Annotated in this window: 47 protein-coding genes (2 of these 47 only partly in view); 17 read left to right on the plus strand and 30 right to left on the minus strand. The window is 71.5% G+C overall.

Annotated features, from left to right (window positions below; translation table 11 throughout):
* Positions 1-1,123, minus strand: the 5' portion of a protein-coding gene (locus OG866_RS14880) for an ATP-dependent DNA helicase UvrD2 (RefSeq protein ID WP_329334965.1). 1,079 nt of this gene lie to the left of the window's left edge; only the first 1,123 of its 2,202 coding nucleotides appear in the window; it begins with the start codon at positions 1,121-1,123; its stop codon lies beyond the left edge, outside the window.
* A 183-nt stretch (positions 1,124-1,306) separates the two neighbouring features.
* Between OG866_RS14880 and OG866_RS14885 the strand changes: the two genes are divergently transcribed.
* Entirely contained in the window at positions 1,307-1,549 is a 243-nt protein-coding gene (locus OG866_RS14885; protein ID WP_307026129.1) for a mycoredoxin, read from the plus strand.
* 57 nt (positions 1,550-1,606) lie between these two features.
* On the opposite strand, the gene nudC is transcribed toward OG866_RS14885, so the two are convergent.
* The 5 genes from nudC to OG866_RS14910 all read right to left on the minus strand — a co-directional run bounded on the left by nudC (position 1,607) and on the right by OG866_RS14910 (position 11,668).
* Positions 1,607-2,548 (minus strand): NAD(+) diphosphatase, encoded by a 942-nt coding sequence (nudC, locus tag OG866_RS14890; RefSeq protein WP_329334968.1) that lies wholly within the window; start codon positions 2,546-2,548, stop codon positions 1,607-1,609.
* A 78-nt stretch (positions 2,549-2,626) separates the two neighbouring features.
* Complete coding sequence (locus OG866_RS14895; RefSeq protein WP_329334970.1) at positions 2,627-4,030, minus strand: dipeptidase; 1,404 nt, start codon at positions 4,028-4,030, stop codon at positions 2,627-2,629.
* 10 nt (positions 4,031-4,040) lie between these two features.
* Positions 4,041-7,547 (minus strand): UvrD-helicase domain-containing protein, encoded by a 3,507-nt coding sequence (locus tag OG866_RS14900; RefSeq protein ID WP_329334972.1) that lies wholly within the window; start codon positions 7,545-7,547, stop codon positions 4,041-4,043.
* A gap of 120 nt (positions 7,548-7,667) precedes the next feature.
* Complete coding sequence (locus OG866_RS14905; protein ID WP_329334973.1) at positions 7,668-11,024, minus strand: ATP-dependent helicase; 3,357 nt, start codon at positions 11,022-11,024, stop codon at positions 7,668-7,670.
* Positions 11,025-11,290: 266 nt separating this feature from the next.
* A complete protein-coding gene (locus tag OG866_RS14910) occupies positions 11,291-11,668 on the minus strand; it encodes an MGMT family protein (RefSeq protein WP_329334974.1) in 378 nt (125 codons plus the stop codon).
* A 186-nt stretch (positions 11,669-11,854) separates the two neighbouring features.
* Between OG866_RS14910 and OG866_RS14915 the strand changes: the two genes are divergently transcribed.
* From OG866_RS14915 to OG866_RS14925, 3 genes are all read left to right on the plus strand, one after another.
* A complete protein-coding gene (locus OG866_RS14915; protein WP_329334975.1) occupies positions 11,855-14,569 on the plus strand; it encodes a lysylphosphatidylglycerol synthase domain-containing protein in 2,715 nt (904 codons plus the stop codon).
* A 94-nt stretch (positions 14,570-14,663) separates the two neighbouring features.
* Positions 14,664-16,208 carry an alpha/beta hydrolase gene (locus OG866_RS14920; protein WP_329334976.1) on the plus strand — a complete coding sequence of 515 codons (1,545 nt, stop codon included), beginning with the start codon at positions 14,664-14,666 and terminating at the stop codon, positions 16,206-16,208.
* Between the two features lie 130 nt (positions 16,209-16,338).
* Positions 16,339-17,901 (plus strand): alpha/beta hydrolase, encoded by a 1,563-nt coding sequence (locus tag OG866_RS14925; protein ID WP_329334977.1) that lies wholly within the window; start codon positions 16,339-16,341, stop codon positions 17,899-17,901.
* Positions 17,902-17,963: 62 nt separating this feature from the next.
* On the opposite strand, the gene moeZ is transcribed toward OG866_RS14925, so the two are convergent.
* The 12 genes from moeZ to OG866_RS14985 form a co-directional block, all read right to left on the minus strand.
* A complete protein-coding gene (moeZ, locus tag OG866_RS14930; protein WP_329334978.1) occupies positions 17,964-19,142 on the minus strand; it encodes an adenylyltransferase/sulfurtransferase MoeZ in 1,179 nt (392 codons plus the stop codon).
* A 63-nt stretch (positions 19,143-19,205) separates the two neighbouring features.
* Positions 19,206-19,961 (minus strand): spherulation-specific family 4 protein, encoded by a 756-nt coding sequence (locus OG866_RS14935; protein ID WP_329334979.1) that lies wholly within the window; start codon positions 19,959-19,961, stop codon positions 19,206-19,208.
* Positions 19,949-20,911, minus strand: a complete 963-nt coding sequence (locus OG866_RS14940) for an NAD-dependent epimerase/dehydratase family protein (protein ID WP_329334980.1) — start codon at positions 20,909-20,911, stop codon at positions 19,949-19,951. The genes OG866_RS14935 and OG866_RS14940 overlap by 13 nt, the downstream gene beginning before the upstream one ends.
* 445 nt (positions 20,912-21,356) lie before the next feature.
* Positions 21,357-22,715 (minus strand): hypothetical protein, encoded by a 1,359-nt coding sequence (locus OG866_RS14945; RefSeq protein ID WP_329334982.1) that lies wholly within the window; start codon positions 22,713-22,715, stop codon positions 21,357-21,359.
* Positions 22,712-24,406: a DUF3492 domain-containing protein gene (locus OG866_RS14950; RefSeq protein WP_329334983.1), complete on the minus strand. Its 1,695-nt coding sequence runs from the start codon at positions 24,404-24,406 to the stop codon at positions 22,712-22,714. The genes OG866_RS14945 and OG866_RS14950 overlap by 4 nt, the downstream gene beginning before the upstream one ends.
* Before the next feature lie 190 nt (positions 24,407-24,596).
* Complete coding sequence (locus OG866_RS14955) at positions 24,597-26,231, minus strand: ABC transporter ATP-binding protein (protein WP_329334985.1); 1,635 nt, start codon at positions 26,229-26,231, stop codon at positions 24,597-24,599.
* The gene (locus OG866_RS14960; RefSeq protein ID WP_329334987.1) at positions 26,228-27,217 is read right to left on the minus strand and encodes an ABC transporter permease; all 990 of its coding nucleotides are present in this window, start codon (positions 27,215-27,217) and stop codon (positions 26,228-26,230) included. Before OG866_RS14960 ends, OG866_RS14955 begins: the two co-directional genes overlap by 4 nt.
* Positions 27,214-28,200, minus strand: a complete 987-nt coding sequence (locus OG866_RS14965) for an ABC transporter permease (RefSeq protein WP_329334989.1) — start codon at positions 28,198-28,200, stop codon at positions 27,214-27,216. The genes OG866_RS14960 and OG866_RS14965 overlap by 4 nt, the downstream gene beginning before the upstream one ends.
* Positions 28,201-28,204: 4 nt before the next feature.
* On the minus strand, positions 28,205-29,923 hold the full coding sequence (locus OG866_RS14970; RefSeq protein ID WP_329334991.1) for an ABC transporter substrate-binding protein: 1,719 nt from the start codon (positions 29,921-29,923) through the stop codon (positions 28,205-28,207).
* A gap of 175 nt (positions 29,924-30,098) precedes the next feature.
* On the minus strand, positions 30,099-30,191 hold the full coding sequence (locus tag OG866_RS14975; RefSeq protein ID WP_329334993.1) for an Ms4533A family Cys-rich leader peptide: 93 nt from the start codon (positions 30,189-30,191) through the stop codon (positions 30,099-30,101).
* 57 nt (positions 30,192-30,248) lie between these two features.
* Positions 30,249-32,006, minus strand: coding sequence for a DUF3152 domain-containing protein (locus tag OG866_RS14980; RefSeq protein ID WP_329334995.1), 1,758 nt, complete (start codon positions 32,004-32,006; stop codon positions 30,249-30,251).
* Between the two features lie 8 nt (positions 32,007-32,014).
* The gene (locus tag OG866_RS14985; protein ID WP_329334996.1) at positions 32,015-33,133 is read right to left on the minus strand and encodes an alpha/beta fold hydrolase; all 1,119 of its coding nucleotides are present in this window, start codon (positions 33,131-33,133) and stop codon (positions 32,015-32,017) included.
* A gap of 214 nt (positions 33,134-33,347) precedes the next feature.
* Here OG866_RS14985 and OG866_RS14990 point away from each other — a divergent pair, with 214 nt between their 5' ends.
* The 4 genes from OG866_RS14990 (at position 33,348) to OG866_RS15005 (ending at position 35,277) form a co-directional block, all read left to right on the plus strand.
* The gene (locus OG866_RS14990) at positions 33,348-33,563 is read left to right on the plus strand and encodes a hypothetical protein (RefSeq protein WP_329334997.1); all 216 of its coding nucleotides are present in this window, start codon (positions 33,348-33,350) and stop codon (positions 33,561-33,563) included.
* A 212-nt stretch (positions 33,564-33,775) separates the two neighbouring features.
* Positions 33,776-34,417, plus strand: coding sequence for a TetR/AcrR family transcriptional regulator (locus OG866_RS14995; RefSeq protein ID WP_329334999.1), 642 nt, complete (start codon positions 33,776-33,778; stop codon positions 34,415-34,417).
* A 146-nt stretch (positions 34,418-34,563) separates the two neighbouring features.
* The gene (locus tag OG866_RS15000) at positions 34,564-34,791 is read left to right on the plus strand and encodes a DUF3107 domain-containing protein (protein WP_059192479.1); all 228 of its coding nucleotides are present in this window, start codon (positions 34,564-34,566) and stop codon (positions 34,789-34,791) included.
* Positions 34,792-35,007: 216 nt separating this feature from the next.
* The gene (locus OG866_RS15005; RefSeq protein WP_329344109.1) at positions 35,008-35,277 is read left to right on the plus strand and encodes a hypothetical protein; all 270 of its coding nucleotides are present in this window, start codon (positions 35,008-35,010) and stop codon (positions 35,275-35,277) included.
* Positions 35,278-35,385: 108 nt separating this feature from the next.
* On the opposite strand, the gene OG866_RS15010 is transcribed toward OG866_RS15005, so the two are convergent.
* A complete protein-coding gene (locus OG866_RS15010) occupies positions 35,386-36,123 on the minus strand; it encodes a ferritin-like fold-containing protein (RefSeq protein ID WP_329335000.1) in 738 nt (245 codons plus the stop codon).
* Between the two features lie 468 nt (positions 36,124-36,591).
* On the opposite strand from OG866_RS15010, the gene OG866_RS15015 reads away from it, so the two are divergent.
* A complete protein-coding gene (locus OG866_RS15015; RefSeq protein ID WP_329335001.1) occupies positions 36,592-39,186 on the plus strand; it encodes a DEAD/DEAH box helicase in 2,595 nt (864 codons plus the stop codon).
* A 218-nt stretch (positions 39,187-39,404) separates the two neighbouring features.
* On the plus strand, positions 39,405-40,286 hold the full coding sequence (locus OG866_RS15020) for an alpha/beta fold hydrolase (RefSeq protein ID WP_329335003.1): 882 nt from the start codon (positions 39,405-39,407) through the stop codon (positions 40,284-40,286).
* Between the two features lie 60 nt (positions 40,287-40,346).
* Here the strand turns inward: OG866_RS15020 and OG866_RS15025 are convergent, their stop codons facing one another.
* Complete coding sequence (locus OG866_RS15025) at positions 40,347-41,240, minus strand: NYN domain-containing protein (protein ID WP_329335005.1); 894 nt, start codon at positions 41,238-41,240, stop codon at positions 40,347-40,349.
* Between the two features lie 195 nt (positions 41,241-41,435).
* On the opposite strand from OG866_RS15025, the gene OG866_RS15030 reads away from it, so the two are divergent.
* Positions 41,436-41,588 carry a hypothetical protein gene (locus OG866_RS15030; protein WP_020136747.1) on the plus strand — a complete coding sequence of 51 codons (153 nt, stop codon included), beginning with the start codon at positions 41,436-41,438 and terminating at the stop codon, positions 41,586-41,588.
* Between the two features lie 91 nt (positions 41,589-41,679).
* Here OG866_RS15030 and OG866_RS15035 read toward each other — a convergent pair whose 3' ends face one another.
* The 3 genes from OG866_RS15035 to OG866_RS15045 all read right to left on the minus strand — a co-directional run bounded on the left by OG866_RS15035 (position 41,680) and on the right by OG866_RS15045 (position 44,031).
* Positions 41,680-42,285, minus strand: a complete 606-nt coding sequence (locus OG866_RS15035) for a MarC family protein (RefSeq protein WP_329335007.1) — start codon at positions 42,283-42,285, stop codon at positions 41,680-41,682.
* Positions 42,286-42,341: 56 nt separating this feature from the next.
* On the minus strand, positions 42,342-43,199 hold the full coding sequence (locus OG866_RS15040) for a PHP domain-containing protein (RefSeq protein ID WP_329335008.1): 858 nt from the start codon (positions 43,197-43,199) through the stop codon (positions 42,342-42,344).
* 190 nt (positions 43,200-43,389) lie between these two features.
* Complete coding sequence (locus OG866_RS15045) at positions 43,390-44,031, minus strand: DUF6758 family protein (protein ID WP_329335010.1); 642 nt, start codon at positions 44,029-44,031, stop codon at positions 43,390-43,392.
* Positions 44,032-44,199: 168 nt separating this feature from the next.
* Here OG866_RS15045 and OG866_RS15050 point away from each other — a divergent pair, with 168 nt between their 5' ends.
* On the plus strand, positions 44,200-45,423 hold the full coding sequence (locus OG866_RS15050; protein WP_329335012.1) for an MFS transporter: 1,224 nt from the start codon (positions 44,200-44,202) through the stop codon (positions 45,421-45,423).
* 41 nt (positions 45,424-45,464) lie between these two features.
* Here the strand turns inward: OG866_RS15050 and OG866_RS15055 are convergent, their stop codons facing one another.
* Complete coding sequence (locus OG866_RS15055; protein WP_329335013.1) at positions 45,465-46,049, minus strand: suppressor of fused domain protein; 585 nt, start codon at positions 46,047-46,049, stop codon at positions 45,465-45,467.
* Between the two features lie 505 nt (positions 46,050-46,554).
* On the opposite strand from OG866_RS15055, the gene OG866_RS15060 reads away from it, so the two are divergent.
* Together OG866_RS15060 and OG866_RS15065 are read left to right on the plus strand one after the other, a co-directional pair.
* Positions 46,555-47,682: a magnesium and cobalt transport protein CorA gene (locus tag OG866_RS15060; RefSeq protein ID WP_329335015.1), complete on the plus strand. Its 1,128-nt coding sequence runs from the start codon at positions 46,555-46,557 to the stop codon at positions 47,680-47,682.
* A 33-nt stretch (positions 47,683-47,715) separates the two neighbouring features.
* On the plus strand, positions 47,716-48,228 hold the full coding sequence (locus OG866_RS15065) for a hypothetical protein (protein ID WP_329335017.1): 513 nt from the start codon (positions 47,716-47,718) through the stop codon (positions 48,226-48,228).
* A 1-nt stretch (position 48,229) separates the two neighbouring features.
* On the opposite strand, the gene OG866_RS15070 is transcribed toward OG866_RS15065, so the two are convergent.
* Positions 48,230-48,988, minus strand: coding sequence for a hypothetical protein (locus tag OG866_RS15070; protein WP_329335019.1), 759 nt, complete (start codon positions 48,986-48,988; stop codon positions 48,230-48,232).
* A gap of 174 nt (positions 48,989-49,162) precedes the next feature.
* On the opposite strand from OG866_RS15070, the gene OG866_RS15075 reads away from it, so the two are divergent.
* The 3 genes from OG866_RS15075 to OG866_RS15085 are packed head-to-tail and all read left to right on the plus strand — an operon-like array spanning position 49,163 to position 52,236.
* On the plus strand, positions 49,163-50,458 hold the full coding sequence (locus tag OG866_RS15075) for a magnesium transporter MgtE N-terminal domain-containing protein (RefSeq protein WP_329335021.1): 1,296 nt from the start codon (positions 49,163-49,165) through the stop codon (positions 50,456-50,458).
* On the plus strand, positions 50,448-51,059 hold the full coding sequence (locus OG866_RS15080) for a DUF1003 domain-containing protein (RefSeq protein ID WP_329335023.1): 612 nt from the start codon (positions 50,448-50,450) through the stop codon (positions 51,057-51,059). Before OG866_RS15075 ends, OG866_RS15080 begins: the two co-directional genes overlap by 11 nt.
* A 43-nt stretch (positions 51,060-51,102) precedes the next feature.
* Positions 51,103-52,236, plus strand: coding sequence for an Mrp/NBP35 family ATP-binding protein (locus OG866_RS15085; protein ID WP_329335025.1), 1,134 nt, complete (start codon positions 51,103-51,105; stop codon positions 52,234-52,236).
* A gap of 65 nt (positions 52,237-52,301) precedes the next feature.
* Here OG866_RS15085 and OG866_RS15090 read toward each other — a convergent pair whose 3' ends face one another.
* From OG866_RS15090 to sigE, 5 genes are all read right to left on the minus strand, one after another.
* Positions 52,302-52,958, minus strand: coding sequence for a hypothetical protein (locus OG866_RS15090; protein ID WP_329335027.1), 657 nt, complete (start codon positions 52,956-52,958; stop codon positions 52,302-52,304).
* Between the two features lie 247 nt (positions 52,959-53,205).
* Positions 53,206-53,664 (minus strand): sec-independent translocase, encoded by a 459-nt coding sequence (locus OG866_RS15095; RefSeq protein WP_329335029.1) that lies wholly within the window; start codon positions 53,662-53,664, stop codon positions 53,206-53,208.
* A gap of 182 nt (positions 53,665-53,846) precedes the next feature.
* A complete protein-coding gene (locus OG866_RS15100) occupies positions 53,847-55,916 on the minus strand; it encodes a S1C family serine protease (protein ID WP_329335031.1) in 2,070 nt (689 codons plus the stop codon).
* A gap of 162 nt (positions 55,917-56,078) precedes the next feature.
* Positions 56,079-57,053: an anti-sigma factor family protein gene (locus tag OG866_RS15105; protein WP_329335033.1), complete on the minus strand. Its 975-nt coding sequence runs from the start codon at positions 57,051-57,053 to the stop codon at positions 56,079-56,081.
* On the minus strand, positions 57,050-57,671 hold the 3' portion of the coding sequence (sigE, locus tag OG866_RS15110; protein WP_329335035.1) for an RNA polymerase sigma factor SigE. The gene runs 77 nt beyond the window's last position; 622 of the gene's 699 nt are visible here — the last part of the coding sequence; the start codon falls outside the window, past its right edge; its stop codon occupies positions 57,050-57,052. The genes OG866_RS15105 and sigE overlap by 4 nt, the downstream gene beginning before the upstream one ends.

The following is a 57,671-nucleotide window of genomic DNA, read 5'->3' on the forward strand; positions in this document are numbered from 1 at the left end:
TACGGAACAGCACGGCGATCTCGGCGGCCTGGACGCCGGCAGCCAGCAGTTCGCGGATGCGGCGGGCTGCGGCCTCGGCCTCGGCGGGCTCGTCGGTGTGCTCGCTGTAGACGGGCTCGGGGCCGGGGGCGCGCTGGGAGACCAGCTCCAGACGGTGGTCGGCGGCGCGACCGCTGGCCTGGGAGAGCAGGCCGTTGGCGAGATGGACGACCTGGGGGGTGGAGCGGTAGTCGCGGACCAGCTTCACGACGGTGGCGCCGGGGTGGCGGGTGCGGAAGTCGAGAAGGTGGTCGGGAGTTGCTCCTGTGAACGAGTAGATCGTCTGGCTGGCGTCGCCGACCACACACAGGCTGTCGCGGTCTCCGAGCCAGAGCTCCAGCAGCCGCTGCTGGAGGGGGCTGACGTCCTGGTACTCGTCGACGACGAAGTGCTGGTACTGGGCGCGGACCTGGTCGGCGATGTCATGCCGGTCCTGGAGGACGGCCACCGTCAGCAGCAGGACGTCCTCGAAGTCGATGACCGCGCGGTCCCGCTTGAGGTCTTCGTAGGCGGCGTAGAGCTGGGCGATCTCGGCCGGGTTGCGGGGGGCCTCACGGCCGGCCTTGGCGGCGGCGAGGGCGTAGTCGCCGGGGACGGTCTGGGTGACCTTGGACCACTCGATCTCACCGGTGACGTCCCGCAGCTCGCCGCGGTCGAGGCGGATGCGACAGGCGGCGGCGGCGTCGGCGACGAGCTGGATCTTGCGGTCGACGAGCCGGGGCATGGAGCCACCGACGGCTTTCGGCCAGAAGTACTGGAGCTGACGCAGGGCGGCCGAGTGGAAGGTTCGGGCCTGGACCCCGGCCGCGCCGAGCTGACGGAGCCGGCCGCGCATCTCGCCGGCGGCGCGGTTGGTGAAGGTGACGGCCAGCACGCTGGAGGGCTGGAGAATGCCGGCGCGCACACCGTAGGCGATGCGGTGGGTGATCGCCCGGGTCTTGCCGGTCCCGGCCCCGGCCAGCACGCACACCGGGCCGTGCAGGGCGGTGGCCACCTCGCGCTGCTCGGGGTCGAGCCCTTCGAGCACCGCGTCGGCCGAGTCCGGTACCTGCGGGAAGAGGGGGGAGTGCGTTGCTGCTGTCACACCGCCATGCTGCCAGGTCGGCGGAGACGGCTGTGCCGGTTGTCCACAGGCAGGGGCTCGCGGTCGTACTAATGCGGCAGGCGTCACGTGCGGGGATACCCCGGGTGGGAATGGTGACCCGCTCGCGTACGTTTCCCCACCGGACGACCTCTTCCCCCGAGCCACCAGAGGAGCGCGCGAGACATGCAGGGCACTGTGACGATGTACAGCACCACGTGGTGCGGTTACTGCCAGCGGCTGAAGAAGCAGATGGACCGCGAAGGCATCGCGTACACCGAGATCAACATCGAGCAGGACCCGGCGTCCGCCGCGTTCGTGGAGAAGGCGAACGGCGGAAACCAGACGGTTCCGACCGTGCTGTTCGCCGATGGTTCGACGCTCACGAACCCGTCGCTGGCCCAGGTGAAGCAGAAGATCGCCGCCTGAGCCGACGTACGGCGCTTCGGGGCCGCTCCCCTCGCTGGGAGCGGCCCCTTCGCATGCTCAGACGCTGCGCGTCGGCAGCGGCTTGCCGTACCAGAGCTCGATCAGACGGGCCGCGATCGAGATGCCGTACGGCGGCAGGACCTCGCCGGAGTCGAAGGCGGCGCCCAGCTCGTCGCGGGAGAACCAGCGGGCCTCGCTGATCTCGTCGCCGTCGACGTTGATCTCGGTGGAGGTGGAGCGGGCCAGGAAGCCGAGCATGAGGCTGGACGGGAACGGCCAGGGCTGGCTGGCGACGTACTCGACCTGGCCGACGGTGATGCCGGCCTCCTCGAAGACCTCCCGGCGCACGGCCTGCTCGATGGACTCGCCGGGCTCGACGAAACCGGCGAGCGTCGAGAAGCGGCCCTCGGGCCAGTGGACCTGGCGGCCGAGCAGGATGCGGTCGTCCTCGTCGGTGACGGCCATGATCACGGCCGGGTCGGTGCGCGGGTAGTGCTCGGCTCCGCAGGCCTGGCAGCGGCGGATGTGCCCGGCGGCGGCGATGACGGTGCGCTCGCCGCAGCGGGAGCAGAAGCGGTGGGTGCGCTGCCAGTTCTCCAGGCCGACGGCGTGGACCATGAGGCCCGCCTCGCGCGGCGACAGCAGCAGACCCGCTTCCCGCAGGCCCGCCGGGCGGGCGGACTGGTCGATACGGCCGGGCAGGGAATCCTTCTGGAGGGCGAAGTAGCGGACGCCGTCCTCGTCGATGCCGAGGAAGTAGCGGTGCGCCTCCGTGAGCGGAGCCTCGAAGGCGGGCGTCATGAGGAGTTCGGTACGGCCGTCGGGCGTCTCGTCGATGAGGACCTGACCGCCGGAGACCACGAAGCATCGGGTCGTGGGGTGGCTCCAGGCCGCCGCGAGCCAGGCCTCGTCGAGCCGGTGGTGGGCGGCCCGGTCGATGCCGCTGGGGGCGGTGAGCGAGATGGGTCGGTCGGCGGTGTGGTCGGTCCAGGTGGTCACGGGTGCTTCCAACTCCCCCGGTGGAACGGATTGTTTCTGCGGGCGGTTCGGCGGGCGGTTCGGCGGGACGGTCGGGGTTCAGGGCACATGGCGCCATTGCTCCGCCAGGTCGCCCCACAGGTACGCGGTGGTCTCGACGCCCTTGAGGAGGAGATCCAGTTCGACCTTCTCGTTGGGCGCGTGCCAGCCGTCGGACGGGACGGAGATGCCGAGGAAGAGCACGGGCGCGCCCAGGACCTCCTGGAGGTCGGCGGCGGGCCCCGAGCCTCCCTCGCGGGTGAAGCGGACAGGCTTCTCGAAGGCGCGGCCCATGGCGCGGACGACGGACTGCACGGCCGGGTGGTCCAGCGGGGTCAGACACGGACGCGTGCCGCCGCTGAACGTGATCTCGCAGCGGATCCCGGCGGGCACCTGGGCGACGGCCCACGCGCGGACGACCTTCTCGACGTGGTCGGGTTCCTGTCCGGCGACGAGCCGGAAGGACAGCTTCACCATGGCGGAGGACGGGATGACGGTCTTGCTGCCGGCTCCCTGGTAGCCGCCCCCGATGCCGTTGACCTCGGCGGTGGGGCGGGCCCAGATGCGCTCCAGGGTGGTGTGCCCGGCCTCGCCCTGGGTGGCGTACGACTTGGCGGTGCGCAGCCACTGCTCCTCGTCGAACGGCAGTTCGGCGAGGAGGGCGCGCTCCCGGTCGGTGAGTTCGACGATGCCGTCGTAGAAGCCGGGGACGGCCACGCGTGCGTGCTCGTCGTGCAGCGCGGCGACCAGGCGGGCCACGGCGGTCGCGGGGTTGGGTACGGCACCGCCGAAGGAGCCGGAGTGGATGTCCTGGTCGGGGCCGTAGAGCTGGATCTCGCACTCGGCGAGGCCCCGCATGCCGGTGCAGACGGTGGGGGTGTCCTCGGACCACATGCCGGTGTCGGAGACGATCACGGCGTCCGCGGCGAGGCGCTCCGCGCGCTCCTCGACGAGGGCGCGGAAGTGCGGCGAACCGGACTCCTCCTCGCCCTCGATGAGCAGCTTGAGGTTGACGGCCGGGGCCGTGCGGCCGGTGGCGGCGAGGTGGGCGCGGACGCCGAGTGTGTGGAAGAACACCTGGCCCTTGTCATCGGCCGCCCCGCGCGCGTAGAGGCGGTTGTCGCGGACGACGGGTTCGAAGGGCTCACTGTCCCAGCCGTCCGCCAGGGCTGCGGGCTGTACGTCGTGGTGACCGTAGACCAGGACCGTGGGCGCGCCGGGGACGTCGGAGGGCCACTCCGCGAAGACGGCGGGGGCGCCCGGGGTCGGCCAGACCTCGGTGGTCGGGAAGCCGGTCTCGGTGAGTTTGGCGGCGAGCCAGTCGGCGCTGCGGCGTACGTCGGGCGCGTGGTCGGGCTGGGCCGACACGGAGGGGATGCGCAGCCACTCGGCGAGGTCGTCGAGGAAGGCGGTGCGGTGCTGCTCGATGTACGTACGGACGGCGCTGTCCGGGGTCAGGCTCATGGTCACGAGCCTATCGGCCCGCACCGACATCCTCGGTGGGCGGTTCCTCACAGTTTGCTTGCGCGGAGGACCCCTCCAGAAGCAATCGCTCGAGCGTTCTGCGCCCGGGCAGACCGTCCGGCCGTACGACCTCGCCGGTGCGCACGAACACGAACGCGGCCGTGACCGACTCCAGCGGCACTCCCTGCTGCTCGGCCCAGCCGAGCCGGTAGAGGGCGAGTTGCAGGGGGTCGGACGTACCGTCGCGGCTGGTCTTCCAGTCGACGATCTCGTACGACGTCGTCTCGCCGTCGTCCTGCCGGTAGACCGCGTCGATACGCCCCCGGACCACCCGGCCGGCGATGGCGAGCTGGAACGGGGCCTCCACGCGGTACGGCGTGCGGTGGGCGTACTCGGTGCGTTCGAACGCCTCCTTGAGGGCCTCCAGGTCGCGTTCGTCGGCGATGTCGGCCTCGCTGCCGGGCAGCTCCTCCGGGTCGAGCATGGGCAGCGTCAGCTCTTCGAAGCGGGCTTCCACCCAGGCGTGGAACCGGGTGCCCCGACGCGCGGACGGTTGCGGGGGGAGCGGCATGGGGCGCGCGAGTTCCTGCGCGAACCCGTCCGGGTCCTCGGCCAGCCGCATCAGCTGGGAGACGGTGAGCGTGGCGGGCAGGGGTACGTCGGTGACGGCCTGCCGGGCGCGCAGGAGCTCGCCGGTGAGGGCGTCGAGGTCGCGGTCCCAGGAGGCGAGGGTGCGGGCTTCCTCCGGGGTGAAGGGGGCGGGTTCCGGGGTGTAAGGGGCGGGGTCCGTGGGGTGCGGGAGCGCCTGGGGGGCCTGTGCCTGGGGTTCCGGGGCGGTCGCCTGGTGCGGGACCGAGGGACGGTCCGTGGTCCAGGAGTCCCAGTCGTCCGGATCGTCCTCGGAGGAGGTCTCCTCCTCGTAGGGAGCCTCGTCGTAGGAGCCTTCGTCGTCCTCGGGCGGGGGCGGCCAGTCGGGGTCCTCGTACTCGTCCGGGTCGTGGGCGTCCGCGCGGGAGGCGAGGCGCTCCAGGTGGGCCAGGACCGTCTCGGCGGCGGCGCGGCGGCGGGCCAGGGACGTGTCGTCCAGGGGCAGCGGCCACACCTGGTCGTCGGTGGCCCGGTGCAGGGCCGGGTTCTCCTCGTCCTCGGCGGGCTCCTCGGCCCATGCCTCGATCTCGCCGTGTCCGGCCGCGCAGTGGTCGTGGAGGGCCTGGAGGAAGTCGGAGGGGCCGCGGGGCTTCTTCTGGGCGGGGCCCCACCAGTGGCCCGAGCCCAGGAGCAGAGAGCGGGGGCGGGTGAAGGTGACGTAGCCGAGGCGGAGTTCCTCGGTGTGCTGGTGGTCCTTCATGGCCTCCTGGAAGGCCTTCAGGGCTCGCGAGTCCCAGGCGTCGACGTCGGGCAGGGTGGCGGCGTCGCCGCGCAGTTCGTGCGGCAGCACCTTGCCCTGGGCGGTCCACTTCTCGCGGCCCTGGGTGCTGGGGAAGGTGCCGGTGACCAGGCCGGGGACGGCGACGACGTCCCATTCCAGGCCCTTGGACCTGTGCGCGGTGAGCACCTTGACGGTGTTCTCGCCGCCGGGGAGGGCGTTGTCGAGGCCCTTCTCGTACTGGGCGGCGGTGCGCAGGAAGCCGAGGAAGGCCAGCAGGGTGGCCTCTCCGTCGCCCGCGGCGAAGGAGGCGGCGACGTCCAGGAAGTTGGACAGGGTCTCGCGACGGCGGGCGGCCAGGGCGTGCGGGGACGCCGACAGCTCCACTTCCAGGCCGGTGACCGCGAGGACGCGGTGCAGCACGTCCATCAGCGGATCCGAGAGCGAGCGGCGCAGGTCGCGCAGTTCGGTGGCCAGCCGTGCGAACCGCACGCGCGCGTCCGGCGAGAACGGCAGGCCGTCGTCCTCGCGCTCGGTGGCGAACGGCAGCTCCACGAACGTGTCCAGGGCGTCCGCGAGCGATATCACCTCGGACGGGTCGACCCCCTCGACGGCCTCCGCGAGCCGGCGGTCCCGGTCGTCGCCCGCGTCCACGCGCGCGTGGGAGACCAGCAGGCGGGCGCGGCGACCCAGGAGGGCGAGGTCGCGCGGGCCGATGCGCCAGCGTGGGCCGGTCAGCAGACGGACGAGGGAGGCGTTGGCGCCGGGGTCCTGGAGGACTTCGCAGACGGCGACGAGGTCGGCGACCTCGGGCAGGTGCAGCAGCCCGGAGAGGCCGACGACCTCGACGGGGACGTCCCTGGCGACCAACGCGCCCTGGATCTCGGCGAAGTCGGTCGCCGTACGGCACAGGACGGCGATCTCGCCGGGCGCCTTGCCCGTGTTCACGAGGTGGGCGACCGAGTCGGCGATCCAGTCGATCTCCTCGGCGTGGGTGCGCAGCAGGGCACAGCGCACCACGCCGTCGCGTTCGGCACCGGGCGCCGGGCGCAGGGCCTCCACGCCCGCGTGCATGGCCCGCAGCGGCTCGGCGAGGCCGTTGGCGAGGTCGAGGAGGCGGCCGCCGCTGCGACGGTTCTCGCTGAGCGCCTGGCGGGTGGCCTGGCTGCCGTCGGCGTGGGCGAAGTGCTCGGGGAAGTCGTCGAGGTTGGCGACGGAGGCGCCGCGCCAGCCGTAGATCGCCTGGCAGGGGTCGCCGACCGCGGTCACGGGGTGGCCGGTGCCGCCCCCGAAGAGGCCCGCGAGGAGGATGCGCTGGGCGACCGAGGTGTCCTGGTACTCGTCGAGCAGGACGACCCGGAACTCCTCGCGCAGGACGCGGCCCACCTCGGGGATCTGGGCCAGTTCGGCGGACAGGGCGATCTGGTCGCCGAAGTCGAGCAGGTCCCGCTCGCGTTTCGCGGCCCGGTAGCGGCCCACCAGCTCGGCCAGTTCACGGCGGGCGGCGGCCGCTTCGGGAACCTTGCGCAGGTCCGCGTTGGTGAGCTTGGCGCCCTGAAGGGCGAGCAGCAGCTCGGCGTCGTACGCCCGCAGGGTCTCCGGTCGTACGAGGTGTTCGGCGAGTTCGGCGTCGAGGGTGAGGAGGTCGCCGACGAGGTCCGGGAAGGAGCGGGTGAGCGCCGGGTAGGGGCCGGGGGCTTCGCGCAGCACGCGCGCGGCGAGCTGGTAGCGGGTGGCGTCGGCGAGGAGGCGGGAGGTCGGTTCGAGGCCGATGCGCAGGCCGTGGTCGGTGAGCAGACGGCCAGCGAACGCGTGGTACGTCGAGATGACGGGCTCGCCCGGCGGGTTGTCCGGGTCGATGACGTCGGGGTCGGTGACGCCCGCCTTGATCAGCGCCTTGCGGACGCGCTCGGCGAGTTCGCCGGCGGCCTTGTTGGTGAACGTCAGGCCGAGGACCTGCTCGGGGGCGACCTGGCCGGTGCCGACCAGCCAGACCACGCGGGCCGCCATCACCGTCGTCTTGCCGGAGCCCGCTCCGGCCACGATCACCTGCGGGGCGGGCGGCGCGATGATGCAGGCCGTCTGCTCCGGGGTGAAGGGGATACCGAGGAGCTCCTTGAGCTGATCGGGATCGGTGATACGGGCGGGCATGTCGGAGAGGCTAGCGGCGGCCACTGACAGTCGAGGACGAATCGCCCGCCGATTCGAGAGAAGCGCAGGTCAGCACGTGTGGTGCAACCGATCACACTGGTGGCTCGCTGTCGGGTGGGCTCACTCCACCACCTGGCGTCCCTCGGGTCGGGCGCTGCACGACGCCTGGAAGGCGCAGTGGGTGCAGTGCTGGCCGGTGGTCGGGGTGAACCGCTCGTCGAGGACCTTGCCGGCGGCCGTGGCGAGCAGGTCGCCGACCCACTCCCCTTCCAGCGGTTCCTGTGCCTGCACCTTGGGCAGGGTCTCGCCGCCGTCCCGCTTGGCGGCGCCCTGGCGCAGCTGGACGAGTTCGGCGCCGCCCGGCTCGGGGCGTACGCCGTCGAAGGCCTCGTCGACGGCGCCCTCGCGGACGGCGAGCTGGTAGACGGCGAGCTGTGGGTGGTGCTCCACTTCGCGCGCGGTCGGTGCCTGTTTGCCGGTCTTGAAGTCGACGACGTAGGCGCGGCCCTCGCCGTCCGCCTCGACGCGGTCCATCTGGCCGCGGATGCGCACCTCGTAGTCGCCTGCTTCGAGGGTGACGTCGAAGTCGTGCTCGCTGGCGACCGGGGTGCGGCCGGTGCGGTCCATGACGTGCCACTTCAGGAAGCGTTCGAGCGCCACGCGCGCGTTCTCCTTCTCCTGTGCCGACTTCCACGGCGCGTCGAAGGCGAGGGCGTTCCACACGGAGTCGAGGCGCTCCATGAGGACGGCGAGGTCGGCCGGGGTGTGTCCGGAGGCGACCTCGTCGGCGAGGACGTGCACGACGTTGCCGAAGCCCTGGGCGACCGTCGCGGGCGCGTCGGCCTTCACCTCGCGGCCCAGGAACCACTGGAGGGCGCAGGTGTTGGCGAGCTGGTCGAGGGCGCTGCCGGAGAGCACGACGGGCTGGTCGCGGTCGCGCAGCGGCACCTTGGACTCGGTCGGCTCGAACATGCCCCACCAGCGGTAGGGGTGGGCGGAGGGGACGAGTGGGCGGCCGTCCTCGTCGGTGAGGGCGGCGAGCCGGGCCAGACGGCGGGCGGCGGCCTCCCTCAGGCCGTCCGACACGCGCGGGTCGACGCTCGTGGCGCGGAGTTCGGCGACGAGCGCGGCGACGGACAGGGGGCGGCGCGGGCGGCCGGTGACGTCCTTGGGCTCGACGCCGAGCTCGGTCAGGAAGCGTGAGGGCTGGTCGCCGTCGTCGGCCGGGGCCTTCACCGCCGTGACGACGAGGCGCTCACGCGCGCGTGTGGCGGCGACGTAGAACAGGCGGCGTTCCTCGGCCAGCAGCGCCCCGGAGGTGAGCGGTTCGGCGAGGCCGTCGCGGCCGATGCGGTCGGCCTCCAGGAGGGAGCCGCGGCGGCGCAGGTCGGGCCACAGGCCCTCCTGGACGCCGGCGACGACGACCAGACGCCACTCCAGGCCCTTGGAGCGGTGCGCGGTCATCAGACGGACGGCGTCGGGGCGTACGGCACGCCGCGTGAGGGTGTCGGCGGCGATGTCCTCGGCGTCGATCTCCTCCAGGAAGTTGAGGGCGCCCCGGCCACCGCTGCGCTCTTCCGCGCGGGCGGCGGTGGCGAACAGCGCGCACACGGCGTCCAGGTCGCGGTCGGCGTTGCGGCCGGCCGCGCCGCCGCGCCGGGCGGCCCGTTCGAGGCGGCCGGGCCACGGTGTGCCGTTCCACAGGTCCCACAGCGCCTCCTCGGCGCTGCCGCCGCCCGCGAGGCGCGCGCGGGCCTTGCGCAGCAGCGCGCCCAGGCGTTGGGCGCCTCGCGCGTACGCGGGGTCGTGCACGGCCAGCCGCTCGGGCTCCGCGAGCGCCCGCGCGAGCAGCTCGTCCGAGGGCGGCGGCAGGGCGTTGCCCGCGGCCCGCTCCTCGTCGCGCAGGGCACGGCCGAGACGACGCAGGTCCGCGGCGTCCATGCCGGCGAGGGGGGAGGTGAGGAGGGTCAGGGCGGTCTCGGTGTCGAGCCAGCAGGGGTCGGGGGTCGGGATGTGTGCTTCTTCAGAGGCGGCCCCCGCTTCAGAGGCGGCGCCCGCGCCCTCCTCCCCGCTCCCCGCCGAGGCCTCCGCCGTCGCCACCGCCCGCAGTGCGGTCAGCAGGGGGGCCACCGCCGGTTCGTGCCGCAGCGGCAGGTCGTCGCCGTCGATGTCCAGGGGTACGCCCGCAGACGAGAGCGCCCGGCGCACCGTGGGGATGGTGCGCGACCCGGCGCGCACCAGGACGGCCATCTCGCCCCAGGGCACGCCGTCCTCCAGGTGGGCCCGGCGCAGGATGTCGGCGACGTTGTCCAGTTCCGTACCGGGCGTCGGGTACGTGAAGACGTCGACGCGTCCGCCTTCCCTGACCGGTGTGAGTTCGCGGTGGGCGCGGACCTTCTCCGCGGGCAGCCGGGTCAGCGGCATGCGCTGGGTGAGCAGCCGGGTCGCGGTCAGCAGTCCGGCGCCGGAGCGGCGGGAGGTGCGCAGGACCTCGACGGGCGCCGGGCGGCCGTCCGCGCGGGGGAAGTCCTGCGGGAAGTCCAGGATGCCGTTCACGTCGGCGCCCCGGAAGGTGTAGATCGACTGGTCGGGGTCGCCGAACGCGACGAGGGTGCGTCCGCCGCCGGCGAGGGCGTGCAGGAGTCTCACCTGGGCCGGGTCGGTGTCCTGGTACTCGTCGACGTAGACGGCGTCGTACTGCGCGGCGAGCCGCCCGGCGGTATCCGGGCTGTGGGCGAGGAGCACCGCGCGGTGCACGAGCTCGGCGTAGTCGAGGACGCCCTGAAGGTCGAGGACGTCGAGGTACTCGGCGAGGAAGGCCGCGGCGGCACGCCAGTCGGGGCGGCCGATCCGGCGGGCGAAGGCGTCCAGGGCGCCCGGGTCCAGGCCCAGTTCGCGGCTGCGGGCGAGCACCGCGCGGACCTCGTCGGCGAAGCCTCGGGTGGTCAGACAGGCCCGCAGTTCGTCCGGCCAGCGCACGTGCGCGAGGCCGAGCCGCTCCAGGTCGGGCTGGCCCGCCAGCAGTTCGCGGACGGTGACGTCCTGCTCGGGGCCGGACAGCAGTCGTAGCGGCTCCACGAACAGGTCGCTGTCCTGGTGGGCGCGGACCAGGGCGTAGCAGAACGAGTGGAAGGTGGTCGCCTGCGGTGCCCGACCGGCTCCTGTGCGCAGGGCCATGCGGTCACGCAGTTCCACGGCCGCCTTGCGGCTGAACGTCAGCACGAGTACGCGCGCGGGGTCGCCGCCACGGGCGATTCGCGCGGCCACGGACTCGACGAGGGTGGTGGTCTTGCCGGTGCCCGGACCTGCGAGGACGAGCAACGGGCCGCCCTTGTGCTCAACCACGGAGCGCTGTGCGGCGTCCAGAGGAGGGGGATCCAGTCGGGCCGGCGGGGTACGGACCAGTCGGTAAGCGCCACGGTTCCCCTGGCGCACCTGGGGGTGCGCCAGGCGCCTGGTGGAGGAAGAGGAGCTCACGTGGTTCGCCGGTCCTGGTGGGTGTGCTGGTTGGCTGTCCGCCGTACGTGCAGGGCGGTGATCGCGGGGTGAGGGGGGCGTGTGCAGCCGACGCTACGCCGACGAACGGATCGGAAGCAGGGCTTCCGCTTCTTCCCTCGGAGCACGCGCGGCACTCGCGACACGTACGTCCCCTGCCCCTCGAACGTACGCCATGCCACGGACGTGCCCCTGTTCCCCCGTACGGATCACAGGCTCCCCCAGGGCCCGTCCGATGGCGGAAGCTGTCAGGTGTGACCCTCCGCGCGTTCGCCGCCGTCCCACCGCGCCCGTTTCATGTCCAGGCGCGGGATGTGGCCCTCGGCGGCTCTGCTCGCCGTCTTCAGGGGCGTGCCCTCGGTCCGGTAGTGATCGAGGGCCCGCAGTTCGTGGCCCGGCAGCAGCACGCCGTCCGAGCGGACCACACGCCACCACGGGACGGCGCCTCCGTAGAGCGCCATGACCCGGCCGACCTGACGCGGGCCGCCCTCCTCCAACCACTCGGCCACGTCGCCGTACGTCATGACGCGCCCGGGCGGGATGAGATCGGCCACCTCAAGGACGCGCTCGGCGTACTCCGGGAGGGCGTCCGGCGGGACGTCCCGCGCAAGGCTCTCGTCGCTCATCCGCCCCATCCTGCCCCACCCCACCGACAACGTGACGCGCTGGCCACCACGGGAATCCCTCGCCCTGGAGCGGCGCTTCCGGCAGACTGTGCGCCCCCGCATGTGCACCCTGACACCCCCGTGTGTCAGCGGAGCATGCCACCATCGTGCGGGCGGTGACCGGTGATACGAGATCAAGAAGAGACGATGAAGCAACAGGGCGTGCACCCGGAGGGCGCGGAGAGCACCTCTGACGCTTCGTCGCGCCCCGGCGCCGACGACGCGGCCGACACCTCCGCGACCAGCGCCGATTTCGACGAGGAGACACACGCCGAAGAGGTCGAGGGCGACGAACCCCTCCTCCCCGCGCGCGTGCACCGTCCCTCGGACCTCATGCGGCTCCTGGTGGGCGTTCTCGCGGTCGCCGTGCTGCTGGCGATCGCCGCCTTCGCGCACGGCACGACCTCGGGCCTCGAACAGGACATCAACAAGGGCACCGGACAGGCGCCCGACCTGCTCATCAAGATCGCGGGCCTGGCCTCCAGCATCGCGATCCTGCTGGTGCCGGTCGCCTTCGCGATCGAGCGGCTGATCAAACGCGACGGGCTGCGCATCGCCGACGGCGTGCTCGCGGCGGTCCTCGCCCACGGGGTGACCCTGGCCACCGACCTCTGGGTCGCCAAGGCCGCTCCAGACTCGATCCAGGAAGCGCTGACCCAGCCCTCCCCGGGCGACATCCACGCCCTGACCGACCCGGTGCACGGCTATCTCGCACCGGTCATCGCGTACATGACGGCGGTCGGCATGTCCCGGCGGCCGCGCTGGCGCGCGGTGCTCTGGATCGTGCTGATGCTCGACGCCTTCTCGATGCTCGTCACGGGCTACACGACACCGTTCTCGATCATCCTGACGGTGCTCATCGGCTGGACCGTGGCCTACGGCACCCTGTACGCGGTCGGCTCGCCCAACGTCCGGCCCACCGGGCGCACGCTGATGGCGGGCCTGCGGCACGTCGGCTTCCACCCGGTGAGCGCGGCCCGCGAGGAGGCCGTGGAGACGCCGGAGACCGGAGACCGCGGCCGGCGCTACTTCGTCACCCTGGAGGACGGCCCGCCGCTCGACGTGACGGTCGTCGACCGGGAGCAGCAGGCGCAGGGCTTCTTCTACCGCGCGTGGAGGAATCTGACCCTGCGCGGCTTCGCCACCCGCAGCAGCCTGCCGTCCCTGCGCCAAGCCCTGGAGCAGGAGGCCCTGCTGGCCTACGCCGCCATCGCGGCCGGCGCCAACGCGCCCAAGCTGATCGCGACCTCCGAGCTCGGCCCCGACGCCGTGATGCTCGTCTACGAGCACACCGGCGGGCGCACCCTGGACTCGCTGGCGGACGAGGAGATCACCGACGACCTGCTGCGCGACACCTGGCACCAGGTGCGGGCCCTGCAGTCCCGGCGCATCGCGCACCGGCGCCTCGTGGGCGACGCGATTCTGGTGGATCGTTCCGGCACCGTGATCCTCACCGACCTGCGCGTCGGCGAGATCGCGGCCGGCGACCTGCTGCTGCGCATGGACATCTCCCAACTGCTGGTGACGCTCGGGCTGCGCGTGGGCGCCGACCGCGCGGTGGCGGCCGCGGTGAACGTGCTCGGTCCCGACGCCGTCGCCGACTGTCTGCCGATGCTCCAGCCCATCGCCCTGAGCCGCTCCACGCGCGCGACGCTGCGCACACTGGCCCGGGAACGCGCCCAGCGCGAGCGCGACGCGATCCTGGAGGCCTCCCGACAGGCCAAGCAGGCCAGGCTAGAAGAGGCCCACGAGGACGCCAAGCCGGTGCTCGACAAGCCCGACAAGAAGGCCGTACGCGCGGAGGCGCGGGCCGAGAAGCGGGCCATCGACGAGGCACTGGACGAGGCGCGCGAGGACGATCTGCTCACGCTCATCCGCCATGAGGTGCTGCTGATCAGGCCCCAGGCGCCCGTCGAGCCGGCCCGTCTGGAGCGGGTGCGGCCGCGCACGCTCATCAGTGTCATCGCCGGTGCCATCGGCGCGTACTTCCTGCTGACGCAGCTCACCCACATCGAGTTCGGCCCGCTCATCCAGAACGCCGAGTGGGGCTGGGTCGCGGCGGCCGTGCTGTTCTCGGCGGCGAGCTACTTCGCGGCGGCGATGTCGCTGCTGGGGTTCGTGCCCGAGCGGGTGCCCTTCATGCGGACCGTGGGGGCGCAGGTCGCCGGGTCCTTCGTGAAGATCGTCGCCCCGGCCGCGGTGGGCGGCGTCGCCCTCAACACGCGCTTCCTGCAACGCCAGGGGGTGCGGCCCGGGCTCGCGGTGGCCAGTGTCGGCGCCTCGCAGCTGTTCGGGCTCGGCTGCCACATCCTCATGCTGCTCTCCTTCGGCTATCTGACCGGTACCGAGAAGACGCCGTCGCTGTCGCCCTCCCGGACGGTCATCGCGGGTCTGCTCACGGTGGCGGTGCTCGTGCTGGTCGTCACCTCCGTGCCGTTCCTGCGGAAGTTCGTGGTCACGCGCGTGCGTTCGCTCTTCGCGGGTGTCGTGCCGCGCATGCTCGACGTACTCCAGCGGCCGCAGAAGCTCCTCACCGGCATCGGCGGCATGCTCCTGCTGACCGCCTGCTTCGTGATGTGCCTGGACGCCTCGATCCGGGCCTTCGGCACCGAGGGTTCCTCGATCAGCATCGCCAGCGTCGCCGTCGTCTTCCTCGCCGGCAACGCGCTCGGTTCGGCGGCTCCGACACCGGGCGGTGTGGGCGCCGTGGAGGCGACCCTGACGGTCGGTCTGATCGCCGTGGGCCTGCCCAGCGAGGTCGCCGCGCCCGCCGTCCTCCTGTACCGGCTGCTGACCCTGTGGCTGCCGGTGCTGCCGGGCTGGCTGGCCTTCAACCACCTGTCCCGCAAGGGAGCGCTGTAGGCGCCACCCCGAGTCCCGTACGAGGGGCACGCGCGCGTACCTCGTACGGCCCGTGCCCCGAGCGGGCCGTCCTGCCCGCCCGCAGGATGGGACCATGCCGAACCCTCCCCGTCTGCGGGCCGCTGCCCTGACCGCCTCCGCCGTCCTGCTGTCCAGCGTGCTGGCGGGCTGCGGCGACGACGCCAAGGATCAGGATCTGACGGCCCAGAAGCTGAGCTGGAAGGACTGCCAGGCCCCGTCCACGGCGGAGGGCGGCGGTGACGCCCCGTCGCCTCTGCCCGACGGCGACGAGTGGCAGTGCGCCACCCTCAAGGCGCCCCGCGACTGGGACGAACCCAAAGGCGACACGATCGAGCTGGCGCTGATCCGAGCGCGGGCGAGCGGCGACGAGAGCAAGCGGATCGGCTCCCTGATCTTCAACTTCGGCGGCCCCGGCGGCTCGGGCGTCACCACCCTGCCCGCCTTCGGCGAGGACTACGCGAAACTGCGCACCCGCTACGACCTGGTGAGCTTCGACCCGCGCGGAGTGGGCCGCAGCGCCCCCGTGGAATGCCTCGACGACCTCCAGCTCGACGCGTACTTCCAGCAGGACGCCACCCCCGACGACGCGACCGAGCGCACCAAGCTCCTGGACAACACCAAGGAGTTCAACGCGGCCTGCGAGGACAACTCCAAGAAGGTGCTCCCTCATGTGCGCACCACCGACGCGGCCCGCGACATGGACCTGATGCGCCAGGTCCTCGGCGACGACCGGCTGCACTACTTCGGCATCTCGTACGGCACCGAACTCGGCGGCGTGTACGCCCACTTGTTCCCCAAGCGGGTGGGCCGGGCCGTGTTCGACGCCGTGGTCGACCCGACCGAGGACTCCGAGCAGGGCTCGCTCGGCCAGACCAAGGGCTTCCAGCTCGCCCTCGACAACTTCGCCGAGGACTGTGTGTCGAAGACCGAGGACTGCCCGATCGGCGACACCGCACAGGACGTCAAGGACCGGATCGCCAAACTCCTGAAGGACCTCGACCGAACGCCGATCCCCGGCGTCGGGCTGCGCAAGCTGACCCAGACCGCGGCGACCAGCGGCATCGCCCAGTCGCTGTACTCGCAGGACTTCTGGGAGTACCTGACAGAGGGCCTGGACCAGGCGTACGCCGGGGACGGCAGGGTCCTGATGCTGCTGGCCGACTCCATGAACGGGCGCAACGAGGACGGCACGTACAGCAATCTCACCGCGGCGAACATCGCCATCAACTGCGCGGACGACAAGGCCCGGTACACCGAGGACTTTGTCGAGCAGAAGCTCGCCGAGTTCCGGTCCGCCTCCCCGGTCTTCGGCGACTATCTGGCCTGGGGAATGGTCAGCTGCACCGACTGGGCCGTGTCCGGCGCCGCCGAGCACCCCGACGTGAGCGCGGCCGGCTCGGCGCCGATCCTCGTCGTCGGCAACACCGGAGATCCGGCCACGCCGTACGAGGGGGCGCGGAGGATGGTGGACGCGCTGGGCGAGGGCGTCGGCGTCGAGCTGACGTACAAGGGCCAGGGACACGGCGCCTACGACAGCAAGAACAGGTGTGTGCAGACAGCGGTGAACGGCTATCTGCTGGACGGCAGGGTGCCGGCGGCAGGGACCGTGTGCTCCTGACCCTCCCGCATCAATAAAAGCGCAGGTCAGAACGTTATCCACAGGCCTCAGCGGTCGTCGTGTGATCCGCCTACCATGGCATGACCGCCATCCGCGGCACGATGCGGACGGCCTGCGAGGGGGGACTGCGATGACGCGTTTCGTACGGTGGACGGCTCTGGCCGCCGCCGCGGCACTGCTGGTGGGGGCCTGTAGCGGCGGCTCGTCCGACGACGGAAAGGGCGACGGGGGCGACGGGGAGACCCACGCGGCCGGTCCGTCGTCGAGTCCCTCCGACACCGAGGCCGGGGCAGCACTGCCCGCCTCGCTGACCTCGCAGAAGCTCGACTGGGAAGGCTGCAAGGGCACCGCCGACTCCCCCGCGCCGAGCAGCGAATGGCAGTGCGCGACGCTCAAGGTGCCGCTGGACTGGGCGAAGCCGGAGGGGAAGACCATCGGCCTCGCGCTGATCCGCGCCGAGGCCCGCGGCGACGACAGGATCGGCTCGTTGCTGTTCAACTTCGGCGGCCCGGGCGGCTCCGGGGTGTCGATGATGCCGCTGTACGGCGCGACGGTCTCACCGCTGCGCGAGCGGTACGACCTGGTGAGCTGGGACCCGCGCGGGGTCGGCGGAAGCGAAGGCGTCCGCTGCCGCGGCGACAAGGCGATCGAGTCCGCCGAGTCGGTCGACGCCACGCCGGACACCGCGGCCGAGGAGGCCGCCTACTTCCAGGACGCGACCGACTTCGGCAAGGGCTGCCAGAAGGCGGCCGGCGAGCTGTTGGCGCATGTCTCGACCACCGACACCGCCCGCGACATGGACCTCATGCGCCAGGTGCTGGGCGACCGGAAGACGCACTACTTCGGCATCTCGTACGGCACCGAACTCGGCGGCGTGTACGCCCATCTGTTCCCGAAGAACGTGGGGCGGCTGATCCTCGACGCGGTCGTCGACCCGAGCGCCGACACCGTGGGGCACGCCGAGAACCAGGCCCGGGGCTTCCAGCGCGCGCTGGACGACTACCTGAAGTCGACCGGCCAGGACCCCGAACAGGGCACGCGGAAGATCGCCGCGCTGCTGAAGGACCTCGACGCGAACCCGCTGCCGACGGGGACCTCGCGGAAGCTGACCCAGACCCTCGCGGTCACCGGCATCGTGCTGCCGCTCTACAGCAAGGCCAGTTGGCCGACGCTGACCAGCGCGCTGAAGGCGGCGGAGGAGGGCGACGGTTCGGAGCTGCTGACGCTCGCCGACGGCTACAACGAGCGGGACACCTCGGGCCGCTACGGTACGACGACCCACTCCCAGCGGGTCATATCGTGCCTGGACGACAAGCAGCGGCCGACCGCGGCGGAGACGAAGAAGCTGCTGCCGACGTTCGAGAAGCTCTCGCCCGTCTTCGGGGCCTTCCTGGGCTGGGACACGGCCGGCTGGTGCCACGACTGGCCGGTGGCCGGGCAGCGGGACACCCCGGAGGTGAGCGCACCCGGCGCGGCGCCGGTCCTCGTGGTCGGCAACACCGGCGACCCGGCGACCCCCTACGAGGGCGCCCGGAAGATGGCGGACGAGCTGGGCAAGGGCGTCGGTGTGGAGCTCACCTGGAAGGGCGAGGGGCACGGGGCGTACGGAAGCGGGAGCGACTGCGTCGACTCGACGGTGAACGCGTATCTGCTCAAGGGCACGGTGCCCAAGGACGGCAAGGTCTGCTCATGACGACGGCGGGGGCCGCGCGCACCCGTGGTGCGTGCGGCCCCCGCCGTACGGCGGACCTTTGGTCAGTAGACCGGCTTGTGCGGCTCGATCTGGTTGACCCAGCCGATCACTCCGCCGCCGACGTGCACGGCGTCCGCGAAGCCCGCGGACTTGAGCACGGCGAGGACCTCCGCACTGCGGACGCCCGTCTTGCAGTGCAGGACGATCTTCTTGTCCTGCGGGAGGCCCTCCAGGGCGGTACCCATGAGGAACTCGTTCTTCGGGATCAGCCTGGCGCCGGGGATCGAGACGATCTCGTACTCGTTGATCTCACGGACGTCGATGATCTCGATGTTCTCGCCGTCGTCGATCCACTCCTTGAGCTGCTTGGGAGTGATCGTCGAGCCGGCGGCGGCCTCCTGGGCCTCCTCGGAGACGACGCCGCAGAAGGCCTCGTAGTCGATGAGCTCGGTGACGGTCGGGTTCTCGCCGCAGACCGCGCAGTTGGGGTCCTTGCGGACCTTGACCTGGCGGTACTGCATCTCCAGGGCGTCGTAGATCATCAGGCGGCCGACCAGGGGCTCGCCGATGCCCGCGAGGAGCTTGATGGCCTCGTTGACCTGGATGGAGCCGATGGACGCGCACAGCACGCCCAGCACGCCGCCCTCGGCGCAGGAGGGGACCATGCCCGGCGGCGGGGGCTCCGGGTAGAGGCAGCGGTAGCAGGGCCCGTGCTCGGACCAGAAGACCGAGGCCTGACCGTCGAAGCGGTAGATCGAACCCCACACGTACGGCTTGTTGAGCAGCACGCAGGCGTCGTTGACCAGGTAGCGGGTCGCGAAGTTGTCCGTGCCGTCGACGATCAGGTCGTACTGGCTGAAGATGTCCATCACGTTCTCGGCCTCGAGCCGCTCCTCGTGAAGGACCACGTTCACGTACGGGTTGATGCCGAGGACGGAGTCGCGCGCGGACTCTGCCTTGGAGCGGCCGATGTCGGCCTGGCTGTGGATGATCTGGCGCTGGAGGTTCGACTCGTCGACCTCGTCGAACTCCACGATGCCGAGCGTGCCGACGCCCGCCGCGGCCAGGTACATCAGCGCCGGCGAGCCCAGGCCGCCGGCGCCCACACAGAGCACCTTGGCGTTCTTCAGCCGCTTCTGCCCGTCCATCCCGACGTCGGGGATGATCAGGTGGCGGGAGTACCTGCGGACCTCGTCTACGGTGAGCTCGGCAGCGGGCTCGACCAGGGGTGGCAGCGACACGGGGACTCCGTTGGTCGGTCAGTCATTACGATTGTTCTCCCCGTAACACTGCCATGGCCTTTTTCATTCCGAGACACCCGTCCCGACCCGCGAGACGATTTCGTCCCAGTAGCCGGGCATCGTCTCCCAGGGGTCGGTCCGGCCGCCGCGGTCCGTGCGGTCGGTGAAGTAGAGGGTGGCCGCTCCCTGCCAGCGGGCGATGCGCAGGGCCTCGTCGAGATGCGGCGCCGGCACGCCGTGGACGAAGTGGCAGAAGCGGTCGGGCGGATAGTCGGCGGTCCACTCGGCCACCTGCGACCAGCGGTAGTCGCTCCACGGGCCGGAGAAGGTGACCAGCTGGTCCGCGCTCTCGACATAGCCGGGACAGGGGTGAGTGCCGTGGCCGAGGACGACATGGGTGTCCTTGTCGGCTATCGCGCGGAGCGTGGTGACCGTGCGGCGGATCTCGGGGAGCGAGGTGCGTTCGGTCGGGCAGCGGTCGAGGAGGAAGCCGTCGACCTTGTACCAGTCGATGTAACGGTGCGCGTCGGAGACCATCTCCCCGAACGACCGTGCCCCGTACGTGGCGTCGACATGGCCGAGGACGCGAATGCCCGCGTTGCGCAGTCGCCCGGCCGCCGCCAGACAGTGCGGGTCGGGGCGGCTGCCCGGGCCGTCGGCGACATTGAGGACGACCCAGTGCAGGGGCGCGGAGCGGGGCCGGGTCAGTTCGGCCCACTCGGCGGGGGCGACGAGGGGGTGGGCGAAACCCGGGATGCCGAGACCGGTGTGCAGACCGGTGCCCTGTTTCGTGCTGTTGGTGCTGGTCAGATGCGGCATGCCGCCTCCATCCAGATGTCTGCGAGGGACTCTTCGAGGTTGATACGGGGGCGCCAGCCGAGGCGGTCGCGGGCGGTACGCACGTCGGCCTGCTGCCAGCTGCCGCAGCCGTCCGGGTACGGGTAGGCGACCGGAGCCGCGTGGTCCGGGTCGGGGCGCGGATGGCCGATGGTGGGGCGCAGCGGCGGGCCGGGCGGGCCGTCGAGTTCGTGGAGGGCGCCGCCGTAGCCGGCCACGCGCGCGAGGATCGCGGCGGCGTCCCGGAGGCGGACGGCGCGGCCGGAGCCGATGTTGATGACGCCCTGCGCGGCGGACAGGCTCGCGGCGTGCACGGCGCGGGCGACGTCGCGTACGTCGATGAAGTCCCGCTGGGCGCCGAGGCCGCCGAGCTTCAGCTCGCCGTCGCCGGACTGCATGGCGCGGCGCATCGCCTCCGCGAGCCGGCCGAGCGGGGAGCCGGCGGGGGTGCCCGGGCCCGCGGGTGAGAAGACCCGCAGGACCACGGCGTCCAGGCCGGAGCCGAGGACGAGTTCGGTGGCGGCGAGTTTGCTGACGCCGTAGGGGCCGCCGGGGCGCGGGACGGCGTCCTCCGCGGTGGAGCTGCCGGGCTGGCTGGGGCCGTACTCGGCGCCGCAGCCGATCTGGACGAGCCGCGCGCCGCAGCCGCTGCGGCGCAGCGCCTCGCAGACGGTGGCCACGGCGACCGTGTTGTGGCGGGTGAGTTCTCGGGCGCCGCCCCTGGTCGCGCCGGCGCAGTTGACCACGACGCCGGGGTGGACCGCGTCGAGGAAGCGGGTGAGCGCGCCGGGGCTGCCGGACGCGAGGTCGAAGCGGACGTCGGCGTCGTCGCCGCGGCCCAGTGCGGTGAGCTGGACGGCCGGGTCGGCGAGGAGGCGGTCGGCCACGAAGCGGCCGAGGTAGCCGTTGGCTCCGATCAGCAGGACCCTCATCGTGCTGCTCCCGGGGCCTCGTGGTCGGGTCGGGAGGTGATCATCTGGTGCTCTCCTTCAGCAGGGTGTGCCTCCGGGCTCCGGCGGTGGGCGGGGATGCCTGCGGCGGCCTGTGCGGGGTGGGTGGGAGTGCGGGGGGGGTGGAAGTGCGGGGGGAGGGGTGCGGAGGGTGGGGGTGCGGGGTGGGGGTGCTCGGGTGCCAGTGGTGCGGTGCAGTGCCGCGCGCGTGTGCCCGGTGCGGTGCAGGCTCGCGTGGGTGCGTCGGGCGCGGTGCGGGTGCGTTGGGGGTCGGGGCCGCGCTGAGGGGTGTCCGTCCTCGGAACGGCGTGGAATCGGTCAGCTGAGAAGGTGCCCGTGTTGACGCGCCAACCGCTGCGGGCGGACACCCCCGGACACGTCCCCTTGCCGCCGTCGCGCGCTGCCCGTCCGCGCGAGCTCGCCTGGCTCAGCACTGCGCGTCCGTGGGCGCGTGGGCCGAGGCCCGTGTCAGCCTGCGGGTTGCGTGGAGGAGGAGGGTTGCCGCTCCGATGCCGCAGGCGAGCGTCGGGATCGCGCCGGTGCCCCAGGTGTTCACGAGGGATGTCACCGGGGTGCCCAGGGCGTCGCAGCCGGGGAGGCGGGACCCGAAGGTCGTGGCCAGGGCTGTTGCCTGTGCGGTGGCCGTGACCGTGAGGATCAGGGCGGGTGCGCGGGTGAAGCCGTGGGTGGTGAGGAGGCGGGAGAGGAAGAGGAGGGCGCCGAGGGTGAGCGTCTGGGCGTACGGGGCCGGTTCGTCCAGGGCTGCTGCTGTTACGGCAAGAAGGGCCGTCAGCGTGGACAGGTAGAGGGCGAACGCGCCCAGGAGGAGCGGGTGTACGGCTGCCGCGAAGTCCTCCAGGCCTCGGCTGACCGTCAGTTTGCGGCGGGCCCGCGTGGTGAGGAGGTGGGCGCTCCAGGCCGCGGGCGCCAGAGACAGGGCCAGGGCAAGCGCCGGGGCTCCTGACATGGGCCAGGGGGCGTTCGCGGCGCCGGTGGGGAGGGTGTCGGGGCCGCCGGTGATGGCTGAGTGGAGCAGGCCGTCGCCGAGCAGGGCGTAGGCGATCAGCCAGCAGGTGAGGGTGCAGGTTCGGGGGTGGGTGGGGTGGGTGGTGCGCAGGGGGCCTCTGGTCAGTGCCGCGCGGAGGGCCAGGGACACGGTGAGGGTGCCCACTGCTCCTGCGATCAGGCGGTTCTGGCCGTGCGTCAGGTGGATGCCGGTGAGGGTCGCCGCGCACAGGGCGCCCGGCAACAAGGTCAGCAGCGCCCAGTCGGCGCGGGCCCTGGGGATCTTGGGGGGCGCGGCCGGTGCGGGGGGTTCACCTTCTCGGGACGCGCGCGCGTACATCTCCTCGGCGAGGGAGAAGACGTCCCGGTGGCGGAAGCGGGTCGCGGTGCGGTCGGTGACGCCGTGTGCCTCCAGGCCCGCCGCGATCTCCAAGGGGTCGACGGCTCGTTCGCACAGCTCTCGATGGCGGTGCATCAAGGCCTTGACCGGGTCCGCGGCCGTTCGGCGTGGGGTGGAATTGGCCTTGGGCGTGGCCTTGGGTGTGGGGGTGGGGGTGGGTGTGGTGCGGTGGGGGGGCGCGGGGTAGTCCTCGTCCGCCGGGAGCGGATTGGAGGTGGGCGCCTCGCGGGAGGCATCGGTGGTGCGGGCCGCCTCGCGGGTGTCGGCGGTGACGGGCGCCGTGTGCTCCGTCTCCCCCGTCGTCCACTCCTGCGACCGCGCGTCCCACGCGCCGGGGCTGTCCGGGGTGCCTGGTCGGTCCAGTTCGCCCAGGTCGCTCATCGCGCTCCCTCCGTCGCGGGCAGCGGGGTGTTGGCGCGCACCGGAGGGCCTGCCGCCCAGCCGGGACCGCCGCGGGCCACTACGCGAGCGGCGGGGCCGGTCCAGCGGCCGGGCATGTGGGCCTCGGCGGGGACGGCGAACGGGCGGGGTTCTCCTGTGGTGTCGTCGAGGACGACCCGGCGGACCGGGTGGCGCGAGACGATCTCCAGGTAAATGCCGTGAAATGCCGTGATGTTCTGTTCGACGGTGAACAGCTCGAGCGCCCGGGCGCGTGCGGCGGCACCCAGGCGCGCACGGCGCTCGGGGTCGCGCAGCAGCGCCACGCACGCCTCGGCGAGCGCCCGCGGATTGCGCGGGGGTACGACGAGTCCGGTGCCGCCGATCACCTCGACCACGGCGCCGACGTCGGTGGACACCGTCGCCCGGCCGCAGAACATGGCCTCGACCAGGCTGATCGGAAAGCCCTCGACGACGCTGGACAGCACGGTCACCGCGCCGGACGCGTACGCCTCGGCGGGGCTCGGGATGTCCGGGCCGCCGATCTCCTCGAAGGACACCGGGTTGTCGCCGACGGCGTGCCGACCGTGCGCCTCGTCGGGGAAGAGCTGGGCGGCGAGCGCCTTGCAGTGGCCGAGGTAGGCCGCGCCCTCGCTGCCCGCCGGGACGCCGATGATCCGCAGGCGGGTCTTCGGCTCCTCCTTGCGGACCTCCGCGAAGGCGTGGAGGAGGGAGATCAGGTCCTTCGTCGGTTCCACGCGCCCGACCCACGCAAGCGTGTCCGGGTCCGCGCACTCCGGGGAGTCGCCGACCTCCGCGAAGCGGGTGGCGTCCATGCCGGGGTAGACGGTGCGGATCTTGTCGCGGTCCGCGCCGCAGCGCTCCTGCCAGCGGCGGGCGTGTGCGTTGCCGGGGGTGACGAGGGCGGCCCGGGCGTAGACCTCCGCGGCGAGCCTGCCGTGGAAGGCGGCGAGCAGGGCGCGCACCGACGGAGAGGCCTCGGTGGCGGAGAGGTAGTGCGTGCGCAGCTGGACGCCGTACTCGGTCACCAGCAGCGGTACGCCGGAGAAGTGCCGGGCGAGCAGGCCGGGGAGCGCCGCGGGACCGCCGGAGGCGGCGTGGCAGAGGTCGACCGAGCCGAGACCCTCGTCCCCGTACCAGTCGAGGGACAGGGGGCGCAGGGCGCGCTCCAGGCGTGCGGCGACGGCGAGCAGATCGGGGACGCGTGCCTCGCGTGCCGCCCGGTGGGCGCCCGGCGTACGACAGGCACGCTCCAGGGTGCGTACGGCGGTCTCGGACCGGAGTGCGCCGGTCAGCCCGCCCTGATCGCGGGCGAGTTCGGCGAGGCCGTACAGCGCGCTGCCGAAACGGTCCGCCTCAGCGGTCGAAGGGCTCTCGGAGCGGCCCGCGCACAGGACGGCCGCCAGCTCGCCGTAGTGCTCGGCGAACTGGCGGCGCGCGCGGCGACCGAGGACGGCCCCGTCGTCCTCGGCGGTCCACAGGGGTGCCGTGCGTACGCGGCTGACCTGCGGCGGAAGCGTGATCCAGCCCTCGTCCTCCTGCCGCCGGCTGCGGCTGAGCGCGTAGATGTCGAACTCGTGTTGATCGAGCCCGCGCACGAGCCGGTCGCACCACAGCCTGGCGTCACCGCTCACATACGGATAGCCACCCTCCGTAAGCAGTCCGATGCGCACGAGTACACCCCCGATCTCCCGTATGGGGAGCCGCCGTTGACCCGGCGGCTCGCAGCGGGACGAACGTATGCGGACAAGGCGGTGGCGCGATGGACGGTTGTCCGTCGCGCCACCAAAAGGGGTGAACGGTCGTAACTTTCCCGTGCGGGTCGCGTTCGATCGCGCTAAGAGATCAAGCAGTTACGTTACGTCAGGCAAGGGCCAGTTCCCGACGTGCCGCTCTGCGCCGCGAGGCCTCTTCGGGGTCGAGTGCCGGTACGGCGGCCAGGAGCTGCTGGGTGTACGGGTGCTGGGGGTTGTCGTACACCTCGTCGGCCGGGCCGGACTCGACGATCCGGCCGCGCCGCATCACGGCTACGCGGTCGCTGACCTGTCGTACGACGGCCAGGTCGTGTGCGACGAAGACGAGCGCCAGACCGAGTTCGCGCTGCAACTCGCCGAGCAGGGCCACCACTTGGGCCTGCGTGGTGACGTCCAGCGCGGAGACGGGCTCGTCGCAGACGATGACGCGCGGGTCGGCGGCGAGCGCCCGGGCGATGCCCACGCGCTGGCGCTGTCCGCCGCTGAACTCATGCGGGTAGCGGTCGTAGTGCGCCCCTTCGAGCCCCACGCGCTCCAGCAGTTCTGTCACGCGCCCCCTGATGCGCTGCTCGTCGCGCTCGCCCCGCGCGCGGAGCGGGTCGGCTATGGACTCGCCCACGCTGCGGCGGGGGTTGAGGGAGGAGACGGGGTCCTGGAAGACCATCTGCACGGTGGGCCGCACGCCCACGCGCGCGTGTCCTTCGTGACGGACCTCGCCCGCCGTCGGCTCCAGCAGGCCGACCAGCATCCGGCCGAGGGTCGTCTTGCCGCTGCCGCTCTCCCCGACCACGCCGAGCGTCTCGCCCCTGCGGACGGTCAGCGAGACGTCGTCGACGGCCGTGAAGGCCTTCTTGCCGCGCCCGAACTCGCGCCGCAGGCCCGTCGCCTCCAGGACGACGTCGCCGGGCTCCCCGACAGCCGTCCGGGGCGCGTCCACGCGCGGGACCGCGGCGAGCAGGTCGCGCGTGTACGTCTCCCCCGGCTGCCCGAGCACCGTGCCTACCGGCCCGTGTTCGACGGCCCGGCCGTGCCGCATGACCAGCACCTCGTCGACGCTCTCCGCGGCGACACCCACGTCGTGGGTGACGAGCAGCAGCCCCATGCCGGTCTCCTCGCGCAGCGTGTGCAGCAGGTCGAGGATCTGGGCCTGGACGGTGACGTCGAGGGCGGTGGTCGGTTCGTCGGCGATCAGCAGGGCCGGTTCGCAGGCGAGCGCCATGGCGATCAGCGCGCGCTGGCGCATCCCCCCGCTGAACTCGTGCGGGCGGGACCGGGACCGGCGTGCCGCGTCCGGGATTCCCACCCGGTCCAGTACCTCGATCGCACGCGCGCGTGCGGCTCGTCGCGACACGCGCGTGTGCACGCGGTACACCTCGGCGATCTGGTCGCCGATCGCGTAGTACGGGTCGAGGGACGAGAGCGGGTCCTGGAAGACCATCGCGGCCCTGCCGCCACGCAGTCGCCGCAGCACCTCGTCGGACGCCCTTTCTACGTCGATTCCGGCGACCTCGATCGAGCCGCCGACCCGCGCGCCCGTTCCGCGGTGCAGCCCCAGCAGGGCGGCGGCGACGGTGGACTTGCCGGAGCCGGACTCGCCGACCAGGGCGAGGGCGCCCCCCGGTGCCAGCCGGAAGGAGAGCCCGTCGACGGCTCGCAGCGAGCCGAACTCGACGGTCAGGTCGGTGACATTGACCAGGCCGCTGCCCACATTGACCACGTCGTCGGTGACATTGACCGTACTCATGCAAGCACCACCCGTCGGTCGGCCACCGCGTACAGCACGTCCGCGACGGCGTTGGCCAGGACCACGAAGAAGCCGATGACCAGGACCATGCCGACCACGACCGGAAGGTCGATCACATTGACCGCGTGGACCAGTTCCTGTCCGATGCCGGGCAGGCCGAACAGCGTCTCGGTGAGCACCGCGCCACCGACCGCGCTGCCGAAGTTGTTGGCGTTGAGCGCGATGACGGGCGCGAACGCCCCGCGCAGCGCGTGCCGTCCGATGACGGACCGCTCGCCGACGCCGTACGCGCGGAACGTGCGGATGTGGTCCTCGGCGAGCGTCTCCAGCATCGACGCGCGGGTGAGGCGGGCGAACGCGGCGGCCTCGATGAGGGCGAGCGAGAGCCAGGGCAGCAGCAGGTTCCACGCCCACTGCTCGGGGTCGTCGGTGAGGTTCACATACTGCGGGAACGGCAGCAGTTGGAGCTGTCCGCAGACGACGATCATCAGGACCAGGCCGATGACGAAGACCGGCGTGGCCACGCCGGCGAGCGTGACGCCGGTCAGCAGCCGTTCGCTGAGCCGGCCGCGCCGCCAGGCGGACAGGACGCCGGTGCCGACGCCGAGGATCAGCCACAGCACCATCGCGCCGAACACCAGCGACAGGCTGACCGGCAGCTTGTTCAGGATGAGCTGGGTGACCTGCTGGTCGCTCTGGTACGACAGCCCGAGGCAGGGCGCCGAGCAGTGCTCCACGGACGTGCCGGTGGAGTAGTCCTGGCCGGCCACGAGCCCCACCAGGAAGTGCCAGTAGCGCACGTACAGGGGGTCGTCGAGCCGGAGCTGCTGGGCGACCTGGTGCACCTGTTCCGGCGAGCAGCGCGGACCGCAGGTGATCTGGGCGATGTTGCCGGGGGTGACGTAGAAGACGACGTAGACGATCACCGAGATGGCGAGCAGGGTGACGACGGCGCCGAGGACACGGCGCAGGAGAAAGCCGGTCATGCCTTGGCCTCCCTCTTGCGGCCGGTGCCGACGCGCAGCCGGGACGCCGCGCGGGGGTCCAGGGCGGTGCGTACGCCGTCGCCGAGGACGGTCAGGGCGAGGACGGTGACGAAGAGGGCGCCCGCGGGCAGCAGCAGATACTGCGGGGCGGCCTGGTACCAGACGTCGGCGGCGGTGAGCATCTGTCCCCAGGACGGCGTCGGCGGCTTCACGCCGACGCCGAGGAAGGACAGGGCGGCCTCGGCCGAGATGTTGGACGGCACCAGCAGTGCCGCGTAGGTGATGATCGGCGCGGCGATGCCGGGCAGCAGCTCGCGGCGGGCGATGTGCCAGGTGCCCCAGCCGCTGAGCCGGGCCGCGGCGACATGGTCGAGCTGTTTGAGCGTGAGGGTCTGGGCGCGCACGATCTTGGCGATGGTGCCCCACCCGATCAGCCCGATGACCAGGGCGACCAGCACGGGCCGCGGGAAGCTCGCCGGGACGATCGCGAGCAGCGCCAACGACATGATCATGAGGGGCATGGCGACGATGACGTCCGTGAACCTGCTCAACAGTTGATCAACCCATCGACTGCCGAGCGCGGCCGATACACCCACGACGACACCGATCAACACCTGGACGACCGTGGCGGCCAGCGCGACCCCCAGCGAGACCCGGGCCCCGTACACGAGCCGGGCGAACAGGTCGCGCCCGGTCTGCGGTTCGACGCCGAGCCAGTGGTCCCCGCCGATGCCGCCGAGCGACCCGACGGGCACACCGCCGCGCGCGGAGTCGACCAGGGAGGGGTGGTAGGTGGTGGGGTCCTGGCCCTCCATCGCGGTGAGCAGGGGCGCCGCGAGGGCGACCAGGACGAGCAGGGCGACGACGCCCGCCGCGACCATGGCGGCCCGCTGCGTCCGCAGCCGCCGCCAGAACTGACGAGCCCCCGAGGCCCCCGGGACGGCTGCCCCGGGGATCTCGACGGCGACAAGTGCCTCACTCATCGGGCTACTTGACCGCGACCTGCGAGATGTCCAGCACACCGGTCCAGTCGCTGATCACGACGTTCTTGATGTCCTTGCCGACCAACCGCTTGTAGACCGGGTGGAACAGCGGCACGGTCAGCGCCTGCTCACCGATCTTCTTGTCCAGTGCACCCCACCTCTTGGCGGCAGCGTCAAGATCGGTCAACTTGTTGATCGCGTCAATCTCGGCATTGACCGACTTGTCATTGAGCAGGCCCGAGTTGAAGTTCGCGCCGTCCTTGACGATCTGACGGCCGTCGAAGATCGGGGCGAGGAAGGGACCGCCGGAGGGCCAGTCGGCACCCCACGCGGAGAGGAAGAAGCCCGGCTCGGTCTTCACGCTGTGGACCGTGTCCGAGTAGTTGTTGTCCTCCAGGCCCTGGAGCTTGACCGTGATGCCGGCCTTCTTGAGCGCGTCCTGGACGGCGGTCGCGATCTCGGGGCTGGTCTTGAAGTTCTGGGCGTTGTCGTGGGTCAGCGTGACGGTGAGCCCGTTCGGGTAACCGGCCTCCTTCAGCAGCTCCTTGGCCTTGGCCGCGTTGCCGGAGTCGCCCGCCGGGAACAGGTCGTACGGCTCGTACCCGAAGGATTTCTGGTTCGGCAGGAAGGTGGTGGCGGCCTCGGCCAGCGACGACCCACCGGCGGCGTTCACCACCGACGAACGGTCGATGGCGTACGAGATCGCCTGCCGCACCTTGACGTTGTTGAACGGCTTGACCGTGGGGTTGAACGCTATGTAGTTCGTGTAGCCGAAGTGCCCGGTGCCGACCCGCGCGGCGAGTTCCTTGTCGCCGGTCACCTTGGCGAGCTCGGCGGGGCCGAGGTTGGTGTCCGTGGTGACCGCCGTCGAGTCCGCCCCCTGGGACGCGGACAGCCGCTGGTTGATCACCGAGGAGTCGAGCCCGGACTTGACGTCGATCTTGTCCGGGTACGCCTTGCGCTCGGCGTCCGTCGAGGCGGACCAGTACGTGTTGCGCTCCAGGAGGACGGTCTCACCGTCGTTCTCGTTCTTGACCACCTTGTAGGGGCCGGACGAGACCGGGTGCTCCTCGTACTTGGTGCCGGTGTCCTTGGCCTTCGGGACGGGCGCGAACTGCGTCTGCGTGGCCAGGAAGGGGAACTCGCCCTCGGGCTTGTTCAGATGGAAGACGATGGTCCGGTCGTCCGGCGTCTCGATCGCGTCGAGCCCGCCCTTGTCCTTGTACGGCCCCTGGTAGTCGGCCGCGCCGACCAGCCAGTCCCGCAGATAGGGCGCGCCGCCGGACAGCTCGGGCGCGAAGGAGCGCTCGATGCCGTACTTGATGTCGGCCGAGGTGATCGCGGTGCCGTCCTCGTACTTGAGCCCCGTCTTCAGGGTGTACGTCCACACGGTCGCGTCCTTGTTGGGGCGCCCGGTGTCGGTGGCGAGGTCGGGGACGACCTTCGCACCGGCGGCGCCGCTCTCGCGGTTGCGGGTGGTGAGGGTGCGGAAGACGAGGGAGGGCACGTTGCCGCCGCCCGAGGTGTACAGCCGGGCCGGGTCGAAGTCCGTCTGCGGCTCGGAGTTCAGGACCGTGAGGGTGCCGCCCTTGTGGGGCGTGGAGTCGCCACCGGAGCTCTTGGCATCGTTGTCCTCAGGGCCGCAGGCGGCGGCGCCCGCGGCCAGAACCAGGCTTACGGATGCCGCGGCCACGCGGCGCGCGATGACGGACGGTTGACGCATCGGAGACGACCTCTCGAAGAATGACGCTCTACATCTCGAATGACGAGACAGATTGACGAAGGGTGAGACGGAAGTGAACAGACGTCCACCCGGGCGTCAGGTCGTCGAAAAACCGCGAGCGACGGCTCACGGAAGGAAGAAAAAAGATCGCGACGCGAACGCCAGAGGGCGGACGTCAGCGACAGTGAATGTCGGCCACGCACAACGCGGTCACGCCGATGAGCGCCAGCTCAATGGCGGCGCGAACGGAGGCGTGACGGGACGACATGCGCAGAAAATTAGTACGACTTTTCTGCGCATGTCAACGTGACCTGTGAGGCACCCGTCAACTCCCGGGATACGGCCAGGGGTTGGGCAGACAGTGGATCCCGTTGTGGTCCAGGAACTTGGTCTGCTGCTGCATGACCGGGGCGAGTTCGCCGTCCTTGTCGCAGGTCACGTGGTGGTTGCCGAGCCGGTGGCCGACCTCGTGATTGATCAGCATCTGCCGATAGGCGTGAATCTGGTCGCCGTAGGTCTTGGACCCCTGAGCCCATCTGAACGCGTTGATCATCACGCGCTCGGTGGCGGCCGAATCGCAGGACACGTTGTCCACGGTCGTGTCCAGACCGGACTTCGCGCACCACTCGGCCGTGGTGCCCGGGCTGGCGAGGGTGATCACGAAGTCGGGCTTGCCGGAGTAGATGCGCTCGAAGGTGCGGGCGCCGTTGTGGGCCCAGCTCCGGTCGTCGTTGAGCGTCTTCTGCACCGCGTCGGCGAACAGCTCCGCGTCGAGCCCGATCCCCTGCTCGACATCTACGCGGTAGGTGTACTTCTGCCCGCTGCCGGGCGCCTTGGCGACGCTCTTCACCGCGTCGAACTTCCCCGACCCTTTCAGCCCGGCGGCCAGCGCGTACTTCTTGTCCATCTTCTGCTCGTACGTCAGCGTCGCCACGCCGGGCGACGACGACGGCGTCGGCCGCCCGTCCCCGCGCGAGGCGGAGTCGCGGGCGTCCCGCGCCTGGTCGGTGGCCGACTGCGACTGTACGGGCGAGTCGTCCTGCCGGTCGGCGACCTGACCGGCGACGACGACGGCGAGCACGGTGGTGACGGCCGCGGCCGCGATCCCGGTGAACGTCCGCCCCTTGCCGCCCTTGCCGCGCACGGGCTCGCCGGTGGGCGCGTCGTCGCTGCGCGGCTCCGGGGTGGTCTGCCGGTCGCCGACGGAGGCGTACGGGTCGGCGGCCACGGACGCGTGGGCCGTACGGCGCGAGGACGCGGGGCCCTGACCGGTACGCGACGCGAACGGATCGACGTCCTGGTCCCCGAAGGCATCGAGATAGTCCTGCCGAGGCCCGCCCGCGCGCCCCTGCCGGGGACCATCGGGAGGCGCCTGCCGCTGCCGGGGCAGGGCGACACCGGGCTGCCCTGAGGCCACTCCGCGCGCCCCCAACTCACCCCACGCACCCCCGCGTTCACGCTGCTCGGGATGACCGCCCCGCGCCTGAGGGGTGCCGTGCGCGGGAGTGCCGTCGGGAAACCGGGGCACACCGCGCGCGGGGGTACCGTCGGGAAACCGGGGCACACCGCGCGCGGGGGTACCGTCCGGAAGCCGCGGAACCCCACGCGCGGGCGTCCCGTCGCCAAAGCGCGGCACACCATGAGCCGGCGTCCCCTCGGCAAACCTCGGCACACCGCGCGCGGGCGTCCCATCCGGAAGCCGCGGAACCCCACGAGCAGGCGTCCCGTCCGGAAGCCGAGCCCCCTGCGGAACCCGGTACACCGGATCCCCGTACACCGAAGGCGCACCCACCACCGGACCGTCCGCCACAGGCCCACCCGGCCGCGGCCCAGCGCCCTGCTGCCGCCCCGGGCCCTGCGGCCGGCCGGAGCCCTGCTGTCGACCCGCGCCCGGCTGCCCCGCGGGACCTCGCTGCGCCGACGCGCCCTGTCCCGGTCCCTGGAGCTGCCCCTCTCCCTGCCCCTGTCCCTGTCGCTGTCCTTGCGACCCCGGGGAACCCTCGTCCCCCCGGCCGCCTCGCCCTGCGGCTATGTCCGCGGAGTCGCCCTTGGGGGCGGGTCCGCGGCGGCTGTGGCGTCCCACGTCGCGCCTCAGCCCCCCGTACCGGAGGACTCGACCATGTCACCGAAGCCGCCGTCCCCGGAGCGGTCACCCGCGCGCGCGGAGTCGACGTCACCGCCGGACACAGCCCCCGAAGCCAACGCCTCCCCGGCGCCACCCCCGATGACGCCACCAGCGCCCACGCCCACCTCCAAGTCACCCTGGCCCGCGAGGAGTTCGGTGAACGCCCGGGCCACCGTATCCGGATACTCCATCATCGCCACGTGCCCCGCGTCGGGCAGGCTGAGCAGTCGGGAGTCGCGGAACGCGCGGGCCGCCTTGCGGGCCATGCGGTAGCCGACGAGCTGGTCGCGGCCGCCGTAGACGAGGAGCGTGGGCGCGAGGACGCGCTCGGCCTGGCGCCACAGCGCGTGCTGCCCGCCCAGCGTGTACGCGTTCACGATGCCGCGCGCGGAACGCGTCATCGCGTCCCAGAAGTACGGCAGTTGCTGCCGCCGCTCCATCTCCTCGACGGCGTGCCGGAACCCTTCCGGCGTCACGCGCGCGGGATCGCCGTAGCAGAGCGCCATGACCCCGCGGACCCGCTGCTCGGCCGTCCAGTCGCGGCTGAGGCGAGTGAAGAGTGCCGTCACCCCGGGTACCGCCAGCAGTGCCGTGGGCACCGCGCTGCGCTGCACGCGGATCTCCGGGAGCGCCGGTGAGACGAGGGTGAGCGTGCGGACGAGGTCGGGGCGCACCGCGGCGACCCGGGTGGAGACCGCGCCGCCGAGGGAGTTGCCGAACAGGTGCACCGGCCCGCGCCCGGAGGCGTCGAGATAGCGGATCACCGCACGCGCGTGTGCGCTGATCGAGTAGTCGCCGTCGTCCGGTGGCGGCGAGTCCCCGAAGCCGGGCAGATCGACGGCCTCACCGTCGACCACCGCTTCGAGCTCCTGCATCAGCGCCGACCAGTTCTGGGAGGAACCGCCGAGGCCATGGACGTAGAGCGCGGCCGGCAGCCCCTCACGCGCGGGCGGCCTCGACCGCACCGTCAGCGTGATCCCCGGCAGCCCGACCGAGCGCAGCCGCTCACCTTCCGCGACCCTGACGGCCGCCACCTTCGGGAGCACATTGGTGGCCGGCACGAACGGCACGTCGGTCGAAGACATGCGGCAATGTTACGAGACGATCACGCACTGGTTCATGTGTTCGCCGTCACAGGCTGCACTCAGCTCCCAGCCCTCGTTTCCCAGCCCTCGTTCCGCCCCCATCGCGCGACCCGGATGGCATAGCGCCAAAATCGTGTGTCTCCTAGGCTCGTACGCAGGGCACCCGCATGTGGCCCCCTGCTTCCCCAGGGACGTTCTAGGAAGGGAGCCCCCCATGGCCCACGACCCCAGCGACCCCGACACCTTCGAGGACGGCGACCGCGCCGAGCTCGACGTCGAAGCCCCCGAGAACGACGCCGCCGAACAGCAGAGGGACGTCACCGCGGACCGTGACGACCCGCTGACGGCCGTCGACCCCGCCCGGGCGAACGAGGCCGACCTCATCGAACAGGCCCGCGTCGTCCGGACCGACGAGGACGACTACCGCTGACGCGCCACCGCACGACGGTGAGCGGGAAGAGGTGCGGAGAGGTGCGGAGAGCTGCGCCCACTGCCCGCTCGATCCCTCTTTGAAACCTTTGTGTATCTTTCGCCATCGTCCGGTACGTGAAATTCTGCGCTCGCACCGCGCACACCACGGTTACCGAAAAGTACGATGGCGGCGCGGCGCACACCGCAAGTGGACGACTTTTGGGAGGCGGCGTGACAGCCATCGAGCAGACAGAGGCGGCGCGCCCGCGAGGCACGCGCCTGCCGCGCCGTGCCCGACGGAACCAGCTGCTGGGCGCCGCCCAGGAAGTCTTCGTGGCGCAGGGCTACCACTCGGCCGCGATGGACGACATCGCCGAGCGCGCCGGCGTCAGCAAGCCGGTGCTCTACCAGCACTTCCCGGGCAAGCTCGACCTCTATCTCGCGCTGCTGGACCAGCACTGCGAGTCGCTGATCGGCTCCGTACGGCAGGCACTCGCCTCGACGACCGACAACAAGCAGCGCGTGCGGGCGACCATGGACGCCTACTTCGCGTACGTCGAGGACGACGGCGGCGCCTTCCGGCTGGTCTTCGAGTCGGACCTGACGAACGAGCCCGCGGTGCGTGAGCGCGTCGACAAGGTCACGAACGAGTGCGCCGAGGCGATCTGCGACGTCATCGCGGAGGACACCGGTCTGTCGCGGGCCGAGTCCATGCTGCTGGCCTCCGGGCTCGGCGGTCTCGCGCAGGTCGTGGCCCGTTCCTGGCTGCACAGTGACCGCAGCGTCCCGCGCGACCAGGCGGTCCAGCTGCTGACGTCGCTCGCCTGGCGAGGCATCGCCGGTTTCCCGCTGCACGGTATCGATCACCACTGACCGCTCGCGTGCGGGGACATTTGTTCCCGTCCGCTGTTCGCTCCTGGCGTTCTTGCGCGGAGCGTGTACGTCCCCTCACCGGGCTAATGTGTGCGGGGTACGGCGCGGAAGACGCGCACTTCACTGACCGTCGGAGGGACATAGCCGTGGAGGTCAAGATCGGCGTGCAGCACGCGCCCCGCGAGATCGTTCTGGAGAGCGGTCAGAGTGCCGAGGAGGTCGAGCGCGTGGTGGCCGAGGCACTCGCCGGAAAGTCGCAGCTGCTGAGCCTCACGGACGAGCACGGCCGCAAGGTCCTGGTCCCGGCCGACCGTCTCGCGTACGTCGAGCTCGGTGAGCCGGCGCCGCGCAAGGTGGGCTTCGGCGCGCTGTAGGCAGACGCAAACGGAAGGGCCCGGCGACTTCACAGTCGCCGGGCCCTTCTCGTCGTACGGGCGGAACTCGTCGTACGGGCGGAACTTCCTCAAGATTTTTTTCTCCACATATGGAGCACAAGGCACGCACAGAGGAGGATTGCATTCCGCAGGTCACGGGTATGACGGGCTACGACCGACATACGCAGCGTGGCAGTGTGGGAGGGACTCTCAATGATGTTGCTGGAAGCGCTCGGCTCCGCTCTGCTCGGTCTCGTCCTGGCGGCCGCCGCCGCCCACCGCCTGGCGCACCGTCTGCCCGCCCGCTCCCTGGTCTTCGCGACGGGAGTGGCCGGCGCCCTCTTCGGCGCCTTCATCACCCACAGCGCCCTGGGCGCGGGCAACGTCCTGCTCACCCTGATCGGCGCGACGGTGGTCTCGGTCGCGTCCCTGTCGCTCCTGCTCCGCCCGGCGGGCAGACTGCGCCGCCGATCAGTTGCGGCATAGGTTTCTGACGCCGGTCAGGGCAACGCCCCAAGGGGCGCGGGGAACTGCGCGACCAGCCCCCACGCACCCGCAGCCGCGAGACGGACCGCAGCCCGCCCCCGCAGAGCGCTAGGCCGCCAACCCCAGCGCGGCCATCCGCTTCGTGTGCGCCTCGGTGATCCGCGAGAACATCCGCCCCACCTCCGCGAGGTCGAACCCGTCGGCGACCCCGCCCACGAGCATCGTCGACAACGCGTCCCGGTCGGCGACCACCCGCTGCGATTGCGACAGCGCCTCGCCCATGAGACGCCGAGCCCACAGAGCGAGACGTCCACCCATACGCGGGTCGGCGTCGATCGCGGCCCGCACCTTCTCGACGGCGAACCCGGCATGCCCCGTGTCGTCGAGAACGGCGAGCACCAGCTCACGCGTGTCCGCGTCCAGCCGCGCCGCGACCTCGCGGTAGAAGTCACTCGCGATCGAGTCGCCGACGTATGCCTTGACGAGCCCCTCCAGCCAGTCCGAGGGCGCCGTCTGCCGGTGGAAGCCGTCCAGCGCGGCGACGAACGGCTCCATGGCCTGCGTCGGCTCCGCGCCGATCTCGGTCAGCCGGTCGCGCAGCTTCTCGTAGTGGTGGAACTCCGCCGACGCCATCTTCGCCAGCTCCGCCTTGTCCGCCAGCGTCGGCGCCAGCTTGGCGTCCTCCGCGAGCCGCTCGAACGCCGCGAGTTCGCCGTAGGCCAGTGCGCCGAGGAGGTCGACGACCGCGGCCCGGTACTGCGGCTCCGCGGAGGCCGTGGCCCAGTCCTGGGCCGCCACTCCGGTGTGCTCGGCGGGTGCGTCAGAGGTGTTGTCAGGCGTCGTCATGAAGCGCACAATAGTCCGCTCGCCGAGCCTCGGAAGGCCCTGGTCAATCAGTGTGACGACGACTACGTGACCAAATCGGCCATCGCATGTGCGCGATTCCGAGGTATGGTGGTAATGCGCCTGCCGAGTATTCGACGGGCTGCACGTATGAGGATGCCCGGTCGGTGGCCCGATCGGCTCCGACCTGACAGCTCTCCTCGCCCGTACGGCACTGTGCGTACGGCATCCGGAGGGACCCTCAGCGGTTCGAGCGCTAGAGCGTCGGCAGAGGTCCCGTGTCATTACGGCTGGTCCGTAAGGCAGTCGACGTCCCCAGCACGGTCTCAAGAGACCCCCGAGCTCGCCTCGCACCGCGCACACAGAAGAGGCAGCACCCTGACTACGACGTTCAGAGATCTCGGAATCCTTCCCGAGACCGCCGAGGCCCTTGAGGCCGTCGGCATCATCACCCCCTTCCCCATCCAGGAGATGACCCTCCCCGTCGCCCTCTCCGGCACGGACGTCATCGGCCAGGCCAAGACCGGCACCGGCAAGACGCTGGGCTTCGGCCTCCCGCTCCTCGAGCGCGTCACCGTCCCCGCCGACGTCGAGGCCGGCCGCGCCACCCCCGAGGCGCTCACCGACGCCCCGCAGGCCCTCGTCGTCGTCCCCACGCGCGAGCTCTGCACCCAGGTGACCAACGACCTGCTGACCGCGGGCAAGGTCCGTAACGTGCGCGTGCTCGCCATCTACGGCGGCCGCGCCTACGAGCCCCAGGTCGAGGCCCTCAAGAAGGGCGTCGACGTCGTCGTCGGCACCCCGGGCCGACTGCTGGACCTCGCGGGCCAGAAGAAGCTCAACCTGGGCCACATCAAGGCGCTCGTCCTCGACGAGGCCGACGAGATGCTCGACCTGGGCTTCCTGCCCGACGTCGAGAAGATCATCAACATGCTGCCGGCCCGCCGCCAGACGATGCTGTTCTCGGCGACCATGCCGGGCGCGGTCATCGGTCTCGCGCGCCGCTACATGTCGCAGCCCACGCACATCAACGCCACCTCGCCCGACGACGCGGGCAGGACGGTCGCGAACACCAAGCAGCACGTGTACCGCGCGCACAACATGGACAAGCCCGAGATGGTCGCGCGGATACTGCAGTCCGAGGGCCGGGGCCTTGTCATGGTCTTCTGCCGCACCAAGCGCACCGCGGCCGACCTCGCCGACCAGCTCAAGCAGCGCGGCTTCGCCGCCGGCGCGGTCCACGGCGACCTCGGCCAGGGCGCCCGCGAGCAGGCGCTGCGCGCCTTCCGCAACGGCAAGGTGGACGTCCTCGTCTGCACCGACGTCGCCGCCCGCGGTATCGACGTCGAGGGCGTCACGCACGTCGTCAACTACCAGTCTCCCGAAGAGGAGAAGACGTACCTGCACCGCATCGGCCGTACCGGCCGCGCGGGTGCCAAGGGCATCGCGATCACCCTCGTCGACTGGGACGACATCCCGCGCTGGCAGCTGATCAACAAGGCGCTGGAGCTCGACTTCAACGACCCGCCGGAGACGTACTCCACCTCCCCGCACTTCTACGAGGAGCTGAACATCCCCGCGGGCACCAAGGGTGTCCTGCCGCGTGCCGAGCGCACCCGCGCGGGCCTCGACGCGGAGGAGCTCGAGGACCTCGGCGAGACCGGCGGCCGTGGTGGCCGCGGTCGCGGTGACCGGAACGACCGTAGTGACCGGGGTGACCGAGGTGGTCGTGGCGGCCGGGACGAGTCCCGTTCCGCCGACCGCGAGCGCCCGTCCCGTACACCGCGCCGTCGCCGTCGTACGCGCGGCGGGGCCACTACGGACGGAGCCCCGGCGCCCGTCGCCGAGGCCACCGCGCCGTCCGCGGACACCGCGCTGACCGAGGACGCGCCCGCGTCCCGCACCCCGCGCCGCCGTCGCCGCACCCGTAACGGTGCCGCGCCGGAGCAGGTGCCGGCCGTGACCGCGACGCCCGAGGCCATGCCGTCGGAGGCCGCGGAGGCCGCCGTGGAGACGGTCGAGGCCACGGAGACGAAGCCGCGTCGGCGCCGTACCCGTAAGACCGCGGAGCCGGTGGCCGCCGAGGCGACCGAGGTCGTCGAGGCCGCGCCCGTGGTCGCCGCCGAGCCCGAGGCTCCCGTCGTCGCGCCGCGTCGTCGCACCCGTAAGGCCACGGCAGCCGCCGAGACCGCGGTCGACACCGCCGAGGCGACCGAGGCCACGCCGCGCCGCCGCACCCGCAAGACCGCGGAGCCGGTGGCCGAGGTGACCGAGGTCGTCGAGGCCGCACCGGTGGCCGTCGCCGAGCCCGAGGCCCCGGCCGCCGCGCCGCGTCGCCGTACGCGCAAGACGGCTGCTGCCGCCGAGACCGCGGTCGACACCGCCGAGGGCACGGAGGCCAAGCCGAAGGCCCGGCGTACGCGAAAGGTCGCCGCTGCCGCGGAGACCACCGCCGAAGCCGCCGTCGAGGCTGCCCCCGAGGTCGCCGAGCCGAAGCCGCGTCGCACGCGCAAGACCGCCGCTGCCGCTGCCACCACGGCCGCTGAGGCCGCAGTCGACACGGCCGAGGCCGTCGAGGCCAAGCCGCGTCGCACGCGGAAGACCGCCGCCGCCACGGAGACGACGACCGAGGCGAAGCCGCGTCGGACCCGTAAGACCGCTGCCGCCGCCGAGATCCCGGCCCAGGCCGCGGAGGCTCCCGCCGAGGCGGAGGCGAAGCCGCGTCGGACGCGCAAGACCGCGGCCGCTGCCACTACGGCCGCCGAGGCCGCCGTCGACACGGCCGAGGGCACGGAGGCCAAGCCGAAGGTCCGGCGTACGCGCAAGACCGCGGCCGCCGCGGAGGCTCCCGCCGAGGTCGCCGAAGCGGTCGAGGTCGTCGAGGCCAAGCCGCGTCGCACCCGTAAGACGGCTGCCGCCGCCACGGAGACGACGACCGAGGCGAAGCCGCGTCGGACCCGTAAGACCGCTGCCGCCGCCGAGATCCCGGCCCAGGCCGCGGAGGAGGCGGAGGCCAAGCCGAAGGTGCGGCGTACCCGTAAGGCCACGGCCGCCTCGGAAGGCTGAGCGTTCGTTTGTCGCTGACGGCCCGGTCCACTGCGTGTGGGCCGGGCCGTCGGCATGAGGGGGCGGCTACGGAAGAGGCCAACAGTCTTGGTGCGGCTGTGGGCCGCCGGCAAGGGTGGATCGCGCCCACGCGGCGGAGCCGCATATCGATGCAGCCCCGCGCCCCTGGTGGGTCTCCCCGCCCGGCGATTGTCAGCGCCGCCCGATAGCCTCAGGCCATGAGCCGTCCCCCCTCCTTCGCCCCGCCCCCCTGCGCCCGTGCCTACACCCTGCGCACCTCACGCGGGGAGTTCGCCGTCGTCGACGCGCCGGTGGCGGAAGGCGTCACGGCCCGTGGGACGGCCCTGCTGCTGCCCGGGTTCACCGGCAGCAAGGAGGACTTCAACCCGCTGCACGAACCGCTCGCCGCGCGCGGGTACCGGACCGTCGCCGTGGACGGGCGGGGGCAGTACGAGTCGGACGGCCCCGAGGCCGATGAATCCGCTTACGCCCAGGACGAGTTGGCGAAGGACGTGCTCGCGCAGGCCGCGGCTGTCGGGACGCCCGTGCACCTCGTGGGCCACTCGCTCGGCGGGCAGATCGCCCGGGCCGCCGTGCTCCTCGATCCGGAGCCCTTCCTCTCCCTGACGCTCATGGCCTCGGGCCCCGCCCAGATCTCCGGCTCCCAGCAGCAGCGCGTCAAGCTGCTGCGGGACGCGCTCGCGGTGATGAGCATGGCGGAGGTGTGGGCGGCGATCCAGGCCATGGAGCCGCCCGAGGAGACCGAGACCGGCGAGCTGGACGAGGGGCTCGACGACCGGGACGATCTGCGGCGGCGCTGGCTGGGCAACAAGCCCGCCCAACTCCTCGCCACCGGGCGTCAGTTGTGCACCGAGGTGGACCGGGTCGGCGAACTGGCCGCCGTACCGCTGCCGTTCCATGTGCTGTCCGGGGCGCGCGACGACACCTGGCCCGTCCCGCTCCTCGACGAGATGGCCGTGCGGCTCGACGCGCACCGGACCGTCGTCACCGGCGCCGAGCACTCCCCCAACACCGACCGCCCCCTCGAAACGGCCCGCGCCTTCGCCGACTTCTGGGACAGCACCCTCAAGGCCGACTAGTACAGCGTCCGCAAGTGCTCCCAGAAGACTGGTACCGCGTCCGCAGGGGCTCCCAGAAAACTAGTACTGCGTCCGCAAGTGCTCCCAGAAGCCGTCCCGCAGCGCCCGCCGCAGGTCCGCCTGGCCGCGCAGGGAGTACTGGAGCAGCCCCTCCGCCTCCACCAACAGGTCCTGGTCGACCGAGCCGGGCAGATAGGGGTGGCCCGGCAGCAGCTCCACCAGGGCCTCGCGCCCCCGGGCCGCCAGCCACTTCGCCGCGATCTGGGCGCCCACGAAACGGACGTCCTCGCGGGTGGGCCGGTTCACGGAGGCCTCGTACCCGGCGGACGTGCGGCGGGCGACGTAGGGCTTGAAGAAGTCGAGGTCGAAGACGCGCTGGCTGTCGACCTCCCAGAGCAGGGGCTCAGCCTGGTTGCGCCCCTCGGGAGCCTCGATGCCCCAGAGGTGGACGCGCGCGCCGTAGCCCTGCGCGGCCTCCACCGCCGACACCAGGTCCTCGTCGCCGCCGAGCAGGGCCGCGTCACTGATAGCGCGGTGCCGGGCGAGGGACTCCAGGTCGGAGCGGATCAGTGAGTCGACGCCCTTCTGCTGGTTGTTGGCGTTGAGGTTACCCAACCGCACCTTCACGTCCGGGAGTTCGGCGATCGACTGCTGCTCGGCGGTGTGGATGCGGCGGCGGGCGCCGTCGTACCAGTAGACCCTGAGCAGTCTGCTGTCCGCGAAGATCGTGCGGGCCCGGTCGATGAGCGCCTCGATGAGCCCCTCGGCGTCGAGGTCGAAGGCGCGGCGGTCCTCCGTGCCGGCGACCAGACGACCCGCGGCCGCGTACAGATACCCCGCGTCCACGAAGATCGCGTGGGTCGAGGGCGTCTTCGCCACCTCGGCGAGCATGCGCTGCAACAGCTCGTTGGTGTGGTCGATGCGGGCGCCCAGCGCCTCGTGGTCGTCGTTCATCGCCATCATTGTCCCGGCGGTCACGCTGCGAACACAACCGGTCCCGGTCAGTCTCGTACCGACCGCTTACCGGTCAGTAGTTAGTCGTTCGAAAAATTTCTTTAGCGTAGGGAATGTTTGTAACACGCAGCCCGTTAGATACAGACGTACGCAGATGTTCTCCTCAGGAGGATGACCAGACGAAGGGAGAAGCCCATGCGCTTCGAAATCATGCGACTCGACGATGTCGACGGTACCCCCGTGGACAGCACCGTCGTGGACGCCGCCTCCGTCAACCGGATCGTTCAGCAGGCCGCCGCCATCGGACAGCGTCTCTGGATTCGCCCGGCCGACACCACGGCCTCATAACAAACACAGCTTCAGAGCCCCCGTACGGCACCGATGCCGTACGGGGGCTCTGCGCTTTCCCCAGCCGATTTCCCCAGCAGGGTTACGGGGCTCAGCTCCCCCGGATCACCTGCGTGATCCCGTTGATGATCTGCTGCACGGCGATCGCGGAGAGCATCATGCCCGCGAGCCGCGTCACCAGGACGACGCCACCGTCCTTGATGACCCGGATGATCAGCAGCGAGTACCGCATGACCAGCCACAGCACGACATGGATGGCGAGGATCGCCGTCCACACCGAGACCTGCGTGGTGACGCTGTCGGCCTTCTGCACGGCGAGGATCACGGACACGATCGCACCGGGCCCGGCCAGCAGCGGCATGCCCAGCGGCACCAGGGCGACGTTGACGTCCTTGGTCTGCTTGGGCTCGTCGGTCTTGCCGGTGAGCAGGTCCAGGGCGATCAGCAGAAGCAGCAGTCCGCCCGCGATCATCAGCGCGGGGACGGAGACGTGCAGGTAGTCGAGGATCTGGTGGCCGAGGAGCCCGAAGACCGTGATCACTCCACCGGCCACGCAGACGGCCTGGAAGGCCATCCGCTTCTGCACCTTGCCGGGCCGGCCGGCGGTCAGGGCGAGGAAGATCGGGGTGATCCCCGGGGGATCCATGATGACGAACAGGGTCAGGAAGAGAGAGCCGAAAACGGCAGCGTCGAACACAGGTGAGCCTTGCGAGAGGAAAGAAGGGTGGATCAGGTGGGTGCGGGAGCGATCCCTCAGGCCCCGCCGGTGCCCGGCACCGGGAACGCGCCCGTCGCCCGCCGGGTGATCTCCCCGTACACCTCGGGGTCGGTCCGGTACTCGCCGAGCGTCACCGTCTTGCGGCTGCCGTGGTAGTCCGAGGAGCCCGTGACGAGCAGCCCCAGGTCGGCGGCGAGCCCGCGCAGCCGGTCGCGCGTCTCGGCGTCGTGGTCCATGTGGTCGACCTCGATGCCGTCGAGCCCGGCCGCCGCCATCTTCGCGATCGCCGCCTCGGGGACCGTACGGCCGCGCTTGCTGGCGCCGGGGTGGGCGAAGACGGTGACCCCGCCCGCGCCCTTGACCAGCCGGATCGCCTCGAAGGGGTCGGTCTCGTGCTTCTCCACATAGGCCCGGCCGCCGTCCGCCAGCCAGTCCTCGGTGAAGGCGTCGCTCACGGTCGGTACGACGCCCAGCTCGACCAGTGCGGTCGCGACATGCGGGCGGCCGACCGAGCCGTCGCCCGCGATCCGCGCCACCTGCTCCCAGGTGACGGGCACGCCCAGCCCCTGGAGCTTGGCGACCATGCCCCGCGCCCGCGGCACCCGGTCGTCCCGCACGAGCTCACGCTCGGCGAACAGCGCCGGCTCCTCGGGGTCGAAGAGGTAGGCCAGCATGTGCATGGAGACGCCGTCGATACGGCAGGACAGCTCGGCGCCGGTGACGAGGGTGAGCCCCTCGGGGAGCGCGGCGATGGCCTCGGCGTGACCGCGGGTGGTGTCGTGATCGGTCAGCGCGACGACGTCCAGCCCGGCAGTGGCGGCGTTGCGCACCAGCTCGGCCGGGGTGTCCGTGCCGTCGGACGCGGTGGAGTGGGTGTGCAGATCGATACGCACGACGCGGACTCCAGGCGATGACGGTACGGAAGAGGACGCTCAAGGATAGCCGCATTTTCGACCCGCCTGTCACACCCGAAACCTGTGAGCGACCTTTACACACACTCACCTGAGGGGCGCGGGGAACTGCGTGACCAGCCCCGTCGAACCCTCAGCCGCCCATCAAGCCCTCCGGGCACCCCAGTGGGCGTCACGGCTTCAGCAAGCGCGGCGAAAGCGCCCCGCACGGCACCAGCTCCACCTCGGCCCCCGCGTCCCGCAGATCCGTCAGCACCAGCTCGTCGTACATCAGCAGCCCCGACTGCTCGGGCCACACGACCGCCCACAGCCACAGTCCGAGCGCCTCGCCCGCGAACACGGCCCGGTCGTCGGGGGTGCCGGAGACATGCCACAGCGGTGTCGGCCGACCCGCGGCCAGCACCTTGGCCTGGGGTGGCTTCTCCACGCTCATGTACGGTCCCGGGTCCGGCCCGTCGATGCCCGCGTACCGCGCGCCGAGGCCGACGCCGAGTTCCTCGGCGACGAGGATCAGCTCGCCGAAACCGCCGAGCGGTCCGGGCCCCGAGCACGCCACAGCTGTCGCACGCCCGCCGCTGCGGTCGTCACCGGCACTGCCGACGCCCGTGAAGAGCCAGCCGACCGGCAGCGGCCACGGCATCCACACCGGCACCTGCGTGCGATGCACCACGACGTCGAGGGCCTCGACGCTGGGCGGGATCACGGGTTGCAGCGGGTGCACGGTCCCGTGCACATCGCACTGCCAGGAATCGGCGAAGAGTCCGGGAGCCCTGACCCGGCCACCACACTTCGGGCAACTGGGTTCGCCCCTCATAGGGCCCCACGGTCCTACCCCTGCCCCGCCACGTCAAGGACGATCACCCGTCCGGGCGGAACCGCTCACCGTACGGAATTAGATGTAGCTTGCATTAATTAGCTACCCTAACTTACTATGTGCATACACCAACTATCTTCAGGTCTGAACGTCGGAAAGGGAGAAACCATGGACGCCCTCGACGCGGGAGCGAGCAGCCTCCTGCGACAGCCCAAGGCGGTCTGGGCCACGGCCGGCGCCTCCGTCGTCGCCTTCATGGGCATCGGGCTGGTCGACCCGATCCTGCCGTCCATCGCCCAGGGCCTCGACGCCACCGCGGGACAGGTCTCCCTGCTCTTCACCTCGTACTTCCTGATCACCGCGTTCGCGATGCTGGTCACCGGCTGGGTCTCCAGCCGGATCGGCGGCCGCAAGACCCTGCTGCTCGGCCTCGCCTTCGTGGTCGTCTTCGCCGCTCTCGCCGGTACGTCGGGCTCGGTCGCCGAACTCGTCGGCTTCCGCGCGGGCTGGGGTCTCGGCAACGCCCTGTTCGTCTCGACGGCCCTCGCGGTCATCGTCGGCGCGGCGGCGGGCGGCAGCTCCGCGGCGATCCTGCTGTACGAGTCCGCGCTCGGCCTCGGCATGGCGTGCGGCCCGCTGCTGGGCGCGCTGCTCGGCGACGCCAGCTGGCGCTACCCGTTCTTCGGCACGGCCTTCCTGATGGCGGTCGGCTTCCTGTGCATCACGGTGTTCCTGAAGGAGCAGCCGAGGCCGGCCACGAAGACCTCGCTGCTCGACCCGCTGAAGGCGCTCGGCCACGGGGGCCTCGCCTCCGCCGCAGCCTCGGCGTTCTTCTACAACTACACGTTCTTCACCGTGCTGGCCTTCACCCCGTTCGTGCTGGACATGACCCCGTACAAGTCGGGTGCCGTGTTCTTCGCCTGGGGTGTGCTGCTCGCCGTGTTCTCGGTGATCGTGGCGCCGCGGTTGCAGGCGCGGTTCGGTTCGCTGAAGGTGCTCGGCGGCTCGCTGGTGCTGCTGGCGGCCGACGTGCTCGTGCTCGGATACGGCAGCCACACCACAGCGATCGTCTGCACGATCCTGTCCGGCGCCTTCATCGGCGTGAACAACACCGTCTACACCGAGCTGGCCCTCGGCGTCTCCGACGCCCCGCGCCCGGTCGCCAGTGCCGGCTACAACTTCGTGCGGTGGTTCGCGGCCGCGGCGGCGCCCTACTTCGCGCCGAAGATCGAGGAGTGGACCGACGTCCACGTCCCGTTCGCGGTGGCGGCCGTCACCGCGCTCGCGGGTGCGGCCGTGGTCGTCGTACGGCGGAACGCGCTCACTCGGGAGGCGGCGGAGCTGGAGTCGAGGCACGCCACCGAGGACGGTGTGGCCGTCTTCGCCAACTGACGGGTTCCGGCCACCACTTGGTGACCTTGCTCACGCGATGATCACTCCAGCGGGACGGACTTCCGGGACGGGTCCCTGAGGTCCGTCCCGTTCGTCAGCCAGCGCTCCTGAAGGGCCTGGGCGCCGTGCACCCGCTTCCAGGCGGCCTCGTTCGCGGTCATGGGGAGCAGGGGGAGGAACTGCACCGGGTCCATGGGCTCGTCGAGCTCCAGGTTCTCGACCAGGCCGCCCGGTTCGGCGACCAGGACCGAGGTGAAGGGGGCGCCGGGCCACAGCGGCTCACCCACGTCGAGGGATGCGCCGGGGGCCACAATCACGCCCTCGACCTGCGGGGACGCACCGAGGACGGCGAGCGGGCGGAGCGCCTTGTCGGTGTCGGCGAGGCCCGCGCGGACCGAGAGGACGAGTTCGGCGCGGGGGCCCTTGACCGGGTCGGCGAGCATCACCGTGGGGTCGCCCATCGGCGCCGCCGACATGCCGAGGGTGGCGTAGCGGACGATGTCGCCGTCGTGGAAGCGGAGCACCTCGATGCGGTCCGTGCCCAGGAAGGTGACCGCCGCGCGGGCGTCCGGCTCGCCCAGCGCGGAACGCAACCGGGCCTCGACCAGAGGAAGAACATCAGCCATGTCGCGAGCATAGAACTCGTCAGTACCGGGCAAAGCAGCGCCTTGACACTTCAGCCGGCTGATAGTCTTGCCCGGTCGTTCGGGGCAGCACGCAGAAGCGTCGCGATCGAGTCCCGACACCATGGAAATCCCCTGCGGGGGAACTCCCCTACGGGGGATGGACGTCCCTTACGAGGGACCGGCCGGAGGAGGTGGGGCTGTCATGGATCGAAGTCACCCGGGCAGTACCACTCGTTCTTCCGCCCGCTGATGTAGCTGATCCGGATTCCGGCTGACCGCCGCCTCTCTTCACGCTCGCGTCTTCATCGGAAGAGCACTTCGTCTCGTTTTGCCTGATCTGTCTGATTCGAATCAGCATCTGTATCAGCAGCGAACCCCGCCACCGCAATGGTGCGGTGCTCCCCGCTTTGTGGACGTGCCAAACATCCGCAGTCAGGACGTCCTCATTCCGGGCAGTTCCACCCGTTGAAGCGGCTTTTCGTTGCCTGTCGCGAAGGAGCCTGCCATGTCGATGATCCGCGACCTGCGCGCCGTCGTCCGCCCGTCCCGCCCCTCGCTCCGCAAGGGCGTGCGCATGGACAGCGGGGCGTACGACACCACCCGCGACCCCGGCACCCCTTCGGCCGTCGTCGACTGCGCCGTCTACCGCGACGGCGCCCGCGTGGAGACGCCGACGCCGCTCACGCCGCACGAGGCGATGCGTCAGGTGCGCCGCGACGGCGGCTTCGTCTGGATCGGTCTGCACGAGCCGACCGAGGCCGAATTCGCCGGTATCGCCAGCGAGTTCGGGCTGCACCCGCTGGCCGTCGAGGACGCCGTACAGGCCCATCAGCGGCCCAAGCTGGAGCGCTACGACGACTCCCTGTTCACCGTCTTCAAGACCATCCACTACGTCGAGCACGACCGCCTCACCGCCAACAGCGAGGTCGTCGAGACCGGCGAGGTCATGTGCTTCACCGGACGGGACTTCTTCATCACCGTCCGGCACGGCGGCCAGGGTTCGCTCCGGGCACTGCGCCACCGCCTCCAGGACGACCCCGAGCTGCTCGCCAAGGGCCCCTCGGCGGTGCTGCACGCGATCGCCGACCACGTCGTCGACGGCTACATCGCGGTCGCCGACGCGGTGCAGGACGACATCGACGAGGTGGAGACGGAGGTGTTCTCGCCGGGGCGCAAGGGCTCCCCGCGCGGTTCGGACGCCGGCCGGATCTACCAGCTCAAGCGTGAGGTGCTGGAGTTCAAGCGCGCGGTGTCGCCGCTGCTGCGGCCCATGCAGCTGCTGAGCGAGCGGCCGATGCGGCTGATCGACCCCGACATCCAGAAGTACTTCCGGGACGTCGCCGACCACCTCGCGCGCGTGCAGGAGCAGGTCATCGGCTTCGACGAGCTGCTCAACTCGATCCTCCAGGCCAACCTCGCGCAGGCGTCCGTCGCACAGAACGAGGACATGCGGAAGATCACCTCGTGGGCCGCGATCATCGCCGTACCGACGATGGTGTGTGGCGTGTACGGGATGAACTTCGACTACATGCCCGAGACGCACTGGAAGTACGGCTACCCCGTGATCATGATGATCACGGGTGTCATCTGCCTCGGCATCCACCGCACCCTGAAGCGCAACGGCTGGCTGTGAAAGCCCGATAACAGGCCTCGATAGGCTGCCCCCATGACAAGCGAGCTGCTCGACCAGGCCCTCGTCGAGGAGGCCACGAAGAAGTCCGGTCTCATCTGGGTCAGGGGTCCCGAGGGTCCCGCCCGGGCGCTGTGGCACGTGTGGCACGAGGGTGCCGCGTGTCTGGTCGGGGACGGGCCGGGGGAGCAGCCGCTGCCGGGGCTGACGGACGGCGGCTCGGCCGAGGTCACGGTCCGCAGCAAGGACAAGGGCGGGCGGCTGGTCTCCTGGACGGCGAGGGTCGTGGAGCTGCCGTCGGGTTCGCAAGTCTGGGAGGCGGCCGTCGCCGAGCTCAAGGGCAAGCGCCTCAACGCGCCCGACGGCGAGGCGATGCCGGAGCGCTGGGGGCGTGAGTGCCGGGTGCTGCGGCTGGAGCCGACGGGGGCGACGGCGCCGCTGCCCGAGGGCGACCTGGCCGAGGCGCCGGTGCCGACGTCCGCGACGACCCGACAGCCGATCCCGGCGGGGCTTCCGAAGCTGCTGCTGAAGCGACGCCGCCGGAAGTAGGTCAGGACGTCGGCAGCTGCTTGCCGTAGTCCACGGTCTCGCCCTTGGCCGGGGCCGTCAGCTCGAAGGACTTGCCCCAGCCGGAGAAGGTCAGCGTGCCCGCGCCGCCCGCACGTTCCAGGCGGAGCGGGTACGGCGTGCCCTCCAGGGAGACGTCCAGGGTGCCGCCGGAGCCGTCGTCGCCGGTGATGCGGATGGTGGGGGTGCCGGACTGCTCGTGGTGGCCGTCGGTGGCGAGGTCGCCGTGCAGGGTGAGCAGCCCGGCGAGCAGGACGTCCTTGTCGGTGAAGCCGCTGAACTTCTTGTACGAGGGGTCGCCCTGAGGCACCTTCACGAACTTGCCGTCGAGCTTGTCGGCGGCGGCCGTGTCCGTGCCCTTGTCGTCGGCCTTGCCGTCCTCGTGGGTCCAGAACTCCGCGTCGGCCTTGAGGAACAGCTTCTCCCCGACCCGCAGCAGTCGGAACGTGGCGCCCTCGGCGGTGACCGAACCGGTGCCGCCGTCGGCTTTGAGACGCATGTCGAGTTTGTAAGTGCGCCCACTGGTCACCACGGTTCCGGAGAGACGCACCGCGTCCGCGGCATCCGCGGCCGCCCGGGTCTTCGTCTGGATCTGGTCGGCCGGCAGCTTGCCGACGCCGTTGGTGCCCGCGTCGGGGTCGTCACTACTGCACCCCGTCAGGCCCGTTCCCGTCACGACCAGGGCGCACATCGCGCCCATCAGTCCCATCCGGCGGGTACGGCCCTGGGGAATCGCAGTCACAGGTGGGGCGCCTTTCCGACGAGGGTCCATCAAGCGGCGTACCGCAGAGTACCGGGGCTGCGCGGGCCGAGCGGAGCCAGACCGTCCGGACCGCCCACCAGGGCGTCCGCGAACGGGACGGGCTAGCCTGAAGCCCACCTGGACCGGCAATTCGCACGAAAAGGAGGTGCGGCCATGGCAGGGGGCGCCCCCAGGATCTTCGTCTCGCACCTCGCCGGCGTCGCCGTGTTCGACCCGAACGGCGACCAGGTCGGCCGGGTGCGCGACCTGGTCGTCGTGCTGCGCGTGGGCCGCAAGCCGCCGCGCGTGCTCGGGCTGGTCGTCGAACTGTCCACGCGGCGCCGCATCTTCCTGCCCATGACCCGGGTGACCAGCATCGAGTCCGGCCAGGTCATCACCACCGGTGTGCTCAACGTCCGCCGCTTCGAGCAACGGCCCACCGAGCGCCTGGTCTTCGGCGAACTGCTCGACCGACGCGTCACCCTCGTCGAGCCCGGCGAGGAGGTGACCGTCCTGGACGTGTCCGTGCAGCAGCTGCCGGCCCGCCGGGACTGGGAGATCGACAAGGTCTTCGTCCGCAAGGGCGGCAAGGGCGGCGCGTTCCGGCGCAAGGGCGAGTCCCTGACCGTGGAGTGGTCGGCGGTCACCGGCTTCTCCCTGGAGGAGCACGGACAGGGCGCCGAGAGCCTGTTGGCCACCTTCGAGCAGCTGCGCCCCGCCGACCTCGCCAACGTCCTGCACCACCTCTCCCCCAAGCGGCGCGCCGAGGTCGCCGCCGCCCTCGACGACGAGCGCCTGGCCGACGTACTCGAAGAACTGCCGGAGGACGACCAGATCGAGATCCTCGGCAAGCTGAAGGAGGAGCGGGCGGCCGACGTCCTGGAGGCCATGGACCCCGACGACGCGGCCGACCTGCTCAGTGAGCTGCCCGAGGAGGACCAGGAGCGGCTGCTGAGCCTGATGCAGCCGTCCGACGCGGCCGACATGCGGCGCCTGATGTCGTACGAGGAGCACACGGCGGGCGGTCTGATGACGACCGAGCCCATCGTGCTGCGGCCCGACGCGACCGTCGCCGACGCCCTCGCGCGCGTGCGCAACGCCGACCTCTCCCCCGCGCTCGCCGCCCAGGTCTATGTCTGCCGTCCACCCGACGAGACGCCGACCGGCAAGTACCTGGGCACGGTCCACTTCCAGCGGCTGCTGCGGGACCCGCCGTACACGCTGGTCAGCGCGATCATCGACGACGACCTCCAGCCGCTGGACCCGGACGCGGCGCTGCCGGTCGTCGCCGGGTTCTTCGCGACGTACGACATGGTCTCGGCGCCCGTGGTCGACGAGGCCGGGTCGCTGCTGGGCGCGGTCACCGTGGACGACGTGCTGGACCACATGCTGCCGGAGGACTGGCGGGAGACGGAGTTCCATCTGGACGAGGAGCTCGGCGAGGGCGAGGTGGCTCCTCATGGTTCCTGAGCGCGAGACGACCACCCGCGAACGCGTCCCGAGCGGCGCCACCGCCACCACCCGCCCGCGCACCCGCCTGGACCAGCCCCGCCCGCCGCGGCGCCGGCTGCTGCCCGAGTGGGACCCGGAGGCCTTCGGACGGCTCTCGGAGCGCATCGCGCGGTTCCTCGGCACGGGACGCTTCATCGTCTGGATGACGGTCGTCATCATCGCGTGGGTGCTGTGGAACGTCTTCGCCCCGGGCGATCTGCGCTTCGACAACTACCCCTTCATCTTCCTGACCCTGATGCTGTCCCTCCAGGCCTCCTACGCGGCTCCTCTCATCCTGCTCGCGCAGAACCGGCAGGACGACCGCGACCGGGTCAACCTCGAACAGGACCGCAAGCAGAACGAGCGGTCGATCGCCGACACCGAGTACCTGACCCGCGAGATCGCCTCCCTGCGCATCGGCCTCGGTGAGGTCGCCACCCGGGACTGGATCCGCTCCGAGTTGCAGGACCTGGTGAAGGAGCTGGAGGAGCGCGAGAACGGCCATCGCAGCGGCCACGGGAACGAGCACGGCGTATTCCCGGCAGACCGGTCGACCGGACGTGACGTAGAAGACCGCTGACGGGCATGCCGGGCGCAGGCTACCGAGCCGTACCATCGTCCTTATGGCTAGCGAAGACGCGGTGCGCGAGGCACTGGCGACGGTGAACGACCCCGAGATCAACCGACCCATCACCGAACTGGGGATGGTCAAGTCGGTGGACATCGGCGCGGACGGAGCGGTCGCGGTCACCGTCTATCTGACGGTCTCCGGCTGCCCGATGCGCGAGACGATCACGCAGCGCGTGACGGACGCGGTCTCGGCCGTCGAGGGCGTCACCCGCGTCGACGTCACGCTCGACGTGATGAGCGACGAGCAGCGCAAGGAGCTGGCGACGGCCCTGCGCGGCGGCCAGACCGAGCGCGAGGTCCCCTTCGCCAAGCCCGGCTCGCTCACCCGCGTCTACGCGGTCGCCTCCGGCAAGGGTGGCGTCGGCAAGTCCTCGGTGACGGTGAACCTGGCGGCGGCGATGGCGGCCGACGGCCTCAAGGTCGGTGTCGTGGACGCCGACATCTACGGCCACTCCGTGCCGCGCATGCTGGGCGCCGACGGCAGTCCCACCCAGGTCGAGAACATGATCATGCCGCCGACGGCGCACGGCGTGAAGGTCATCTCCATCGGCATGTTCACCCCGGGCAACGCCCCGGTGGTGTGGCGCGGCCCGATGCTGCACCGCGCGCTCCAGCAGTTCCTCGCGGACGTGTACTGGGGCGACCTGGACGTCCTCCTCCTCGACCTGCCGCCGGGCACCGGTGACATCGCGATCTCGGTGGCCCAGCTGGTCCCGAACGCCGAGATCCTGGTCGTGACGACCCCGCAGCAGGCGGCGGCCGAGGTGGCCGAGCGCGCCGGCTCCATCGCCGTCCAGACCCACCAGAAGATCGTCGGCGTGGTCGAGAACATGTCGGGCCTGCCGTGCCCGCACTGCGACGAGATGGTCGATGTCTTCGGCACGGGCGGCGGCCAGACGGTCGCCGACGGCCTGACCCGCACCACGGGTGCCACGGTCCCGGTCCTCGGCGCCATCCCGATCGACGTCCGCCTGCGCGAAGGCGGCGACGAGGGCAAGCCGGTCGTGCTGAGCGACCCGGACTCCCCGGCGGGCAAGGCCCTGCGCGACATCGCGGGCAAGCTCGGCGGCCGCCAGCGCGGCCTCTCGGGCCTGTCCCTGGGGATCACCCCGCGGAACAAGTTCTAGCTTCGCCTACGACGATGGGGGCGCCGTCCGCTGCGGACGGCGCCCCCATCGTCGTACCGCAGCGCCTACGCGTAGACGCTGATGTCCTTGATCATGGCGAACCCGAGGCCGTAGGCGCTCATGCCTCTGCCGTAGGCCCCGACGTGCACGCCCTCCTGGGTCGAGCCGGCGAGCACCCAGCCGAACTCGGACTCGCGATAGTGGAAGGACGTCGGCACCCCGTCCACGGGGAGCGACAGGGTCGACCAGTCCGGGCCGTCGAGGTCGTCGGCCAGGGCCCACGCCGTCTCGGTCTGCTGGTCCAGCCAGTCGTCGCGCAGCGAGTGGTCCATCGAGCCGGGCCAGGTGAAGGAGAGCAGCCCCACGCCCGCGAGCCAGGCGGCCGAAGCGACGGACGTGGCCTCCAGCAGCCCCGTGCCGTCCGCGCTCCTGCGGGACGGATTCGCCGCGACGGTGACCACCACCGCGAACTTCTCCTTGTCCTCCGAGGCCTCGTTGCGTACGGAGGGCTCGTCACCGTGCCCGATCGAACCGTGCTCGACGGCACCGTCGGCCGCCGTTCCGACCTGCATCAGCCACCGTGGCCCCGTGAAGGCCTCGTCGAGGCCGTACCACGGGAAGGGCGCTTGCAGGTAGCCGTCGACCGTGCGCCGGGCGGAGGGGACCTGCTGTCCGCCCTCCGTGGCCGGCGCCTGCGCGACTGCCTGACTCGTCGTCTCCATGTGCCCGGACGCCTCCTCGTTCCTCGTCGGACCGGAACGGCCCGCCCCCCTTCGGGCGACTCGTCCGGTCCGCACAACAACTCGGCAGCATAGCCACCCCACCGGGACCAGCAGCGAAACCGCCCGGCACGCGGGGCGTCCGGACGTCCGGTTCAGGCCGCGCGGGGCCCCGGTGACGTATGAAACGCGTCACGCACGACAGAGCCGCACGTCGCTGACGTGCGGCTCCCGTGTGTCTGTACGTCGTTCAGGTGGCGTCCGCGTCGAAGACCGGGCGGTCGTCCTTGCCGTCGTCCTCGGGCTTCTTCGTCATGTCGATCCGGCCGCCGGAAGAACCGGAGGACGAGGTCGAGGACGAGGGGGACGAAGAGGAAGCCTCCGAGTCGCGGCCGTGGACCGCGTCCGTGACCTCGGCCATCTCCTTCTTGATGTCGAAGCCGTTGCGGATCTCCTTGAGCCCCAGCTCGTCGTTGTCCAGCTGCTTGCGGATGAACGTCTTGGGGTTCAGGTCCTCGAACTCGAAGTCCTTGAACTCGGGGCCGAGCTCCGAGCGGATGTCCTGCTTGGCGTTCTCCGAGAACTCACGGATCTTCTTCACGGTCCGCATGACGTCCTGGATGACCTTCGGGAGCTTGTCCGGACCGAAGACGAGCACGGCGAGGACAACGAGCGTCACCAGCTCGAGCGGTCCTATGTCATTGAACACCTGAAGCTCCTTGCCATGTCCGGGCCGGGTCCACGGTACCCGGCGATCCGGTACGACCGGTACTGTCCCGACCCCCCGGAGTGCGCGCGCATGAGCGGTTTTGAGGGTTGTTTGCCATGTGGGACGGGGTTTCGGGGGGCGGCTATGAGGTTTCTGTCAATCGGTCGGCTGTGTCCGTTCCCTCAGTCGCCGTCCGAGGATCCGAGCACCAGGGGGATGGTCATCTCCTTGCCGTCGCGCTCCACGGTGAGCTCCAGCCGGTCGCCCGGGCGGTGGGCGCGGGTCTTGACGATCAGCTCCTCGCCGGAGTGGACGCGCTGGCCGTCGACCTCGGTGATGACGTCGCCCGCCTTGATGCCGGCCTTGTCGCCGGGGCCGCCCGCGTTGACCGCGGCGCCGCCGTCGTTGCCCTTGGTGCCCACGCGGGCGCCGTCGCCCAGGTAGTCCATGTCGAGCGTGACGCCGATGACCGGATGGGTGGCCTTGCCGGTGTTGATCAGCTCCTCGGCGACACGCTTGGCCTGGTTGACGGGGATCGCGAAACCGAGGCCTATGGAGCCGGCCTGGCCACCGCTCTCCTCGGAGCCGCTGTCGGCGGAGCGGATGGCGGAGTTGATGCCGATCACGTGGGCCTGGGAGTCGAGCAGCGGTCCGCCGGAGTTGCCGGGGTTGATGGGCGCGTCGGTCTGGAGCGCGTCCACGTACGACACATCGCTTCCGTCGCCGCTCTCGCCGCCGGCCGTGATGGGCCGCTCCTTGGCGCTGATGATGCCGGAGGTGACAGTGCCCTCCAGGTCGTAGGGGGCGCCGATGGCGACCACCGGATCACCGACCTGGACGCTGTCGGAGTTGCCGAGGGTCATGGGCTTGAGCCCGCTGACCCCGCTGACCTTGACCACGGCGAGGTCATAGCCGCTGTCCCGGCCGACGACGGTGGCCTTGGCGGCGTCCCCGCTGTGGAACGTCACCGATATCTCGCCGTCCGCCCCTGCGGGTTCGACGACATGGTTGTTGGTGAGGATGTGGCCCCGGTCGTCGAGCACGAAGCCGGTTCCGGTGCCGGATTCCTCGGAGCCGGTGACATGCAGGGTCACGACGCTGGGCAGGGCCCGCGCCGCGATCCCGGCCACGCTGTCGGGAGCCCGCCCCGCGGGCTCCGCGGCGGCCTGTGGCAGCTCGATGTCCCCCACCCCGCCGTTGCGCTCCAGATAAGCCCCTACGACCCCGCCGACGCCCCCTGACACGAGCGCGAGCAGCAGCGCGGCCACGACGAGAGCCTTCTTGGCCCGCCTACGACGCTGGCCCTGGCTGGCGACGGCGGCACCGTTCTGCTGGAACGGCGTTTGGAGGTGGGGGTAGAGAGGCGTCTGGAGGGAGGCGGGAACGGCGGAGGCGGTTGCGGCTGAGGCGGTTGGGGTGGAGGCAGTTGGGGCGGCGGCCCAGGGGTCGTAGTTCTGCCAGGGGTTGGCGGGGGGTGGGGTCGCGGCGCCGGGCGGTACGGGGGGTGTGGCGGCGGGGGCGGGGTGCGCGGAGGCGCCGGGCGCAGGGGCCAGGGGTGCGGGCGCGGGGGTGGGGGTCGGGGTGGCGCCGGGCGGTACGGGGGCCGGGGGCGGGGTGGCGCCGAGCGCCGCGGGAGCCGGGGGCGGGGTGGTTCCGTGGTGCGAGGCCGGCGCGGAGGTTGCGTGCGGCTGGGCCTGCGCGGGGGGCGGCGTGGAGGCGTCGGAACGCGAGGGCGCGGTGGGCGTTCCGTGGGCCGGGGTTGTCGCCGGGTGCTGGACCGGTGGGGCGGGGGCCCAGGGGCCGGGTTCGCCGTACGGCGGGGTGCTGTAGGGGTCGGGGTCGTGCAGGGGCTTGGGGCGCTCTGCCACGGCCGCGAGGGTTGGAGCCGCGTGCGTATCTGCGGCTGCGGGGGTTGCGGAGGCCGGAGCGGGGTGCGCGTCCGCGGCTACGGCGGTGTTGGCCTCCGCGTCGGGCGCGGGCGCCTCGGCGGGGTGGTCCAGCTCGAAGTCACCGGAGTCACCGGAGTCGCCGGAGTCGCCGGAATCGCCCTCGCTCGGCGACTCGCTCCGGTCCGGCAGGGCGTCCCCGGGTGACCGCAGTTCGAAATCGCCCTCGGGCAGGGCCGTTTCGGAGTCGTTCGCGGGTGAGGCGTCCTGGGGTCGCCTCAGCTCGTAGTCTCCCTCGGGCGGGGCCGCGTCACCCCCACCCGCACGGCTCCACCACTTCGCCTTCGTGGGCTTCCCCTCGTTCATGCTCTCCCCACAGCCAGGGCCTGCCTGTCCGGCACGTCAGACCCCGCTCACCTACACCTATCAGGCGCGTCGCCTCGACGACACGGCCTGAGCTGCCGGACAGGCCACGGCATGGCTCTCCCTGGATTCAACCAGGTTCACCGGCCGGTGCGCAGACGCCGGTCAGCCGGTGGGGCCGGAGGAGACGGAAGGAGAAGAGGTCGCGTCGGGGACGGGTGCGGCGAGAAGGGCGGGCGGGGTGAGGTCCGGGGGCGTGGACCACGAGGTGAGCGTCAGCTGCGGGGTGGTGCTGAGCGGGCGTATCAGGGGGGACATGGCGGCCGCGCCGGCCACGACGGGCGTGGTCAGTGTGTGCGCGTCCGCCTGGGCCGGCACTCCGGGCAGCAGCGGGGCGGACGCCTCGGTCGGGGCGACCGGGGTGTCGCCGACCCGGGACTGACCGGCGGCGAGCAGCGGGCCCACGGCACGGCGGCGCTGGCTGTCGGGCGTGGTCGCGACGCCGGCGCCCTGGGAGCGGGCCGGGGTGACATTGCTGCCGCCCGAGCCGCCGCGCGCGTCGGTGTCGGCCGGTACTCCGGAGGTGACCCCGCCCAGCGCGATCGCGGCCAGCGACACGGCACCGGCGGCGACGAACGCGAAGCGCATGCCGCGCGACGCCGTCCGCTCGGCCTCGTGCCGGCTGACGTCGTGGATGCGGAAGCCACCGCGGCCCATGCCGGGCGGCAGGGCGGAGCCGTGCGAACGGGCGGGGACGTAGTCGAACTCGAAGCGCTCGCCGCGTTTCAGTCCGAAGACCCCGGAGACTCCGGTGGTCCCGGGTCGGTCGGAGAAGCCGTCGGGGAAGCCTCCCCCGAACGGCGAGCCACCGCCGTCGTCCGTGCCACCTCCTCCGGGCAGCCCCTGAAGGCGCGCCAGGAAGCTCTCGGACGGGGGCGGCGGGGCCGCCTCCGCGAAGACGTTCTTCAGTCGGCGCTGGGCGTCGGCCTCGGCCTTGCACCTGGTGCAGGTGGCAAGGTGAGCGAGGACGCGCTCGCGCGTCTCATGACCGAGTTCGCCGTCGACCAGCGCGGCGAGTCGGTCTCCCAGATGCTGCTCCGCCAGATGCCCTTTGGCGGTATTGGGCCGGGATCCACTCACGCGGTCGCGCCCCCTCCCCCCAGTGCGGCGACGCGCGGCACGAAGGAACGGCGCTCGGCACGGGCCTCCGGGGAGCGGTGCGCGAGGGCCTTGCGCAGCTGGGATCGGCCGCGGTGGATACGGGAGCGGACGGTGCCGAGCTTGACGCCGAGGGTCGCGGCGATCTCCTCGTACGACAGTCCTTCGATGTCGCACAGGACGACCGCGGCACGGAACTCGGGCGCGAGGGTGTCGAGGGCCTGCTGGACGTCCGCGTCGAAGTGGGCGTCGTTGAAGGCCTGTTGCGGGTTCGGCTCACGGCTGGGCAGGCGCTCGGCCGCGTCCTCGCCGAGGGCGTCGAAGCGGATGCGCTGCTTGCGGCGCACCATGTCCAGGAAGAGGTTGGTGGTGATGCGGTGCAGCCAGCCCTCGAAGGTGCCGGGCGTGTAGGTCGACAAGGAGCGGAAGACGCGGACGAAGACCTCCTGGGTGAGGTCCTCCGCGTCGTGCTGGTTGCCCGTCAGGCGGTAGGCGAGCCGGTAGACCCGGCCGCTGTGCGTGCTGACGATGTCCTCCCAGGTCGGAGGAGTCCACGCCTGCCCGTCCGCGTCGCTGGAGAAGGTCGCGGTCTGGCTGTAC

This window comes from Streptomyces sp. NBC_00663 (genome assembly GCF_036226885.1).
Taxonomy (GTDB): Bacteria; Actinomycetota; Actinomycetes; order Streptomycetales; family Streptomycetaceae; genus Streptomyces.

What these genes read in the sequence shown, in the direction of transcription:
- OG866_RS15090 (WP_329335027.1), bottom strand. Translation starts at nt 52,958, where the DNA reads ATGGAGACGACGAGTCAGGCAGTCGCGCAGGCGCCGGCCACGGAGGGC.
- OG866_RS15100 (WP_329335031.1), bottom strand. Translation starts at nt 55,916, where the DNA reads ATGAACGAGGGGAAGCCCACGAAGGCGAAGTGGTGGAGCCGTGCGGGT.
- OG866_RS14900 (WP_329334972.1), bottom strand. Translation starts at nt 7,547, where the DNA reads ATGCCCGCCCGTATCACCGATCCCGATCAGCTCAAGGAGCTCCTCGGT.
- OG866_RS14975 (WP_329334993.1), bottom strand. Translation starts at nt 30,191, where the DNA reads ATGTCGTCCCGTCACGCCTCCGTTCGCGCCGCCATTGAGCTGGCGCTC.
- OG866_RS14925 (WP_329334977.1), top strand. Translation starts at nt 16,339, where the DNA reads ATGACGCGTTTCGTACGGTGGACGGCTCTGGCCGCCGCCGCGGCACTG.
- OG866_RS15020 (WP_329335003.1), top strand. Translation starts at nt 39,405, where the DNA reads ATGAGCCGTCCCCCCTCCTTCGCCCCGCCCCCCTGCGCCCGTGCCTAC.
- OG866_RS15030 (WP_020136747.1), top strand. Translation starts at nt 41,436, where the DNA reads ATGCGCTTCGAAATCATGCGACTCGACGATGTCGACGGTACCCCCGTG.
- OG866_RS14990 (WP_329334997.1), top strand. Translation starts at nt 33,348, where the DNA reads ATGGCCCACGACCCCAGCGACCCCGACACCTTCGAGGACGGCGACCGC.
- OG866_RS14895 (WP_329334970.1), bottom strand. Translation starts at nt 4,030, where the DNA reads ATGAGCCTGACCCCGGACAGCGCCGTCCGTACGTACATCGAGCAGCAC.
- OG866_RS14960 (WP_329334987.1), bottom strand. Translation starts at nt 27,217, where the DNA reads ATGACCGGCTTTCTCCTGCGCCGTGTCCTCGGCGCCGTCGTCACCCTG.
- OG866_RS15065 (WP_329335017.1), top strand. Translation starts at nt 47,716, where the DNA reads ATGACAAGCGAGCTGCTCGACCAGGCCCTCGTCGAGGAGGCCACGAAG.
- OG866_RS14985 (WP_329334996.1), bottom strand. Translation starts at nt 33,133, where the DNA reads ATGTCTTCGACCGACGTGCCGTTCGTGCCGGCCACCAATGTGCTCCCG.
- OG866_RS15085 (WP_329335025.1), top strand. Translation starts at nt 51,103, where the DNA reads ATGGCTAGCGAAGACGCGGTGCGCGAGGCACTGGCGACGGTGAACGAC.
- OG866_RS14945 (WP_329334982.1), bottom strand. Translation starts at nt 22,715, where the DNA reads ATGAGCGACCTGGGCGAACTGGACCGACCAGGCACCCCGGACAGCCCC.
- OG866_RS15045 (WP_329335010.1), bottom strand. Translation starts at nt 44,031, where the DNA reads ATGAGGGGCGAACCCAGTTGCCCGAAGTGTGGTGGCCGGGTCAGGGCT.
- OG866_RS15060 (WP_329335015.1), top strand. Translation starts at nt 46,555, where the DNA reads ATGTCGATGATCCGCGACCTGCGCGCCGTCGTCCGCCCGTCCCGCCCC.
- OG866_RS15050 (WP_329335012.1), top strand. Translation starts at nt 44,200, where the DNA reads ATGGACGCCCTCGACGCGGGAGCGAGCAGCCTCCTGCGACAGCCCAAG.
- OG866_RS14915 (WP_329334975.1), top strand. Translation starts at nt 11,855, where the DNA reads ATGAAGCAACAGGGCGTGCACCCGGAGGGCGCGGAGAGCACCTCTGAC.
- OG866_RS15055 (WP_329335013.1), bottom strand. Translation starts at nt 46,049, where the DNA reads ATGGCTGATGTTCTTCCTCTGGTCGAGGCCCGGTTGCGTTCCGCGCTG.
- OG866_RS15010 (WP_329335000.1), bottom strand. Translation starts at nt 36,123, where the DNA reads ATGACGACGCCTGACAACACCTCTGACGCACCCGCCGAGCACACCGGA.
- OG866_RS14885 (WP_307026129.1), top strand. Translation starts at nt 1,307, where the DNA reads ATGCAGGGCACTGTGACGATGTACAGCACCACGTGGTGCGGTTACTGC.
- OG866_RS15075 (WP_329335021.1), top strand. Translation starts at nt 49,163, where the DNA reads ATGGCAGGGGGCGCCCCCAGGATCTTCGTCTCGCACCTCGCCGGCGTC.
- OG866_RS15015 (WP_329335001.1), top strand. Translation starts at nt 36,592, where the DNA reads ATGACCCTCCCCGTCGCCCTCTCCGGCACGGACGTCATCGGCCAGGCC.
- OG866_RS15080 (WP_329335023.1), top strand. Translation starts at nt 50,448, where the DNA reads ATGGTTCCTGAGCGCGAGACGACCACCCGCGAACGCGTCCCGAGCGGC.
- OG866_RS14940 (WP_329334980.1), bottom strand. Translation starts at nt 20,911, where the DNA reads ATGAGGGTCCTGCTGATCGGAGCCAACGGCTACCTCGGCCGCTTCGTG.
- OG866_RS14970 (WP_329334991.1), bottom strand. Translation starts at nt 29,923, where the DNA reads ATGCGTCAACCGTCCGTCATCGCGCGCCGCGTGGCCGCGGCATCCGTA.
- OG866_RS14935 (WP_329334979.1), bottom strand. Translation starts at nt 19,961, where the DNA reads ATGCCGCATCTGACCAGCACCAACAGCACGAAACAGGGCACCGGTCTG.
- OG866_RS14955 (WP_329334985.1), bottom strand. Translation starts at nt 26,231, where the DNA reads ATGAGTACGGTCAATGTCACCGACGACGTGGTCAATGTGGGCAGCGGC.
- OG866_RS14965 (WP_329334989.1), bottom strand. Translation starts at nt 28,200, where the DNA reads ATGAGTGAGGCACTTGTCGCCGTCGAGATCCCCGGGGCAGCCGTCCCG.
- OG866_RS14920 (WP_329334976.1), top strand. Translation starts at nt 14,664, where the DNA reads ATGCCGAACCCTCCCCGTCTGCGGGCCGCTGCCCTGACCGCCTCCGCC.
- OG866_RS15005 (WP_329344109.1), top strand. Translation starts at nt 35,008, where the DNA reads ATGTTGCTGGAAGCGCTCGGCTCCGCTCTGCTCGGTCTCGTCCTGGCG.
- OG866_RS14910 (WP_329334974.1), bottom strand. Translation starts at nt 11,668, where the DNA reads ATGAGCGACGAGAGCCTTGCGCGGGACGTCCCGCCGGACGCCCTCCCG.
- OG866_RS15025 (WP_329335005.1), bottom strand. Translation starts at nt 41,240, where the DNA reads ATGAACGACGACCACGAGGCGCTGGGCGCCCGCATCGACCACACCAAC.